General features: G+C 43.5%; 47 protein-coding genes, 1 tRNA gene and 1 pseudogene. 25 read left to right on the forward strand and 24 right to left on the reverse strand.

The annotated features are described in order from the left end of the window. Positions 1 to 271 (reverse strand): annotated as a pseudogene (locus IQ246_RS12645) (photosystem II D2 protein (photosystem q(a) protein)); the annotation flags it as partial. Positions 272 to 619: 348 nt separating this feature from the next. On the opposite strand from IQ246_RS12645, the gene IQ246_RS12650 reads away from it, so the two are divergent. The 4 genes from IQ246_RS12650 to IQ246_RS12665 all read left to right on the forward strand — a co-directional run bounded on the left by IQ246_RS12650 (position 620) and on the right by IQ246_RS12665 (position 2,622). Then, the gene (locus IQ246_RS12650) at positions 620 to 892 is read left to right on the forward strand and encodes a hypothetical protein (protein WP_194003497.1); all 273 of its coding nucleotides are present in this window, start codon (positions 620 to 622) and stop codon (positions 890 to 892) included. A gap of 13 nt (positions 893 to 905) precedes the next feature. Next, complete coding sequence (locus IQ246_RS12655) at positions 906 to 1,583, forward strand: ABC transporter ATP-binding protein (RefSeq protein WP_194003499.1); 678 nt, start codon at positions 906 to 908, stop codon at positions 1,581 to 1,583. A 271-nt stretch (positions 1,584 to 1,854) separates the two neighbouring features. Then, a complete protein-coding gene (locus IQ246_RS12660; RefSeq protein WP_194003501.1) occupies positions 1,855 to 2,406 on the forward strand; it encodes an NYN domain-containing protein in 552 nt (183 codons plus the stop codon). A 144-nt stretch (positions 2,407 to 2,550) separates the two neighbouring features. Beyond that, positions 2,551 to 2,622: transfer RNA gene (locus IQ246_RS12665), tRNA-Asn, on the forward strand. Between the two features lie 76 nt (positions 2,623 to 2,698). Here the strand turns inward: IQ246_RS12665 and IQ246_RS30860 are convergent. The 3 genes from IQ246_RS30860 to IQ246_RS12675 all read right to left on the reverse strand — a co-directional run bounded on the left by IQ246_RS30860 (position 2,699) and on the right by IQ246_RS12675 (position 4,425). Next, positions 2,699 to 2,824, reverse strand: coding sequence for a hypothetical protein (locus IQ246_RS30860; protein WP_255515534.1), 126 nt, complete (start codon positions 2,822 to 2,824; stop codon positions 2,699 to 2,701). 321 nt (positions 2,825 to 3,145) lie between these two features. Next, complete coding sequence (locus tag IQ246_RS12670) at positions 3,146 to 4,006, reverse strand: M56 family metallopeptidase (RefSeq protein WP_194003572.1); 861 nt, start codon at positions 4,004 to 4,006, stop codon at positions 3,146 to 3,148. After that, on the reverse strand, positions 4,006 to 4,425 hold the full coding sequence (locus IQ246_RS12675; protein ID WP_194003503.1) for a BlaI/MecI/CopY family transcriptional regulator: 420 nt from the start codon (positions 4,423 to 4,425) through the stop codon (positions 4,006 to 4,008). The genes IQ246_RS12670 and IQ246_RS12675 overlap by 1 nt, the downstream gene beginning before the upstream one ends. 307 nt (positions 4,426 to 4,732) lie before the next feature. Here IQ246_RS12675 and IQ246_RS12680 point away from each other — a divergent pair, with 307 nt between their 5' ends. Beyond that, complete coding sequence (locus tag IQ246_RS12680) at positions 4,733 to 5,476, forward strand: 2-phosphosulfolactate phosphatase family protein (RefSeq protein WP_194003505.1); 744 nt, start codon at positions 4,733 to 4,735, stop codon at positions 5,474 to 5,476. A 185-nt stretch (positions 5,477 to 5,661) separates the two neighbouring features. Here the strand turns inward: IQ246_RS12680 and IQ246_RS12685 are convergent, their stop codons facing one another. Then, on the reverse strand, positions 5,662 to 5,847 hold the full coding sequence (locus IQ246_RS12685) for a hypothetical protein (RefSeq protein WP_194003507.1): 186 nt from the start codon (positions 5,845 to 5,847) through the stop codon (positions 5,662 to 5,664). Between the two features lie 17 nt (positions 5,848 to 5,864). Next, positions 5,865 to 6,851 carry a vitamin K epoxide reductase family protein gene (locus IQ246_RS12690; protein ID WP_194003509.1) on the reverse strand — a complete coding sequence of 329 codons (987 nt, stop codon included), beginning with the start codon at positions 6,849 to 6,851 and terminating at the stop codon, positions 5,865 to 5,867. Positions 6,852 to 6,867: 16 nt separating this feature from the next. Here IQ246_RS12690 and IQ246_RS30865 point away from each other — a divergent pair, with 16 nt between their 5' ends. Next, positions 6,868 to 6,993: a hypothetical protein gene (locus IQ246_RS30865; RefSeq protein ID WP_255515535.1), complete on the forward strand. Its 126-nt coding sequence runs from the start codon at positions 6,868 to 6,870 to the stop codon at positions 6,991 to 6,993. Here IQ246_RS30865 and btpA read toward each other — a convergent pair. Beyond that, entirely contained in the window at positions 6,990 to 7,838 is an 849-nt protein-coding gene (gene btpA / locus IQ246_RS12695; RefSeq protein WP_194003511.1) for a photosystem I biogenesis protein BtpA, read from the reverse strand. The two genes, IQ246_RS30865 and btpA, sit on opposite strands and share 4 nt — an antisense overlap. An 852-nt stretch (positions 7,839 to 8,690) precedes the next feature. Here btpA and rimO point away from each other — a divergent pair. The 3 genes from rimO (at position 8,691) to IQ246_RS12710 (ending at position 12,336) form a co-directional block, all read left to right on the forward strand. Continuing rightward, positions 8,691 to 10,010, forward strand: coding sequence for a 30S ribosomal protein S12 methylthiotransferase RimO (rimO, locus tag IQ246_RS12700; RefSeq protein ID WP_194003513.1), 1,320 nt, complete (start codon positions 8,691 to 8,693; stop codon positions 10,008 to 10,010). Between the two features lie 71 nt (positions 10,011 to 10,081). Further along, positions 10,082 to 11,623 carry a DEAD/DEAH box helicase gene (locus tag IQ246_RS12705; protein ID WP_194003574.1) on the forward strand — a complete coding sequence of 514 codons (1,542 nt, stop codon included), beginning with the start codon at positions 10,082 to 10,084 and terminating at the stop codon, positions 11,621 to 11,623. Between the two features lie 134 nt (positions 11,624 to 11,757). Continuing rightward, positions 11,758 to 12,336: a Uma2 family endonuclease gene (locus tag IQ246_RS12710; RefSeq protein WP_194003515.1), complete on the forward strand. Its 579-nt coding sequence runs from the start codon at positions 11,758 to 11,760 to the stop codon at positions 12,334 to 12,336. A gap of 6 nt (positions 12,337 to 12,342) precedes the next feature. Here IQ246_RS12710 and IQ246_RS12715 read toward each other — a convergent pair whose 3' ends face one another. From IQ246_RS12715 to IQ246_RS12730, 4 genes are all read right to left on the reverse strand, one after another. Continuing rightward, entirely contained in the window at positions 12,343 to 13,290 is a 948-nt protein-coding gene (locus IQ246_RS12715; RefSeq protein ID WP_194003517.1) for an aldo/keto reductase, read from the reverse strand. A gap of 269 nt (positions 13,291 to 13,559) precedes the next feature. Continuing rightward, entirely contained in the window at positions 13,560 to 13,784 is a 225-nt protein-coding gene (locus tag IQ246_RS12720; RefSeq protein WP_194003519.1) for a hypothetical protein, read from the reverse strand. A 136-nt stretch (positions 13,785 to 13,920) separates the two neighbouring features. Continuing rightward, on the reverse strand, positions 13,921 to 14,328 hold the full coding sequence (locus IQ246_RS12725; RefSeq protein WP_194003521.1) for a type II toxin-antitoxin system VapC family toxin: 408 nt from the start codon (positions 14,326 to 14,328) through the stop codon (positions 13,921 to 13,923). Continuing rightward, positions 14,325 to 14,540 (reverse strand): DUF2811 domain-containing protein, encoded by a 216-nt coding sequence (locus IQ246_RS12730; RefSeq protein ID WP_194003523.1) that lies wholly within the window; start codon positions 14,538 to 14,540, stop codon positions 14,325 to 14,327. Before IQ246_RS12730 ends, IQ246_RS12725 begins: the two co-directional genes overlap by 4 nt. Before the next feature lie 471 nt (positions 14,541 to 15,011). Between IQ246_RS12730 and IQ246_RS12735 the strand changes: the two genes are divergently transcribed. Together IQ246_RS12735 and IQ246_RS12740 are read left to right on the forward strand one after the other, a co-directional pair. Then, on the forward strand, positions 15,012 to 15,284 hold the full coding sequence (locus IQ246_RS12735) for a hypothetical protein (protein ID WP_194003525.1): 273 nt from the start codon (positions 15,012 to 15,014) through the stop codon (positions 15,282 to 15,284). Then, positions 15,281 to 15,646, forward strand: a complete 366-nt coding sequence (locus IQ246_RS12740) for a clan AA aspartic protease (RefSeq protein WP_194003527.1) — start codon at positions 15,281 to 15,283, stop codon at positions 15,644 to 15,646. The genes IQ246_RS12735 and IQ246_RS12740 overlap by 4 nt, the downstream gene beginning before the upstream one ends. Before the next feature lie 250 nt (positions 15,647 to 15,896). Here IQ246_RS12740 and IQ246_RS12745 read toward each other — a convergent pair whose 3' ends face one another. Both IQ246_RS12745 and IQ246_RS12750 read right to left on the reverse strand, forming a co-directional pair. After that, positions 15,897 to 16,142, reverse strand: coding sequence for a hypothetical protein (locus IQ246_RS12745; protein WP_244142013.1), 246 nt, complete (start codon positions 16,140 to 16,142; stop codon positions 15,897 to 15,899). Beyond that, positions 16,129 to 16,917, reverse strand: a complete 789-nt coding sequence (locus IQ246_RS12750) for an Rpn family recombination-promoting nuclease/putative transposase (protein WP_194003529.1) — start codon at positions 16,915 to 16,917, stop codon at positions 16,129 to 16,131. The genes IQ246_RS12745 and IQ246_RS12750 overlap by 14 nt, the downstream gene beginning before the upstream one ends. Before the next feature lie 270 nt (positions 16,918 to 17,187). Between IQ246_RS12750 and IQ246_RS12755 the strand changes: the two genes are divergently transcribed. Then, positions 17,188 to 18,621 carry a BCD family MFS transporter gene (locus IQ246_RS12755; protein WP_194003531.1) on the forward strand — a complete coding sequence of 478 codons (1,434 nt, stop codon included), beginning with the start codon at positions 17,188 to 17,190 and terminating at the stop codon, positions 18,619 to 18,621. 135 nt (positions 18,622 to 18,756) lie between these two features. Here IQ246_RS12755 and IQ246_RS12760 read toward each other — a convergent pair whose 3' ends face one another. Beyond that, positions 18,757 to 19,569 (reverse strand): carbon-nitrogen hydrolase family protein, encoded by an 813-nt coding sequence (locus IQ246_RS12760; RefSeq protein ID WP_194003533.1) that lies wholly within the window; start codon positions 19,567 to 19,569, stop codon positions 18,757 to 18,759. Between the two features lie 350 nt (positions 19,570 to 19,919). Here IQ246_RS12760 and IQ246_RS12765 point away from each other — a divergent pair, with 350 nt between their 5' ends. Further along, a complete protein-coding gene (locus IQ246_RS12765) occupies positions 19,920 to 20,513 on the forward strand; it encodes a MarC family protein (RefSeq protein ID WP_194003535.1) in 594 nt (197 codons plus the stop codon). Between the two features lie 153 nt (positions 20,514 to 20,666). Here the strand turns inward: IQ246_RS12765 and IQ246_RS12770 are convergent, their stop codons facing one another. Continuing rightward, entirely contained in the window at positions 20,667 to 20,879 is a 213-nt protein-coding gene (locus tag IQ246_RS12770) for a transposase (protein ID WP_208492141.1), read from the reverse strand. Beyond that, positions 20,842 to 21,216, reverse strand: coding sequence for a transposase (locus tag IQ246_RS12775; protein WP_194003539.1), 375 nt, complete (start codon positions 21,214 to 21,216; stop codon positions 20,842 to 20,844). Before IQ246_RS12775 ends, IQ246_RS12770 begins: the two co-directional genes overlap by 38 nt. 909 nt (positions 21,217 to 22,125) lie before the next feature. Here IQ246_RS12775 and galT point away from each other — a divergent pair. The 3 genes from galT (at position 22,126) to IQ246_RS12790 (ending at position 25,336) form a co-directional block, all read left to right on the forward strand. Then, entirely contained in the window at positions 22,126 to 23,241 is a 1,116-nt protein-coding gene (gene galT / locus IQ246_RS12780) for a galactose-1-phosphate uridylyltransferase (RefSeq protein ID WP_194003541.1), read from the forward strand. 157 nt (positions 23,242 to 23,398) lie between these two features. Next, positions 23,399 to 24,484: a D-alanine--D-alanine ligase family protein gene (locus IQ246_RS12785; RefSeq protein ID WP_194003543.1), complete on the forward strand. Its 1,086-nt coding sequence runs from the start codon at positions 23,399 to 23,401 to the stop codon at positions 24,482 to 24,484. 201 nt (positions 24,485 to 24,685) lie between these two features. Next, positions 24,686 to 25,336 (forward strand): hypothetical protein, encoded by a 651-nt coding sequence (locus IQ246_RS12790; protein ID WP_194003545.1) that lies wholly within the window; start codon positions 24,686 to 24,688, stop codon positions 25,334 to 25,336. A gap of 28 nt (positions 25,337 to 25,364) precedes the next feature. On the opposite strand, the gene IQ246_RS12795 is transcribed toward IQ246_RS12790, so the two are convergent. Next, the gene (locus IQ246_RS12795) at positions 25,365 to 25,502 is read right to left on the reverse strand and encodes a hypothetical protein (RefSeq protein ID WP_194003546.1); all 138 of its coding nucleotides are present in this window, start codon (positions 25,500 to 25,502) and stop codon (positions 25,365 to 25,367) included. 1,038 nt (positions 25,503 to 26,540) lie between these two features. On the opposite strand from IQ246_RS12795, the gene IQ246_RS12800 reads away from it, so the two are divergent. Then, entirely contained in the window at positions 26,541 to 26,894 is a 354-nt protein-coding gene (locus IQ246_RS12800; protein ID WP_244142014.1) for a hypothetical protein, read from the forward strand. 454 nt (positions 26,895 to 27,348) lie between these two features. Here the strand turns inward: IQ246_RS12800 and IQ246_RS12805 are convergent, their stop codons facing one another. After that, positions 27,349 to 27,570, reverse strand: coding sequence for a hypothetical protein (locus IQ246_RS12805; RefSeq protein WP_194003580.1), 222 nt, complete (start codon positions 27,568 to 27,570; stop codon positions 27,349 to 27,351). Positions 27,571 to 27,600: 30 nt separating this feature from the next. On the opposite strand from IQ246_RS12805, the gene IQ246_RS12810 reads away from it, so the two are divergent. Then, positions 27,601 to 28,509 carry a DUF4351 domain-containing protein gene (locus IQ246_RS12810; protein ID WP_194003548.1) on the forward strand — a complete coding sequence of 303 codons (909 nt, stop codon included), beginning with the start codon at positions 27,601 to 27,603 and terminating at the stop codon, positions 28,507 to 28,509. 103 nt (positions 28,510 to 28,612) lie between these two features. On the opposite strand, the gene IQ246_RS12815 is transcribed toward IQ246_RS12810, so the two are convergent. Beyond that, entirely contained in the window at positions 28,613 to 28,774 is a 162-nt protein-coding gene (locus IQ246_RS12815) for a hypothetical protein (protein ID WP_194003550.1), read from the reverse strand. Positions 28,775 to 28,884: 110 nt separating this feature from the next. Here IQ246_RS12815 and IQ246_RS12820 point away from each other — a divergent pair, with 110 nt between their 5' ends. Next, positions 28,885 to 30,138: a DUF4336 domain-containing protein gene (locus IQ246_RS12820; RefSeq protein WP_194003552.1), complete on the forward strand. Its 1,254-nt coding sequence runs from the start codon at positions 28,885 to 28,887 to the stop codon at positions 30,136 to 30,138. A gap of 56 nt (positions 30,139 to 30,194) precedes the next feature. On the opposite strand, the gene IQ246_RS12825 is transcribed toward IQ246_RS12820, so the two are convergent. Beyond that, positions 30,195 to 30,731 (reverse strand): nucleotidyltransferase family protein, encoded by a 537-nt coding sequence (locus IQ246_RS12825; RefSeq protein ID WP_194003554.1) that lies wholly within the window; start codon positions 30,729 to 30,731, stop codon positions 30,195 to 30,197. A 195-nt stretch (positions 30,732 to 30,926) separates the two neighbouring features. Between IQ246_RS12825 and IQ246_RS12830 the strand changes: the two genes are divergently transcribed. Both IQ246_RS12830 and IQ246_RS12835 read left to right on the forward strand, forming a co-directional pair. Continuing rightward, entirely contained in the window at positions 30,927 to 32,195 is a 1,269-nt protein-coding gene (locus tag IQ246_RS12830; protein WP_194003556.1) for a plasmid pRiA4b ORF-3 family protein, read from the forward strand. 350 nt (positions 32,196 to 32,545) lie between these two features. Further along, on the forward strand, positions 32,546 to 33,586 hold the full coding sequence (locus IQ246_RS12835) for a glycosyl hydrolase (RefSeq protein ID WP_194003558.1): 1,041 nt from the start codon (positions 32,546 to 32,548) through the stop codon (positions 33,584 to 33,586). Between the two features lie 29 nt (positions 33,587 to 33,615). On the opposite strand, the gene IQ246_RS12840 is transcribed toward IQ246_RS12835, so the two are convergent. Then, entirely contained in the window at positions 33,616 to 34,248 is a 633-nt protein-coding gene (locus IQ246_RS12840) for a GAF domain-containing protein (RefSeq protein ID WP_194003560.1), read from the reverse strand. A 240-nt stretch (positions 34,249 to 34,488) separates the two neighbouring features. On the opposite strand from IQ246_RS12840, the gene IQ246_RS12845 reads away from it, so the two are divergent. Continuing rightward, a complete protein-coding gene (locus IQ246_RS12845) occupies positions 34,489 to 36,156 on the forward strand; it encodes a glycosyltransferase family 39 protein (RefSeq protein WP_194003562.1) in 1,668 nt (555 codons plus the stop codon). Between the two features lie 332 nt (positions 36,157 to 36,488). Here IQ246_RS12845 and IQ246_RS12850 read toward each other — a convergent pair whose 3' ends face one another. Beyond that, positions 36,489 to 37,571: an ATP-dependent 6-phosphofructokinase gene (locus tag IQ246_RS12850; RefSeq protein WP_194003578.1), complete on the reverse strand. Its 1,083-nt coding sequence runs from the start codon at positions 37,569 to 37,571 to the stop codon at positions 36,489 to 36,491. Positions 37,572 to 37,853: 282 nt separating this feature from the next. On the opposite strand from IQ246_RS12850, the gene era reads away from it, so the two are divergent. Both era and IQ246_RS12860 read left to right on the forward strand, forming a co-directional pair. Then, entirely contained in the window at positions 37,854 to 38,828 is a 975-nt protein-coding gene (era, locus tag IQ246_RS12855) for a GTPase Era (RefSeq protein WP_194003564.1), read from the forward strand. 160 nt (positions 38,829 to 38,988) lie between these two features. Beyond that, positions 38,989 to 39,666, forward strand: a complete 678-nt coding sequence (locus IQ246_RS12860; protein ID WP_194003566.1) for a response regulator transcription factor — start codon at positions 38,989 to 38,991, stop codon at positions 39,664 to 39,666. 3 nt (positions 39,667 to 39,669) lie between these two features. Here the strand turns inward: IQ246_RS12860 and IQ246_RS12865 are convergent, their stop codons facing one another. Together IQ246_RS12865 and IQ246_RS30870 are read right to left on the reverse strand one after the other, a co-directional pair. After that, positions 39,670 to 39,867 (reverse strand): hypothetical protein, encoded by a 198-nt coding sequence (locus IQ246_RS12865; protein WP_194003568.1) that lies wholly within the window; start codon positions 39,865 to 39,867, stop codon positions 39,670 to 39,672. A 66-nt stretch (positions 39,868 to 39,933) separates the two neighbouring features. After that, positions 39,934 to 40,065, reverse strand: a complete 132-nt coding sequence (locus IQ246_RS30870) for a hypothetical protein (protein WP_255515537.1) — start codon at positions 40,063 to 40,065, stop codon at positions 39,934 to 39,936. 33 nt (positions 40,066 to 40,098) lie between these two features. Here IQ246_RS30870 and IQ246_RS12870 point away from each other — a divergent pair, with 33 nt between their 5' ends. Further along, the gene (locus IQ246_RS12870) at positions 40,099 to 43,272 is read left to right on the forward strand and encodes an efflux RND transporter permease subunit (protein WP_194003570.1); all 3,174 of its coding nucleotides are present in this window, start codon (positions 40,099 to 40,101) and stop codon (positions 43,270 to 43,272) included. Positions 43,273 to 43,292 lie beyond the last annotated feature (20 nt).

Consider the following 43,292-nt stretch of genomic DNA (forward strand, 5'->3'; position numbering starts at 1 on the left):
ACAGCAGTAAGGAATGACCCATGCTGTCGGCGGGGGTTGATACTGCTACTGTCAGGAAGTTACAGCCTTCTAAGTAGGATGAGGCTAATCCGTGAGTATACCAAGAGCTGACGAAGGTTGTGCCGGTTAGCCAACCGCCTAGTGCTAGGAAGGCGCAGGGAAATAATAATATCCCTGACCAACCTACGAATACGAAGCGATCGCGCTTTAACCAGTCGTCTAGAACGTCAAACCACCCTCTACTGGGCGTGCGTCCAACTGCGATGGTCATGAGAGCAAATCTCCAAATGTTATAAGTACAGGTCGTATCTGTGTATAGATAACTATTTTACAGTCATCTATAAGCAGAAAGTTAACCAGGTTGTCTACCTAATTTACAATTTTTTACGTACCTTTAATCATAATAGGTGCAAATCGCTAATTTTTCTAGGGGATTTGTTATTAAATTTAACCTTTGATACAGATGCGATCGCACTAGAGGAAGAGTGGAGTAGGGATATAAAGGGAGATAGCAAGAATAATTTTGAATTGTTATCGCCCCTCTTCTTGTTCCCCATCCCCCTGGAATCAGCCAGCTGACGCTAAAATGAATCCTACAGTTAAATTTGATTAATGCTAAATGTTTACCATCGACTTAAGCATCAGGAACACTGCTTTCCCCATTTCAGTACAACGTAAGTCAGGCGAGGATGCTGAGGCTGTGTATCAGCTAATTTTGGCTGCAATACGTTCTGGCAATCCTGACATTGTGGAATTAAAGTGTGAGGGCAAGACAGAGAAAAAAATCGCTGTCCGTGCTAGTGAGATTTCTGGGGTACAGATTGTTCAGAAAGATGGTGTAACCACTGCTGGTGGTAGACCACCTGGTTTTTTTGCAGTAGCTGCTGAGTAACTAAGGTATACAAATGGCGGAAGTGGGCATCGAGGTCAAGAATTTAAACTTCAATTGGCCCAATGGCGAGACAGCAATAAAATCTTGCTCACTAGAAGTACCCAAGGGTGAGTTTTGGATGCTCTTGGGCACAAATGGCAGTGGCAAATCAACCTTACTTAGACTACTGGCCGGGTTATTATCTGCTGAATCTGGAGAAATTCGGGTTTTGCATCCTGTTGGTTTTGTCTTTCAAAATCCGGATCATCAATTGGTAATGCCAACAGTTGGTGCTGATGTAGCGTTTGGATTAGTGGCAGAAAAATTGCCACCTGCTGCGGTGAGAGCAAGAGTTGAGGAGGCGCTAGGGGCGGTAAATTTGTGTGCCCTACAACGACGTCCCATATATGCGCTCTCTGGGGGACAAAAACAACGAGTAGCGATCGCGGGTGCGATCGCCCGTCACTGTGAAGTCTTACTATTAGATGAACCCACTGCCTTACTAGATCCAGATAGCCAACTGGATTTAGTAGCTAGTGTCCGCAGCCTCGTAAAAAGCCGGGGTATTACAGCCCTGTGGGTGACACATCGATTAGACGAGTTAAATTACTGTGATGGTGCTTTATTACTAGAAAAAGGCTCTTTGGTGGATTGGGGTGAAGCCCAGCGCCTCAAACAACGTCTGATGGAGGTAAACACCGAAGCTTCTTGATTGGGTGCTGAATAGGAAGAAAGAAGTAACTACTCAGCACTCAATTATACAGACTAGATTAATTGCGTCTTGACTCAGCACTATTGATAAAAAACTACTACGCGCCTTTTTGGAAAAGGCGCGTTTTAAGTTGGTGCCTCTGTCTTAGGGTTAGTTCTGTAAGGATGACACATTTTTTGTCTTGTGTAACATAGTGTTACAGACAATGCATCAATTATTATAAATCTTATGAATGAATTTTGTTAACTCTAGAAAATTGTGATTAAAAACCATGCCTCGTTCCTTACTCCAAGCCGTTTTGTTAGTGGACGGCTACAATATAATTGGCGCTTGGCCTTGCCTTAAAAAAACCCGTGATAGCGCTGGACTAGAGGCAGCACGTGGAGAACTTGTTGAAGCGATGACAGGTTATAGCGCATTTCAAGGTTATGTAACTCAAATAGTTTTTGATGCCCAATACCATAACGCCTCTAGCAACAGAGAAATTATCACTGAGCTTTTATCAGTTTATTACACCGATTTTGGGCAGACGGCAGATACCTATATTGAAAAATCTTGTGCGTCTATGCGGCAGCAAGTAGCCCAATCTTTGATTTCTCGTGTGATTGTTGCCACATCAGATCGGGCACAGCAATTAATGGTACAGGGGTATGGAGCTGAATGGTTGTCGGCACAACAACTATGTGGTGAAGTGGAAGCTACTATTTGTCGGATGCGGCAAAAGTATCATCCACGGAAACAATCTAAGAGTAGGTTTCTAGCCAATGCTATTGATGCTAAAGCACGGCAGCGTTTGGCTGAATTACGAATGGGATTACAGTAGATATTAGCATCTAAAGGTCTGGGATGAACTTCCAGAGAGGGTTTTGGCTGCAAAAATTTTATGATGAAGCATCTAAAAAAATATTTTGGCGTAAGTACTTGCCAAATCCTATCGGTTAGCCTTACTATTATAAATCGTGAGTGATCCTCAGTAGCTCAGTGGTAGAGCGATCGACTGTTAATCGATTGGTCGCTGGTTCGAATCCAGCCTGGGGAGTTAAACATAGATTTGCAATACGCAAGAGCAGTATGAGTATTTAGCAAATGTGCTAAAGAAAGGTTCTGCTCTGCGGCTAATCTAATTTGAGAAAACTGGCGATCGCATTAAGGGTCTTTTCTGCATTTTTAGCAGTCAACATTGGGCTAGCAGCCAAATAAGTATCGTTGTCAGATAACAAGTTGAAGCCAATCAGAAGCACATACCCAAGAACCAGAAGACAAAGACATTACAGCACTTCCCCCTATTGTGAGGTACACGTTTAGTGCTGAAAGGGTCGAAAAAGAGGGAGTGTGGAGAGGGAGAGACTGTACTTCATAACAGCAGGAACCGCTGTATGGGTCTAGTGTTACTCTTTTAGGTAATTGCACCTAAATTCCTGAAACTAGGATAAACGCTTTATGTGACATCTGGAGCGCTGCTTGACAATCCTTTTGTGGCTGCGGCAATCATTGAAGATCCCAGGCTGTTTGTCGGTCGTAAAGATGACCACCACTCATGTTGTTACTACAGCTTTTGAGTTTTAAGTGTGGAAGATCACAGTTAGTAAAGGCAGAAAGGCCAAAATAAACCCATTCCAAGACTGTTGAATTTCTGGGGTTGATTCTGGTGGTGCTAATAGAGCTTCTATTCTCTGCTCTAAGCGTAGGCATCGCCCGCCGTAGGCATCACCTACGCTAGAGGAACCTAATGCAGCACAACAAATTTCTGATAATACAGGGCTGGAACCAACCACTAACACGAGTGATTCTGCTAGCAATAGAGGGTCTACCTGTAACGCTGCATAACTATCGGCACGTAGTTCACGCAAAACTAACAGTTCTTCCCACAAAGGCTCTGTATTTGGCAGCCAAGCAGTACAAGAACGCACCCAACCTAGCCAGAAAAACCAGAATGTATCACGGTAATAGTAATGCCCTTGTTCATGGGCTAAGACGCTTTCAAAATGATTAGGTGAGAGAGTTTGCACTAAGCCTTGGCTTACCACTAGTTCCGGTTGCCAAAAACCGATTTGCCCGGCAAACAGTGCATCTGTTTGAAGTAGCCTAGCTTGTCTATCGCCGAGATTAACTAGGGAACAGTTACGGGCGGATTTTACAGACTGCAACCCCTGGAAAGCAAGTTTAATGCACAAAAGGGCAAAAAATACCAGAAATAGTAATGCCAGCACATAGCTGACCCATCCTGTATACATCCCGCCCATTTGCCCTTGGGTTCCCATGCACAGCACGGCGATCGCTGTCATGAAAATTAGCAAGGGGGGGAAGAGAAATAAAAACAGCGATCGCCGCCATCGCAAACTCCAACTACCTTGGGGTTGATTCCAAGAACATCTCAACCACCAAGCAACTGCCAAAACAATCAAAATCATCAGTAAATGCATCATTTTTCCTCCCTGGCTTGGCGTGCAGCTTGAATGCGTTTGGCGATCGCTTCTATTTGCTCGCTGGCTGCTTCATCCAGACTATCTGCGAAGGCTGCGACAACATCAGGATTACCAATTGCTAGAAATCGCTGTAATTGTTCGTGTGCTTTAATTATTGCTGACTGCTGCTTGGTCAGCAATGGTCGCCAATAAAATGCTCGCCCTTTTTTGTCGCATACAAGCCAACCTTTATCAGTAAGACGACGTAGAACAGTGGTTACAGAAGTGTAAGCTAATTCCCGGTTGGGATCAGCCAGAATGCGATCATGTACATCTTTGACAGTTGCTGAACCAAGTTCCCAGATAATATTCAAAATTTCCGCTTCCAACGGGCCTACAGACAATTGTTTAGGGCGGTAATCGGGTAAAGGTGCCATATCGGTTTTGAATTTGGGATGAGCGGAGTGGAGTTGGTGGGCGTTAAGGTGCGTAGTGATACCAAATGTGAACGCCAAATAAAGCTTTAGAAGGTTTACTCTTTTTTCAGATTACAAGATAGTGCAGCAAGTCTAAAAGCCCAGAAGCCTGAGAGCAAGCTTTTTTAGACTTTTTTAGTATTTTGTGAATGATATGTATTGTGCATTTTGATGCTAAAAAATGCTCTAGGAACAACTCTAACTGTAGTTAGTGACACCAACTGGGTAAAATATTATTTGCGGCTATAGTATTAGGTGTATCCAGCGCGTGAAGCTATTCGTATACCACACTCCGGAATTGACTCCAACGGATAAAGTGCCAGATTGTGCGATCGCAGTCGATGTCTTGCGAGCCACTAGCACAATAGCGACCGTATTAGCGGCTGGAGGCGAAGCTGTGCAAGTCTTCAGTGATTTAGCTCAACTAATCGAAGTGAGCGAAAAATGGCCTTCAGAAAAACGCCTACGAGCTGGAGAACGCGGCGGCGCGAAAGTAACTGGCTTTGAATTGGGTAACTCTCCCCTTGATTGCACACAAGAATTAGTGGCGGGGCGGCGCTTGTTTATCAGTACCACCAATGGTACCCGCGCTTTACAACGAGTACAAGAATCTCCAGCCGTACTAGCAGCAGCCTTAATCAACCGGGCGGCGGTAGTGCAATATCTTCTAGAAAAACAACCAGAGACAGTGTGGATTGTTGGTTCAGGTTGGGAAGGCTCTTTTTCCTTAGAGGATACAGTTTGTGCAGGAGCGATCGCCCATAGTCTAGTAAAGCAAACTAAATTATCGCAGGAGGAATTAGCTGGTAATGATGAGGTAATTAGCGCGATCGCTCTTTTCTCTCAATGGCAAAGGGACTTATTGGGATTATTGCACCAAGCTAGTCACGGTCAGCGATTGTTACGCCTGGAATGTCATGAAGACTTAAAATATTGTTCTCAAACTGATATTTTAGATGTCTTGCCCATACAACGAGAAATAGGAGTTTTAAAAAGTCAAAGAGCAAAATAGGTAATTAAATTTAGGAGATGGGAGTAGAGACGCAATTAATCGCGTCTCTACAAAAATCAAGGGTCATTAATTATTTTCTTCTTTTGTTCTCCCCACTCCCTTTTAGAGGATGTTTGAAAACGGACTTTTCAAACATCCTGGCGATTAGAAATCGCGCTCCACTTGCTACAAATCGGGGAACCCGCTTAACGGAGTGGCTCGGCTACACGAGATAAAACCTGCCTTTGCAGGTTAACAAACCCTTGATTTGGTGTTAGTCCACGGAGGTGGTGAGACAGCGCTGCGGGAGGGTTAGCCCGACCCAGGCGACTGCGAACCCGAAGGGACTTGGTTTGTGTAGTAGCGAATTCTATTCGCCTAATACCTTTCAAACATCCTCTTAGGACAACTACCTGAAATACTTGAAGTTACGAGAACCTGTGTAACCAGAAAATTGCGCCAGTTCCTCTAAGTTTTGCACTCCGCTATAGCTTTGACCATTGATTATCCAAGTGGGAAAGCCTTCAACTTTCGCGGCTTTACACAGTTCTGGTTGAGCTTTCACTCCATCGGGAGCGCACTCTACCTTAACAGTATCTTTGATTTCTTGATAAGCTTCTTTTCCAAAGAGTAGCTTCTGTTCGTGGCAGTGAGGACACCAATAAGCAACGTATTCTTTAGCGCCGATTTTCGCTAGATGTCGCGCTAGAGCTATTTCTGCCTCACCAGAGGTGGTGGTAATTTCCCAACCGAATTCTGGGTTAGGTTGTACTTGCGGAGTAAAGGAAATTTTTGCAGGTTGTCCAGATGCTCCGGGCGTAACAGCTTGTTGATTTACGCTAGAAAAGACCCATAAAGTGCCAATCAGCGTGATCATTCCAACAATGATGGCGGTAAAGAAGATTTGCCCAATATCATCCCAATCACGACCAATAATCGTCAGTATCAAAAGACTGAGGGAGAATAAAGCTGAGCCGATACAGTAAAGACAGAAGGCTTGAATTTGGAATGTTAGCAGATACATTAAGTAGCCGCTAAAGATAGACATAGCGATCGCACCCACTAACAGCAGCAACCATGTCCAGTTTTCTAGCTTTTGACGCTTTTCCTTATTTTCAATTGGTTTAATTGCTAAGGGAGACAAAGCAAATATCACCATACTGATATACGCCAAAAACCCAAACAAAGCTAATGGCTGACCGAAAACTGTTGCCCAAGGACTAGAAAGTACATCATTACAGCCTTTAGCTCCAGCTTGTGCCAGACAAGCGGCACTGCCTCCTGTTAACTTTTCTATGGTGAGATAACCTGTTGTTAGAGCACCACATCCAGCGATCGCCCCAATCAATGGGCGCGACCATTTATGAATCCAAGGGGTAGAACGGCGGCGAATCATAAACTGCTATTGCTTAATGGGCATTGGGCATTGGGCATTGGGCATTGGGCATTGGGCATTGGGCATTGGGCATTGGGCATTGGTAATTTCTATATACCCTGATATTCCATGCTCAATGTCCTTTGTCCCATGCCCTATTTAAGAATGTAGCTTCACTGAGGAAATAGATTTAGTTTCACCTTTGGAGTTCCAACTTCGACGTGCGGCTTCCACAAATTGGCTGACGCGAATTGGATCAATTGGCTGCTCAATTCGTCCGTGGCGTTTCAGGGAACTGGAAACAATTACACCATCTGCTCCCGGCATCAGTGTATCAATATTTTCCCAATTAGCCCCACTACCGATGAACACTGGCGTGCCATTTGCTGCACCACAAGCCAGTTCCAAATCTTCTAAGTTAGGAGGGCTACCAGTAGCCCAGCCGGACAAAATCACCCCATCTGCTAAACCCCTTTCAATTGTGTCTTTCACCGCAACCGTCAGATTTGGGGAACTCAAAGGACGAGCGTGCTTCACTAATACGTCGGCCAGGATTTTGACATCACAGCCTAACTCTCTGCGATAGCGGAGTAATTGATGGGCTTCTCCCTCAATCAATCCCTGGTCAGTTGCCATTACGCCAGTGAGGACATTAACGCGGATGAATTGCGATCGTACGCAACTAGCGATCGCCATCGCACTTTTGGCGTCGTTTCGCAAAACATTTAAACCTAAAGGCAAAGTTACCAAATTCTGTATCCGCTGCACCACCATAGTCATGGCACTCACAACCGCTGGATCAACTTGATTTTTGGTAAACGGCGCGTCGAAGAAATTTTCCACAATTATTCCATCAACACCTCCGCTAGCCAAGGCTGTAGCTTCTTGTTCGGCGCGGTCAATTACTGCTTTTAGGCTACCTCCCCAACGGGGCGAGGTGGGCAGCGGTAGCAGGTGAACCACGCCAATAATTGGTGAGCGAGTTTTAAATAGCTGATATAAGTCCACTTCTTTAATCCGCCTCGCGGAGTCCAGAGTCCAGAATTAAATGTCTAGAGCAGCCAGTTCGTTGTGCGGGTAATACCCACAATTTGTACTCCTACGGGGAAGCAAGCTACTCGCGCGTCTCCCTTAAAAGAAGCATCTGGCCTTCAAAAGTCCAGAGTCCAAGAGCTTTTGACCATTGACTCTGGACTTTTGACCATTGACTCTTGACTTTTGACCATTGACTCTTGACTTTTAACTAACTAGTCAAATGTGTTTTCTGATGGTCGGTTTACTGCCTCCATCCTAAGACGGAAATTGGGGTCAAACCTCCCATAAGATATGTTAAGATAAAACCTGGCTAACAAGAGGAGTTTGCCACTCACAAGACGCGAGGCAGCTTTCCGTGGTTTAGGCCGTCTTACCCACGTGTTTTTCGTTGGGTCAGCCAATCGCCAGGGGAACTTTACTGCTTTATTAGGCGTAGTCGCGTTCGCACAGCGTCTCGCAAAGGGCGCGATTTCCCTGAGGGTAGCGACTTCTCACAACAGGCCCTTTGGGCGGCTTCCCGATGGGTAAATTAACAACGCACACGCTGCGGTAGTATAGAATACCAACAGGCGAATTGTTAAAAAAAATTACAAGTGTCAAATGTACCCAAAGACACTTCACTTTACCCTGGGGAACAGATTGATAAAAATATCATAACATGACCTCTATTTCTATTTTATTGATAGGGTCATTAGTCTGTAGACAGTTGATGACAGTAGTAATCTGCTACTGCGCTGTCCTGATCAAAATGCTGATAGTAAAAGAGCGGAGCTAACGCTTGAATGTTTGATTACAAGAAAAAAAACCTGAAGATTTTTTCCAAATATGGGTGATAAACCAACAATTGCAATTTCTCACCTAGGCTGCGAGAAAAATCGAATTGATACAGAACACATGCTAGGACTGCTGGTAGAAGCAGGCTACGGTGTAGATACAAATGAAGAGTTAGCAGATTACGTTATTGTTAATACCTGTAGTTTTATCGAAGCGGCAAGAGAAGAATCTGTTAGAACTTTGGTAGAACTGGCAGAGGCAGACAAAAAAATCGTAATCACTGGCTGTATGGCGCAACACTTCCAAGAACAATTGTTGGAGGAGTTGCCAGAAGCAGTTGCTGTAGTAGGTACAGGCGATTATCACAAAATTGTAAATGTAATTGAGCGGGTAGAACAAGGCGAGCGGGTCAAACAGGTTAGTATCGAACCAACCTACATTGCTGACGAGACTACACCACGCTACCGTACTACAACGGAGGGTGTAGCTTACCTGCGGGTTGCCGAAGGATGTGATTATCGTTGTGCGTTTTGTATTATTCCTTATCTACGAGGAAACCAGCGATCGCGTACTATTGAATCTATTGTTGCTGAAGCCGAGCAGTTAGTTAGTCAAGGGGTACAGGAAATTATTCTAATTTCCCAAATCACTACTAATTACGGTCTGGATATTTACGGTAAACCAAAGTTAGCCGAATTACTTCGTGCTTTGGGGAAAGTAGATGTACCGTGGGTAAGAATGCATTACGCTTATCCCACTGGACTGACTCCAGATGTGATAGCAGCAATCCAAGAAACACCCAACGTCTTACCCTACTTGGACTTGCCCTTACAGCATTCTCATCTTGAAATTCTTCGCGCCATGAACCGTCCCTGGCAAGGACGTGTAAATGATGGGATTATAGATCGCATCAAAACGGCGTTACCATCAGCGGTGCTACGGACAACATTTATTGTTGGCTTTCCAGGAGAAACAAGAGAGCATTTCGAGCATCTACTAGAGTTCGTCCAGCAGCATGAATTTGACCATGTTGGTGTCTTCACTTTTTCGCCTGAAGAGGGAACCCCCGCTTACAAGCTACCAAATCAGGTGCCTCAAGAAGTGATGGACGAGCGCCGATACCAACTGATGGAACTTCAGCAACCGATTTCTCAAAAGAAAAATCAACAGGAAGTAGGCAAAGTTGTTGATGTCCTGATTGAGCAAGAAAATCCTGAAAGTGGTGAATTAATCGGTCGTTCAGGTAGATTTTCCCCAGAGGTCGATGGTCAAGTCTATGTTAAAGGCAAAGCGAAGTTAGGAACGATTATACCAGTAGCGATCCACCATGCCGATACATACGATCTCTATGGTCAAGTTGTCAATAACTAAATTGTCATTTGTCCTTTGTTAAATGACTAATGACTAATCCAAAAATCCAAAATAAAATCTTAGGAGAATTGATGAATCTTTCGTTTCAAGAATTAGGTATTTCCCCAGAACGCGTCGAGCAACTAGAAAAAATCGGCTTTACCGAACCAACTAATATTCAAGTGCAAGCCATTCCCCAACTGCTGGCAGGCCGTGATGTTGTGGGTCAATCTCAAACTGGAACAGGTAAAACAGCAGCATTTTCACTACCAATTTTAGAGCGGTTAGATATTAATGAAAGGGCTGTGCAAGCCATAGTTTTAACACCAACTCGTGAATTAGCAATGCAAGTTCACGATGCCATTGAACAGTTTATTGGCAATGAAGGATTGCGGGTGTTAGCAATCTACGGTGGTCAATCAATTGACCGCCAAATTTTACAACTTAAACGTGGCGTTCACATGGTAGTAGGGACGCCAGGACGAGTGATAGACTTGCTGGATCGCGGTTGTTTAAAGCTAGATCAAGTGAAGTGGTTTGTGTTGGATGAAGCCGATGAAATGTTGAGCATGGGCTTTATCGACGATGTGGTAAAAATTCTTTCTCAAGCGCCTGTAGATCGCCAAACAGCTTTATTCTCAGCAACAATGCCACCATCGATTCGGATGTTGGTGAACAAGTTTTTGCGATCGCCTGCAACAGTCACCGTTGAGCAGCCAAAAGCTGCTCCTAATAAAATCAATCAGGTAGCTTACCTGATTCCCCGCCACTGGACAAAAGCCAAAGCTTTACAGCCAATTCTGGAAATGGAAGACCCAGAAACAGCTTTAATTTTTGTTCGTACCAGACGCACAGCCGCAGAACTCACCAATCAACTGCAAGCAGCTGGTCACAGCGTTGATGAATACCACGGCGATTTATCGCAGCAAGCACGAGAGCGGTTATTGAGCCGATTCCGCAATCGCCAAGTGCGCTGGGTGGTAGCAACTGATATCGCAGCACGGGGATTGGATGTCGATCAACTGTCGCACGTGATCAACTACGACTTACCCGATAGTGTGGAAACCTATGTCCACCGTATTGGTCGTACTGGTCGAGCTGGGAAAGAAGGAACAGCAATTTCTTTAGTACAGCCTTTTGAGCGGCGCAAGCAGCAGACATTTGAACGCCATAACCGCCAAAATTGGCAATTGCTGACGATTCCAACGCGGGCACAAATTGAAGCGCGTCACATCCTGAAATTGCAAGAACAAGTGCGACAAGCTTTGACAGGCGAGCGTTTAGCTTCGTTTTTGCCGATAGTTAGCGAACTGATTGAAGAATATGATGCTCAGGCGATCGCCGCAGCTGCGTTGCAAATCGCTTACGATCAAACTCGCCCCGCTTGGCTGCAATCAGATGTGGAAATTCCCCAAGAAGACAACGGCCCTACTCCCAAACCCAGATTAAACAAGCGTCGTGAATCGAATGGCGATCGCACTCGCTCTTCTTGGAGCAAATCGGATAGTAGTAATGGTGAAGAAGAAAGACATGGTACTCCCAAGCCCAAACTGCGGACAACCAGTCGTGAGTCTTCTGTGTCACCTACGAATAAAAAGCTAGGTTCGCATACAGCTAGGGAATCGGCTTCTTAGTCATTAGTCATTTGTCATTAGTCATTTGTCATTAGTGAGAAACAACGACAAAAGACTAATGGCTTTCACTCAGGACGGCTAATTTCTTCTATTTGTTTGTAGAACATAACTAAAGATGTATTCTCCGTAATCTTATGTTCACCATTACAGACTTAGAGCAACTACAAGTAGAGCATCCCGAATGGCAGATGGAGCTGGTAGACGGAAATATACTTGTTATGGGCCCATCAGATTATGAATCAGAGGAAATAGGTATAGAATTTGCGCGCCAGATGGCTAATTGGGTGCGCCCACAGCGGCTAGGACGGGTGACTGGTTCTAGCGCTGGTTTTATTTTGCCTACATTAGAAACTGAAAACGGAAAAGAAGCTGATAACGAAAAACGAAATCTCCGCGCTCCCGATGTGTCTTTTGTTCGTGCAGATAAACTTAAGAAAAGCAAACGTGATTTTGTAGAGCTAGTACCTGACTTGATGGTAGAAATAAAATCTAAGTCAGATCGCATCAAACCACTAGTAGAAAAGATTCAGCTGTTCCTACAACTTGGATGTACAGTTGGCATATTAATTGATCCTGATCAATTGACGTTAACAGTTTATCGGCTTAACCAAGAACCGGTAATCTTGCAGGATAACGACAAACTGACATTACCAGACTTACTAACAGGCTGGGAGCTAACAGTATCAGAACTGTGGCCTCCTGTGTTTGAGTAGTAAATATTACAGCCAAGGGCGGCTAACTGCTTCTAGCTCCCTAATTTCATCTTCGTTCAGTCTCCATCCCAAAGCACCAGCATTCTGTCGTACTTGTTGGGCTGTTTTCACCCCAGCAATGGGAATGACATTACCTTGAGCAATTAACCAGTTGAGAGCAACTTGGGCTGGGGTGCGATCGTATTTTTCTCCCAAACTGCGTAGTAAAGATATTACAGGTGCAATTTTTTGCAAGCCTTCTTTAGTAAATCGCGGGTCTATCTTTCTACCTCCACTGGGAGTTTCAGCACTATCAATAGTGTACTTGCCTGTGAGTAATCCTTGCGCCAAAGGACTATATGCCAAGATAGTCACACCCAACTCACGAGCAGTTGCCATAATACCCTTACTTTCAATTTGGCGAGTAATTAAAGAGTAACGTACCTGGTTTACGGCTAAAGGCACTCCACGGGCTGCCAATATTTGGTGCGCGTCTCGCATTTGCTCTGCTGAGTAATTACTTACACCTACTGCGGCAATTCTACCCCGCTTCACTTCATCCGCTAGGGCATTCATCAGAGTTTGTTGACTTAAAAGAAAAGCAAAAGGCCAATGCACTTGATAGAGGGCGATTCGCTCTAATTGTAGTCGTTTGAGGCTTTCTGTTAAGGCATTGGAAACCGATTGACCTGTAAATCGCCACGGTAGGGGGCCAAATTTGGTAGCGATTTGTACTGGTTGTTGCGTCTTTTGCAGAAATTGTCCCAAAAATTTCTCGCTTTTTCCCATTCCGTAAATTTCCGCAGTGTCGAAGAAGGTAACACCAGCTTCTAAAGCTGCTGTAAAAGCCTCTTGTAACTCTTCTTGACCGTAGCGATCGCCATAATTCCAAAATAGTTTATCACCCCAAGCCCAAGTGCCTATGCACAAAGGTGTAACAACTGGGCCATTTTGCCCCAATGTGATGTTTTCCACGGTTGCAAAATTTGATTTGTTTACATTTCTTTACTTTTATAGTGTATCGTTATCGATAAGATACGGTGCGATCGTCACCACTTAGCCGCAAATCTTGTTGTGCGTAGGGCGTAGCCCGTCGTAGACATCGCGCCTTGCATAAAGATTTAAATCCTGAATCAAACACGCATAAACAAGATCCCCGACAACTTTTACGAAGTCGGGGATATGCTGGCTACAATTCTCACTAATCAAATAGGATTGCTATAGTTAAGTGTATTTACTTGTATTTAGGAATTAGATGATTTATCCTGCTTAGCTTTTTTGATTAATTCCATGTAGACATTAATCTCACTAATTTCTACGTCATGCTCAACTCTGGTTACTTTCCATTTCTCCTTTTTTAAGTAAACTTCCTCTCCTACTCTGGGAATAAATTGGAGATCATAGAACTTTTTTAGAAAATCTTTTTGGTTTTCTTCCCATAATATTACTTTGACTTGTTCTTTACTCATTGCTTATGCCTTTTTGATCACTAGATGAAGGTAAGTAGTTTGATGACATACATACGGCAAGTTTATCTTACTAATTAAATGGAATAGCGTAGTTAAAACCACATTTTCACAATGTTTAAACTGACCTGTGTAATAATCACAAAGACCACAATTCCAGACTCTTGAACCAACTCAAATCTCTGTAATCCAATGTCCAAACACTAGCGTCATAAAGTTTAGCTACCGCTACAACAGAGGCATCCTCTAAAGTTCCTTGCCAGTCTGGTATTTGGCGAACCATGCTGAAAATCTCCTGAAACATTTCCATGTTCACTGGTACAGTCACTGTGTTCTCACTAATGACGCCTAGTGCAGTCATTGCAGCACGGCTCGATTGTTCTCGTAGCACAAACTTGTAAACTTCAAACAGCACAGGTAGAGGGGTTAGAACCTCACCAAACAACGCTGGTAACTTACTAAAACCCGCTTTGCATTCCTGATGGTAGTCATCTTGGAGAGAAACCAAGGCAATCAGGGGGCCTGCATCCAAAACGAGACGCTTCATCCTTGTATCAAATAGTCTTCATTAACTGAAGCATCTGTAGGAGCATTTTCCACGATTCCTGCTAGCGATAGTAGCCTTGAACCATTTTTGGGGCGTAACTTTTCCGCCAGTGCTGCCTGTACAACACTTGATGGGTTTTGCTCTGGATGATCTTTTAAGTATTGGTCAAGTTGTGTCCACAACTCATCAGGAATATATAGTGTGCGTTTCATTTGATCAGTCTTTCGAGGTACAACACTAGTTGTACTCTCATTGTATAGCTATAGCCATCAAGATTAGAACGTAGACTATGACAGTTATGGCAGAGGACAGGGCATAGGGGACTATTGACAAGCTTGAAAGTCTCTTGGTGTCCAGGTTGGATGATTAATTGATGTCCTAACTACCTTGGCGGCTGCTATAGTTGCTGGAGTGCGATCGCCTCGGGCGGGGCGTAGCCCATCGCTATTTTTTAGCTAGTTTCTGCTCAATGTTGCGATCGCCTATCTCCAATCGTAATAGGATGTAATTAGAATTTAACTTTAGGTCTACTACGAGCTCATGTTTTTGTAAAACCCATACAACCTTCCAAAAACGCGATCGCTCTCCCAATTCCTACAGAATAAAGTATTGCTCTCTAACCTCTGTAGCTTCTGCTCTACAATGAAGTGAAGAATCTAGCAGCTTAAACAGGGGATTTATTTATGTCCCACCCGACGCTCAGTAGCCAAGAAGTCGCCCGACGTGGAAAGGAACTTTATCAGAGAAGTATCCGTGCCAAAGTTGAGACACAAGAGAATATTGGCAAAATTATCTCGATTAATGTTGAAACAGGAGATTACGAAATCGGTGATGATTTAGTGGAGACGAGTCTTCGATTACGATCCAAGCAAACCGATGCAGCACTTTGGGGAGAAAGAATTGGTTTTGATGCCGTTTATGCAGTTGGTGGTACATTGCTCAGGACAGCACAGTGATACACGGGACTGTAGTTGGACTTCAGGCAAGAATGAGTGTGATTATTCTTCCCCCAGAACACTCAGGTGTAGAAATCGAATGTGTGATTGATACAGGTTTTGAAGGGTTCTTAACCTTGCCGCCTTCTGTCATTGCTGCTCTTGGCTTGCCGTACCTCATCAACATCAACGCAAACCTCGCTAACAATTCCAGTGTGGAAACCAATGTTTATTTGGCAACAGTTGTATGGAATGGTGTGGAGCGTAATATTGCAGCCCTAATGGGTCGTCGTCCACTCATTGGAACTGCCCTGCTTGAAAATTATCATCTCAGTATAGATTTTTGTGAGCGTGGTACGGTTCTGGTGGATGAAATTCTATAACCTTCGGCGAGAAGTGTGTAGTAGCGACGCAGCATAACAATTTTTCGGGGGAGCGAGTGTAGAAGTGCTATGCAAACTTTAGAGACTGGAGTTCCCTACTACCAAGTCTCAACTTCGATGAAGTCATGAGCATCTTAAATCTGCCACATTTTGGTGCGATCGCTCTGGAAACCATAAAAGGGCAATTGAGGATTTTAATCAAGCTCTCCTCATTTTGCAAAAATATGACAACAGACATAAAATGTCCATTCTATGTGTTGTGCTGTGCGGCAAGCTGGACAGCTTCTATATCAACATTGAGGTGTTGAGCAATCTGCTCCACACTCATCCCTGCTTTTAGTAACAGAGGCACGGTAAGTTTCAACATTTCAGTTTTCCGTTCTTCTCGTCCTTCTTTTCGACCTTCTTCTCGACCCTCGGCTTTCGCTTCCTGATAAACTCTTGTTTGCTCCAAAGTCAGTCCCAGCATAGCTTCAACTTCCTCATTGTGCGGCAAGGTGGACAGCTTCTATATCAACCTTGAGGTGTTGAGCAATCTGCTCCACACTCATCCCTGCTTTTAGTAACAGAGGCACGGTAAGTTTCAACATTTCAGCTTTCTGTTCTTCTCGACCCTCGGCTTTCGCTTCCTGATAAACCCTTGTTTGCTCCAAAGTCAGTCCTAACATAGCTTCAACTTCCTCTCTACTCAAGGTCGAAAATTTATAAACGGCGATTGTGGTGATGATGTCTAGTATTTCGTTTTTCGGCAGCGTGTCCGTTTCCTCTAATTTTACCCGCTCAATCAATTGCTTTGCTTGCTGTGCCATCACTTCATCCGATGCTAGAGTCAACTGCATCAAGTTGATGCCTATTGGTTGTTGATTAGTCGCGCCTAACTCATCTAAATAGATTCGCTGCACTTGGTCGCTGTTGAGAAATATTCGATGAGTTTTTTGATCCCTTGGTTCCAAAGAGCGTGATGAAAAAATTACCACACAGAACCAGTCATCATACTGAGAACGATTCCGGTTTAGGTACATCAGCGACTCGGTAAAGAACCGATGGTAAAGGGCTTCATCTCTTTGGAATTGAACTTCAGCAAAAAAGATCGCTCTGGATGTTGCATCCTCTGGAGGTAAAAACACACCATCCATGCGAAAAGCGGTTTCTTTGACTTCAACTGATTCAAATCGATAGTTTTGCCCTTGCAGAGGAGGATTATCAACCAGTTCAAAGAGTAGCCCAGGAAAACGCTTAAAAATTTGATAGTAAATTGAGTCTCGTTTCACTACTTCATCCTAAAATTCTCTTGTTATGCGTAGGCGTAGCCCGTCGTAGACATCGCAGATTACAACCAAGCCATAAAAATTAATCCTAACTTGGCTGAGGATTATGCTAATCGTGGTGTATAGTTGCCTGCTAAAGTAAGTGCGATCGCCTCTGGCGGGCGGAACGCCATCGCAACTTCCACTTTTCCTTCGCTGATTTCAAGCGGGTAGGGTTTATCTTTATTTAAAGAGAGAGAGATTAAATCCTATAAACCATACGAAAAAGTATCTATGGCAAGCGGTGAAGTATTTGATACCAAAACAAAATCCCTATCTGTGCCAAGGGTAAACCTGCTAACCATGTTCCGGCTGGGTTTATTTCAGATGGGACTGAGCATGATGTCTATCTTGACTCTGGGAGTACTTAACAGAGTCATGATTCAAGAAATAGCAATTCCAGCGACGCTGGTATCAGTAGTTCTAGCACTGCCTTTATTTGTTGCTCCTTCCCGTGTCTGGTTCGGCCAGATTTCCGATGCTAAGCCGTTATGGGGATACCACCGCACAGCTTATGTTTGGGTGGGCGCGGCAATATTTGCGATCGCAGCATTTTTAGCTGTACAAGTAATGTGGCAGATGAATCTTGCTGGAAATATTACAGGTAATTGGGTATGGACAACCCAAACAATCGCCTGGACAGCGCTTTTGGTTTTGGTTTTTGCTGTCTACGGCCTAGGAATTTGTGCTAGCGGTACTGCCTTTGCTGCTTTGTTGGTGGATATATCTGAAGAAGATAACCGTTCTAAAGTAGTCGGTGTGGTTTGGTCGATGCTAATGGTGGGGATTATTGTTGGGGCAATTATCAGTGCCAGCTTGCTAAAACAGTTAACGCCAGAAGCAACTGTAGAAACCTTGCAGCCAGCAATCAACCGATTGTTTACTATCGTCCCAGCAATTGTATTTGGTTTAGCGATCGCAGCGACATTCGGCGTAGAAAAAAAGTACTCTCAATACTTAACCCGTTCCACACTGGTGAACCGTGAAGACAGTATTACTTTAGGCAATGCTTGGAAAATTTTGACAGCTAGCCCACAAACAGGTTTGTTTTTCACCTTTTTATTGGTGATGACCATCAGCTTGTTTATGCAAGACCCAATTTTAGAACCTTATGCGGGTCAAGTGTTTAAAATGCCCTTAGCGGAAAGTACCAAATTAAATATTTTTTATGGAACGGGTTTGCTGATTGCCTACGGCGTTACTGGTTTTTACATTGTCCCGCGTTTGGGTAAGCGTAGAACTGCACGTCTAGGCTGTATGTTGGTAGCATTCTGTGCAATATTGCTAGGTATATCAGGATTCACAGCTAATGCAGGAGTTCTCAAATTAGGTTTGTTATTTTTCGGTTTAGCCGCAGGTTTCTTAACTACGGCAGCAATTAGCTTGATGTTGGATCTCACCGCAGCAGAAGCCGCAGGTACGTTTATTGGGGCATGGGGATTAGCGCAATCGCTCTCTAGAGGTGTGGCAGTGGTAATCGGAGGTACAGTGTTGGATATTGGACGCAAGTTTTTACCGAGTCTAGAGTTAGCTTATGGACTGGTATTTGTTCTAGAAGCCCTGGGAATGGTGGTGTCGATTTGGTTTCTGAATCGGGTGAACGTCACAGAATTTCAAACAAGTACAAAGCTTGCGATCGCTTCGGTTTTGGAAAGTGATTTAGATTGAATTTGGGCATGGGGTATGGGGTATGGGGCATTGGGCATTGGAAGTCCCTAAGGAGGAATTATTGAGCAGAACTCTCCCTTATCTCTGTTCTCTTTGTTATGTCCCCCACTCCCCCACTCCTCCACTGCCCAGTCCCTAAAATACTCGGTGTTGTAGGGAGGGCATTTGACGGCGGACTTGTTCGAGTCTGGTAGGTTTGATTTCAGCGATCGCAATTCCCGGTTGTTCGCCAGCATCGGCTAAAATTACGCCCCAAGGGTCGATAATCATGGCGTGTCCGTGGGTTTGGCGGCGGGCGTAGTTGGTGCCGGTTTGGGCAGCAGCAATGATGTAGCAGGTATTTTCAATGGCTCTTGCTTGTAGTAGTACTTGCCAGTGGTCTTTGCCTGTAAAGGCGGTGAAGGCGGCGGGAATAAATACGACATCGGCTCCTTTATCTGCTAGATGACGGTATAGTTCGGGGAAGCGGACATCGTAGCAAACAGAAAGTCCTAGATTACCCAGTGTTTCTGAAAAATAGACAGGAGGTAGTTGCTTACCAGCTAGGACGGTACTAGATTCTCGATAGGTGTTACCGTCGGGAACGTTGACATCAAATAGATGCACTTTGTAGTAGCGAGCAAGTTCTTGACCGTTGGGGTCAATGAGTATGGTAGTGTTATAAACTTTGCCTGTATTGTCTACAGGAATGGGAAAACTGCCGCCCAGGATAGTGATTTGAAAGCGCTGAGCCATTTTTTTGAGAAATCTTTCCGTTTCACCGGCGATCGCTTCGGCTTGGGCGAGTTTGTCTTTTTCTTCTCCCATAAAAGAAAAGTTTTCTGGTAAACTGACCAATTCAGCACCTTGACGCACGGCAAGATCTATTAATTCTTCTGCCTGGGCCAAATTTTTTTCGAGATTAGGCACACTGGTCAATTGAATAGCTGCGGCTAAATAAGACTTCATAGATTCAATAAGGAGCAGTCGATTTAAGCAAGATAGATTCTCAAAATATATCGCTAGTTCAACCCCACTGGGCTTAATTAGAAATGTCTAAACGTTGCTTTTCTTTAACAGTTATCAGTTATCTGTTAGCAGTTATCAGTTTTTCAGTAGCAAATTGAGTCGGCGACGAATCTAAGTGAGCGGTGTAGATGGGGGCTAAATTACCGCCGTAAATCTTGGTAAATGTTGACTGTTCAATGATTTAAGGGTTAGCTATCGTTATTACTCTATTTTAATATTCCTATGGATTCTGGAAAACTAAACCAGATTCAGATTAGGTTGTTATCAAACCCTGATAAAAGCTGTCTGCTGTGGATACCTCTATTCTGATTCAAACGTTTATTGCGGTGTTTGTTCTAGCAGATGCTGTGGGCAATATACCAATTGTTTTAATTTTGACTAAAGGCATGACACCAGAGGAAAGAAATAAAGTCATAGATAAAGCGATTATCGTCGCGATCGCAGTTCTATTACTTTTTGCCTTTACTGGTCAAATAATTTTGAATTATTTGGAAATCAGCATCGGGTCTTTGCGAGTAGCTGGAGGACTCTTGTTGCTGTTGATTGCTTTACAAATGCTCCGGGGAGAATTAGACACGCCCATTATTGAAGAAGGACGGGATGTAGCAATTACTCCACTGGCTTTGCCGCTGCTAGCGGGGCCAGGTACATTAACGACAGTGATGTTATTAATGTCGAAATCTCAAAGTCCGCATATTAGCGTGTTGGTCGGTATTGTGGGGGCTATGCTCGTCACATGGTTAATTTTGCGCTTCTGCAACTACATCGACAAGTGGATTGGTGCAGAAGGTGAGGTGATTATTACCCAGCTTTTGGGTTTTATATTGGCGGCGCTGGCGGTGGAAATTGGTAGTGTGGGGATTCGGGAGTTGTTTTTGCGGTAGTTAGCTGCGGTACTATCCCTCTCCTAAGAAACAGTATTTGCTTGGGGCTGAGGAATGAGTTCAAAACCTAAAGCTAGAGCCTTTTTTTTGAGGTTATTGATAACTCGTTCTTGGTAACGTTGCTCATAATAATCCATGCCAATATCTTGATAGTTACCTCCAGTTGTCCAAAGTCGATGTTTTGAGTTTTATCTTGTCCAGTAGAGGTAAAACTTGTTCTCTCTCATTACCGTTAGCGGGAGTAGTAGCGTTAGCTAAAGGCATACCATTACCCTCAGTCAGGGTGTGAATTAGAATACCTTTGCCTTTGCCACCATAAGCAACCTCTTCACCACCACCCTTTCCAGGGGGAAAAAGACCCGTCAACCGCGCCAAACTCCCAATTTATTAGGCCTTTTTCATCTGCGTAGGCGTAGCCCGCCGCAGGCATCGCTAAGACACGCGCCTGTAAATGTTCTAAAGTTCCGTCTTCACGCCACCGTTTTAACCATCTATGGGCGGAGCTTTTCGATGCCCATGAACCTATCCCACGTGGTAGGTCGCACCATCGACACCCAGTAATCAGAATGTACAACAGACTATTTAATACATGGCGGTATGGCGCATGAGGCATTCCTCTACCACGTTTGGATGGTTGCTGAGGAAATATGTCTTCAAACAACTTCCATTCCAGGTCATTCAATCCTTCAAAACGTCCAGCCATTAGGTGATCTACCCAACTCAAGCAAAAAGTAGATTACCACATTTTTACATTAGTGGGATAGGTTCAATTTAGTTGCTCTGTACCTGAATTAATTAATTCAAAATTACTGAGCTATTCTTCAATTTTGAATTTTGAATTTTGAATTGTTTCGGTCAATTTAAAATCCCCAAGCTACATCCCTTTATGGGTGCAGTCAATCTCAAATCTCAAATCCAAAATCCAAAATCGGATTGACTCTTGACCTGGGACAGCTTAAGCGCGAGTACATTTGATATGGACGCGCATCAGCTTATAAACACAGCTGTTTTATATTATCAGGACTTACGCAAGTGTCATATTTTTAACGCCAGAGGTTGTCCAGAGTCAAAGGTCAAAAGTCCAAAAAACCTTGATTCTTGACCCTTGATTCTTGACCCTTGACCCTTGACCCTTGACCCTTGACCCTTGACCCTTGACTCTTATACCAGAAGCCTTGTGTGCCAGTTGCGTAAGTCCTAATTATGTTAGGTGCGGGTTTGGCATAGCGAAAAACTAAATGTTTTCATAGTATTTTTGACAACTAACGCCGCAAAGATTATGATACTGTAGGCAAATGAGGGGTAGCACCCCTCATGGTATGAAATGGCTCAATTAACAGGGAATTTACCCTCTGTAACAGTGCAAACTTTCTAAGCTCAGCCTCAAAAAACTAAGATTGAAGGGTCAAACCCCGATGAGATCAAAGCTAGGTGTGTCATAATGTCACGAGCCAAAATAAGTCTTCAATGAAGAGTCTCTGAGAAGCCTACACTTACCTGTACTCAGGAGGTGTAGGTACGTCACTCAAGCTAACTGGTTGTTGCATACAGATCGTACGCCTCCAAGAAAAATTGAGGCTATCCGACCCATAACTCTCTGAGAAGAAGGATTATGTACTCCCACCAGCTTTTAAAGCCGGACGGTCGTCAACTAACCTTATACAGCCGATTTCCCATCGCCGAAACTATCATAGCCACTAGCCCCAGCAATCAACTAGTTGAGGCCAACTCCCATCTACGCTGGCATCCGTTGCGTGGCGAATGGGTAGCTTATGCGAGTTCTTATCAAGAGCATACTTTATTGTCGTCCTCAGAGTTTAACCTGCTCGCAACGTCCAACGGCTCGCAATTTGCTACTGAACTCCCCCCAGGTAGATATGATGTGGCAGTGTTTGATAACTACTTGCCCTTGATGACGCCATCAGCACACAATTCACCTACGTGCATAGTGGAAACGCTACCTGCAAATGGGGTGTGTGAGATTGTGGTTTTTACACAAAATCCTCAAGCATCTCTGAGTTCTCTGGAACTAGATCATCTGGATTTGCTGTTACAAGTATGGGGCGATCGCACCTCGATACTGGGAGCAAATCAGCAAATTCAGTACGTGCTACCGTTTGAAAACAAGAGTGCAGAAGTAGGTGTTACTTTGCACCAACCGTATGGAGAGATATATGCATATCCCTTTATACCCCCTATTCCTGCACGGATGCTGGAAATGCAGAGACGATTTTACCAGGAACATCAGCGGGGTTTGCTGGTAGATTTGATTCAAAAAGAGATTGCACAAAGAAAGCGGATTATTTATCAGGATGAGTATGCGATCGCTTTTGTTCCAGTGTGCGCTCGTTACCCGTATGAAGTCTGGATTGCGCCAATTCAGCCAGTAGCTACCTTGTTTGAACTAACTCCAAAACAACGCTGGGGACTTGCTAAAGCCTTCAAAACTGTTACCCTCAAGTATGACGGTTTGCTTGATCGCGCATTTCCCTACTCAATGACTTGGTTTCAAGCACCAACTGACGGGAAAATACATCCCGAAGCGCATTTACACGCCGAGTTTTATTCAACTGCTCGAACTCTATCCAGATCTAAACTTGCAGGGGGAATATTTATCAATAACGCGTTACCAGAGGAGAAAGCAAAGGATTTACAGGCTGTAGTTGTGAATATAGAACCAACTACAGAACAACGTAAATTTAGTCCACAGTTGAATGGTTCCCGGTGATTGGAACCTGGCAATAATACTTCACTCCGCAAGTACTTAGATTATGAAAAGCCCTCATAGCAAGCTTTTCGGAGTGTGTATTAATTACGAATTACGAATTACGAATTACGAATTAGTATGATACGCTATCTGCTTGAGGAATGTAGAGGTACTAAAGATGACTAAGCTGCGCGTGGGGTTACTATTTGGTGGTCGTTCGGGAGAGCATGAAGTCTCGATAAGCTCAGCACGGGCGATCGCTAAAGCCTTGAGTGCAGAGCAAAATGCTGACAAGTACGAAATACTGCCTTTCTACATCCAAAAAGATGGACGTTGGCTGGTGGGGGAAGCGCCACAAAAAGTTCTAGAAAGTGGCATCCCGCTACTAGAATCCCAGGAAGAATCAACATCTGAGGAACATCTTTCGTCCCTTAGCCAATGGCAATATCCTTCTGAAGTTGCACAAGTGGATGTGTGGTTTCCCATTCTCCACGGCCCCAACGGTGAAGACGGTACAATTCAGGGGTTACTTACTCTGATGCAAATCCCCTTTGTTGGTTCTGGGGTGCTAGGTTCCGCAATGGGTATGGATAAAATTGCCATGAAAATGGCGTTTGAGCAAGCGGGACTATCACAGGTGAAATACAAGGCGTTAACTAGAGCACAAGTTTGGTCTAATCCTTGCATATTTCCTAAACTATGTGATGAAATCGAAGCAACATTGAGCTATCCCTGTTTTGTCAAGCCTGCTAATTTGGGTTCATCCGTAGGTATTGCCAAAGTGCGATCGCGCCAAGAATTAGAAGCAGCATTAGATAAAGCTGCTGGTTATGACCGCCGATTAATTGTAGAAGCTGGTGTCGTAGCTAGGGAAATTGAGTGTGCAGTTTTAGGAAACGATCAACCTAAAGCCTCTATCGTAGGTGAAATTACGTACAATAGCGATTTTTATGATTACGAAACGAAGTATACTGAAGGTAGAGCAGATTTACTGATACCTGCATCGTTACCAGATGCGATCGTCCGTCAAATTCAAGACATGGCTTTGCAAGCCTTTGCTGCTGTTGACGCTGCTGGATTGGCAAGAGTAGACTTTTTCTACGTGGAAGCAACAGGCGAAATATTAATTAACGAAATCAATACTTTACCTGGCTTCACGGCGACGAGTATGTATCCCCAACTCTGGGCGCATAGTGGCATCTCCTTTCCAGAATTAGTTGATCAGTTGATTCAACTTGCTCTTGAAAGACATTCTATTGGTTAGCTAATAGAATCAGCGAATTGGTTTTTAGAGAATTACAGCAAAAAGTAACAAAAAGTACAGATTTTTAGCAAAAAACAGTCAGATTTAGTAGCCTTTGTGTTACAAAAAAGCTACTTGAATCCAAAATTTTGTTACGGATACCTGATGCTTGGCTCCTCTATTACAATCAGGGACTAGAGGGGTACAAATCTGAAAGTAATCATGGAAAATAGTCAGAGTGTACAGTACGAGCTAACCCAACTAATAGGGGACACTCCAGAACTGACAAACAGTGAATCGAGACTACTCAAAAACTCTAATGTTCTGATATATCTGGTTGCACATCATCCTTGGCTATTGTTAACTGGGTTATTAGCCATGTTTTTAGGAGGTGGTGCCTTTGCCATATACAGCCTGGGTCATGTTGGGCGTCTGGCACAGGAAGAACCAGAACAAATCCCAGCTGTAGTTGAAAAACCACTCAAAACGCCCTCTGAGAATAGCAACTCTACACCTTTATGGATAGTAGTTGCGATCGCCCTCAGCTGTGGTAGTGGTTGCTTGATAATTTTCCGGATACTCAATCGGCCAAAGCAACCGCAAAAAGTCCAAAAACATATTAACCGCTATGAGGCACACTTGGCACAGAGCCATTACCCAAGGTTGGAACCACGTCTTCCCAGGAATCCACCAGTTTTTGTGCCACAGCAACAACTGACACCCGTTATGCCGATAGCACCTAAAACAAAACACTTGGTAACGGTTCTCCCACCAGAGCACAAGCACCGCCTAGATACGCGCACAGAATCTTTGGCAGACTTAATGGATCTTCGCAAAGAAAGTTCGTTGTCTGCAATTTTACACAAGTATTAATACTACTGTAAAATACAAACCTGTTAAATTAATACTTTTTACCAACAAGGGCACGACTATACCGTGCCCTTACTTGTGGTGTTTTGAATAAGTCTCTTCCCAATGCCCAATGCCCAATGCCCAATGCCCAATGCCCAATGCCCAATGCCCAATGCCCAATCCCCAATGCCCAATCCCCAATCCCTTTTACAAACCTGCCAAAATGGCAACCAGTTTCTGATTTACCTGGTTAAATTGTAGAAGATAAACGACTTCAAGGGTATTGTTATCAGGGTCTACCACGTAATCAAATTTGTTTTGCCAGACAGTATCTACTAAGTTATTTACACAAATAGGAAAGCTATCTATTTCAATAATTTGCAGACTATTTATCTAAGCAAATAAATATTAATAATCAAGTTTGACATTTGCTGCAACAGGAAGATTAAGTGTGTATAGATGTTGTTTTTGAAGTACGCGTTAGCCCCCTAAATAACGAGCAACTTCTGTACACAGTCCTGTTCACTCCAGTGGCAAATGGTAGAGTGGGAGTCTGAAAGCTAACTGATATGCTTCCTCCCACTCTTTTTTATTAGGAACAAGATGAAAAACTCCACGCCACTTGCGGGATGGAGTTTTTGGGCATGGGGAACTTGGGGCCCCCTCTGGGGATAAGGGGCAATAGGGAGTGAGGCATAGGAAAGAAGCTACCAATGCCCTCCAATCGTAATTGCTGCCCAGAAACCAGAACTAATTGTCAATCCGGTTAGAGGCGATCGCATGACCATCTTGCAATCCTGACTTTTCACGGGATGTGGAAAGTCAGCGTTAAGATGGGTATTTCAATGTTTCCAAGGAATTCATCTTTTGATTTTAAATGGACTTGTGTGTACACCGTAGGTACACGCCGGAGGGGGAAGCGGTGGCGGTGGCCCAGATAATGAGGCGGTTTCGGTGCAGAAGTGAATACTGCTCACTATGTCAACTACCTGCATATATAATTACAAATATAAATTTGTTATCAAGCAACTAGCATAGTATTAAATGTTTAAATGATGGTTATTAACTGTCTCAACTGTCCTTGCATTCTCCTAAAAATCGTGGCACAGTTAGAACCATAACGTATTGGGATTATTCAATAGTCTAGTGATTTACGCCGTGCTGTACTAGTTACTGAAGAACCAACACTATTTAATGGTCGGGAAAACAACAGAAAAAAAATAACGTGTCTTCTCCTGTTATAGATTTCCGTATTAGCAAATCCTCTAGCCCAAATGTGGATGAAACTCGTATCACAGACCTGATACCCAAAACTGCTATTCCTTACCCAGAACTTACGGCTGGTACATATAACTTTAATCCAGTTCTACCTGACCAATTTGACCCATTGATCAATAATGCCTTCAACCCACCAATCACAGTAGAAGTTGCCAATCAACAAGTCCCGGCCGGAGTCATTTTTGATGTAATTGCTACAGGTAATGGCTTAGGCCAAACACCTAACTCACTGAAACTCACAACTGCTTTAACAAAAGTAGCGCCTCCTAATGCTAATGGGTGTTATCAGATTGTGCAGTAAGCAGTATCAACTTAGTCAGGCATTTTTAGCCATAGGAATCTTATTTAGGGCTTGCTGAATAAGTCTCTCAAGCAAATGTAGAAGCCACACAGCTTACAAAATACTTGTTTCATCGCTCAGTTTCAGAATTTACCCAGCGATCGCTAACGATTGTGCAAGGGTTTTGAGACTTTAGATGTTATGACCTTGCACTTGTTTGTTGGAAAAAGGCTTAAAATCCTTATCTAGTCTATATTACAATTCTATTCAGCAAGCCCTATTTAATTTTTGAAAAAACCGTATAACTATTGAAGCGGAAGTGGCTGATTCAATCAGACCCGCTTCAGTAGCTATTAATGAGCAGCGCACTGTATGGCAATTTCTGTCATCCTTACCAATTGAGGATCGTCGGCGGTAATCTCCTCTCCCTTCACTAAACGCTTGAGAAGATCATGCAAACCTAAATTAAACCGCGCTAACCACCGCTTAGTTTTATCTTAGTGGCGTTGGTTTCCTTGTAGCCGAATGGGGGACGAGGGGCAACCCAGATGTGGAACGGAACTTTGGGACGATAGCGCCATAATTGTTGAGAATATTCTGTAGCAAATTGTAATACAGGATGAAATACACCGAATACGGCTTCAATTTGAGATGTAATTATTATGGCTGTAAATACAGATAGAATATTATTAATCACTTCAAATCAATTTCAAAAAAAACAAATTGAATGACTCGATTTGTACATGATGAATTTGCCAAGGATTATCTAGAAGAACTGTTAAAACCTTATGGGGAAGTAAAATCATCATCAAAAATCTCAGGAGAGATCAAAGAAATTGATGTGTTATTTACTCCTTCAGCACAGCAAACTTCTAATCTAGAATTGTTAGGGTTACTAGGAAGATTTGCAGAATTTCCGGCAATATTAGAACCCTTTCGCAATGCAGCTTCTGGTGATGAAATCTGTGATTGTATTCAAAAGTTATTAGAAGTAAAATCTGGATTGCGACGAGATGCTAAAGCAAATAAAACCAAACTCCAGGATTCAAATATTCCTAAACTATGGGTTCTGACTCCAACTGCATCCCCAGCATTACTATCGAGCTTTAATGTTAATCAGAAATCGGAGTGGCTACCAGGGATATACTTTTTAGGTGATGCTCTACGGACAGCAATTGTTGCTATTCATCAACTACTGCAAATACCGGAAACGTTGTGGCTAAGAATACTGGGTAGAGGAAGCACACAGTCACAAGCAATTATTGAGTTGCAAGCTTTACCATCAAATCACCCATACAAGCAAGTGACGCTAGAATTGGTTTACAACCTACGCGAAAATTTAAGAATCAACCAAAATTTAGAATTAGATGACACAGAGTTAATTATGAGATTAGAACCACTTTATCAGCAAGACCGTGAAAGAGCCAAACAAGAAGGAAAAAAAGAAGGAAAAGAAGAAGGACAACAGGATTTAATTATACGTCAACTAAATCGTCGTTTTGGTGAAATTGATGCATCGTTGATTGAACAAGTTCGAGGATTATCTATTGAGCAATTGTCTACTTTAGGAGAGGCGTTATTAGATTTTTCTGTAGTGGCGGATTTAGAAGTTTGGATGAACCAGCAAGCCGGATAATAACGCAACCTACACCGCCATCAGCCAATCTGACTTTTCACGGGATGTGAAAAGTCAGTCTTGCAATCAAGTCATGATGGTGGGGGGTATCAAAGATTCGTTTTCAGGACTTACGCAAAATACCTCTCAAACTCTCATTTCTCTGTGCTGCGCCAGTTGCTACAACGGGGCGAACCCCCGCAACGCACTGGCTTCTCTGTGCCTCTGCGGTTTGATTCTTCCGTAACTTGTGCGTAAATCCTGGTTTTGACAGAGGAACCGCCATAAGTGCTCTCGTGAAACAATTAAGGGGCAATAATAAAAATATGAATTTCTCTTGATGCAAATATTAGAAAAGCTAATTTTCTTGTAAAGAAGTACGAAGTGGGTAGAACAATGAACGCTCAGGGACGTAAGTCAGGGGTACAAACCCAGGGACAATGGATGCATCAGAGTAGTAATCCAAAAGATTGGTCATGGAAATTCTGGCCCGCTGTACCACTTTACCCATATAGCAAGCGTCGGACATTGTGTCGAGAAATAGTTAAAGATACTATCTGGACATTTGATCAGCTTCACGGCATTCTCTACACAATCGTGCCGATTCGGATGACTGTAGTCAAACTAGAAATAGGTGGTCTTTTGGTCTATGCACCGGTTGCTCCAACCCTAGAGTGTGTGCGCTTGGTTAACGAGTTGGTGATCAAGCACGGTGACGTTAAGTATATTATTCTGCCAACTAGCTCTGGATTGGAACATAAGGTATTCGTTGGCCCTTTTGCCAGACACTTTTCCCAAGCGCAAGTTTTCGTTGCGCCGCACCAGTGGAGCTTCCCGCTAAACCTGCCACTGCATTGGCTTGGCTTTCCCCAAGAACGCACCCAGGTGCTTCCAGAGAATAAAAGCCTTGCTCCCTTTATTGATGAGTTCGACTATGAAGTGCTGGACATCAACCTGGGACGGGGAGCTTTTACAGAGGTTGCTTTTTTGCATAAGCGATCGCACACTCTACTAGTAACTGATTCTGTACTGTCTGTACCAGAAGATCCGCCTGAGATCACCCAATTCGACCCTTACCCATTGTTATTTCACGCTAGAGACAATGCCTTGGAGATTATTGAGGACAGTCAAGCAAATCGCCGCAAGGGATGGCAACGCATCTCACTGTTTGCCATTTACTTTTGTCCAAGTGCCTTGGAAATAACTAAACCGGGGCAAATGTTCAGCGATGCGCTCAAAGCGCCACAGCACTCACTAAAAGCATACTTCGGGTTATTTCCATTTCGATGGCAAGATAACTGGAAGCAGTCATTCGATGCTCTACGGGGAGACGGGCGTCCATTTGTAGCACCGATTCTGCAAATCCTCATTCTTCCGCAAGCACCGAGACAAGTACTCAATTGGGCTGATAATATTGCTAAGTGGGATTTTCAGCAGATTATTTCTTGTCATTTTGACTCGGTAACTGAGGCGAGTCCGCGTCAATTTCGACAGGCATTCACTTTCCTCGAAAAGCAACCCTCGATGAGTGAGGACTCATCTGGAAGCACAATTCAGCCGCTGTTAGAGAAAGACTTGAAATTCATCAGGGAACTAGAGGCGGATCTGGTTAGGCGAGGCATTGCGACGCCAGTCAAGGAGAAAGTTTGATGCTCCCCCACTTCAGAAGTTTGGAGATGAATAATGGTTTGAATTGAATTTATCTCTTATGCCAAACGCAGATAAGGACACTTTTGCAAAAACCCAGATGCTTTATTGTGAGCATCTAGGTTATGAGTGTGTGTTGGTGTAGGTCTAATAATGCCACCGAAGAGATCATCCAACCCATAGGGTGTAAAAAATTGCCATTGTCCTTGTGTATCTAGTCGAACTCCTACAGCAGTAGCGGTGTGCAGCCAATCTGTGATGCCATCTTCTGTACTTGTGTAGGCTCTGTAACCAAGACGCCAACGCGCAAAGCTGGCTTGATTTTTCACATCAAACTGCTCATTCTGAAATCGTTTTGTTAAAGTTGCCTTTGCGGCTAGTTCTTGGGAACGGTTTCCCTCAATATCAAAGAATGCAATATCAAAATCTTTGATACCTAATGCACATTCATTGCCAAAGATTGAATGCCAAACTGTATTGCGGACTGCACCCCCTGCTAACCACCAGTTCGGCAAGTTAAGTTGAGCGATCGCAGGTAATACTGCACCAATAATTGTATCAGCTAAGATCGTCTGTAGGCGAGTGTTACTATTCATATCAAATTCCTGGGATTGTCAAGTAGAAGGTGAAAATATTATCATTCATATTTCACAAAGCTTACGGTGTTTTTAGTACTACTGTGATCCCTGATGGGTCGATGTTTATCAGGACAAATTCTGTAGTCATAGTATAAAGAGAACAAGGTTGCACGCAAGGATCAATTGTGAATTTAAAATTGAAAATTTTTATTTATGGAAGACTTATTTGCGCGGCTAGAACGCACACTAAATCCTCAACTGCCTTCCCTAACAGAGTCACAAAAACAACTATTGCAAGAACTCAGCATCAATGAAAATCAACCCGGTACAATTGGGCACGATTTTCAAACACTGATAGATTTCTTGCAACCAAATGGGGTAGAAGTTAGTAGTGTTAATAATCTTTTACCATTAAAAGTATTATCAGAAATTAATTCTCAGTTAAGTCACCCAATTGAAAATAAACTCAAACGTCCTGTACAAAAATCATATCCCTACATTAATGGACTCTATTTGTTATTACGCAGTTCTGGGATAGCTCAAATTAGATCCCAAGGAAAGAAGCAGATTTTAGTATTAGACGAAACCACCTTGAAATCATGGTTAAGCCTTAACCCAACAGAACGCTATTTCAACCTAATAGAGGCCTGGTTGATTTGGGGAAATAGCGAAATTTTAGGTGAACACCAAGACTCATTCGGTAATTTATTTAGGTGCATTCAGTTTTGGACTCGCATCCCAGATAAAGGTTTAAAATTTGCTAAATATGAAGAGCAACAAAATATTAGTTATTACCCTAGTCTTCATAATGTTGCCCTGTTAGAGTTATTCGGATTGCTATCTATCAAACAAGGAAAACCACAAGAAGGCAAAGGTTGGCGCATTGCCAGTTTACAACGCTTGCCTTTTGGTGACGCTCTTTTGCACTTCCTATTTCCGATTGGTATCCGAGGGGAGTTACAGGATGATGTCGATGTGACTTTTGGAAAATTGCAGTCATATCTACAAGCATTTTTTCCAGAGTGGAAGCATAATTTATGTGTGTCAAAGCAAGGCTTCACAGATGGTATTTATATTTTTAAAGTATCAGTTTCCCGTTCTTGGCGACGCATTGCTATACCAGCGCAAAAACCATTAAGCTGGTTAGCCGAGACGATTCTTGATGCTTTTGACTTTGATTATGACCATCTGTATGAGTTTAGTTATAAAGACCGTTTTGGCCGCACAATCAAGATTTGTCATCCATACCTGGAAACACCACCATTCGCAGATCAAGTGCAAATTGGTGACTTGCCTTTAGAACCTGGTACTAGAATGACCTATCTTTATGATTTTGGTGATAACTGGGAATTTGATGTGCAATTAGAAGCAATTAATCCACCGGATAAAAAAATTAAAAAAGCCAAGATTTTGGAAATTCATGGAAATGCACCTCAGCAGTATTGGAGTGAGAATAATGAATTGAATGAAAACGAGGAGTAGTCAACTGCCCCATCCCCAAGGGGATGGGACTTGTAATTGGTTGAGGCTTACATCCCCCATACAAACGTCCTTATACCAAATATGGTGTTGCTTAAAGTTAATAAATAAGGCTTTATTGTTTACCAATAATACATTACTTAATTTTGACGCATATATCCAAATCTTTGTCAAAAAAACTATCTAAGGATTTGTGTAAAAATAACCTGAACAATTGTTGTGTGAAAGCTAGATTTAGCAAGCTATTCCAAATAAATTTTGTACAACTTATTTTTACATGATGCCTTAAGGATTGTTGAAGTCAATCAGAAAAACGTAACTTAAAGTTATTAGTTATCAAAGTTTGAGATAGAATGCAAATCAATCAACCCGGCTTAGTATTGGCACCTAGTTCAGAAGGCTGGTGGGACTCCGAGCGAGTTTCCGCACCGCAGGTTCTGCGGTGTTCCGATGGATGGAAGATGTGGTACTACGGTCGGGACGCTTCTTTTGATCGGCAAATCAACTTGCCTACTGGTCGCTGTGGTTTAGCTATTTCCGCTGACGGTGTTCATTGGGAACGGGTGAAGGGTTCCCTAACTATGGGAGCTATCTTTGAGCCTCACCCGGAAGCCAATCGATTTGACTCAGCCCATGTCGGTGTCAGTAATGTACACTTCTGTGATGGTCTTTACTGGATGTGGTACTTCGGTGGTGATCATACTGTTGTCGATGTGGGAAAGTTTCAAGCTAAAGGAGTGCAGATGCGCCCCGGCTGTGCCGTCTCACGTGACGGCATCAACTGGGTGCGTCTTGAAGGCCCTTATCGGGGGGCCTTCCTTGATTTGGGCAAAACAGGGGAATTTGATGCACTTTTCTGCGGGTGGCCGCAAGTACTACCTGATGATGATGGAACTTGGAAGCTGTATTATCACACCTTGAACCCAGACAGAGGATTTCTAGTAGGCTTAGCGGTATCCAGCGATGGCTTGGGCTGGGAAAAAGTTGGTCAAATCCTCGGGCCGGGCACACTTGGAAGCTTTGATGAGCGGGGCATTGGTACTCGCCATGTACTGAAGATAAACGGCCAATACGTGATGTTCTACGAAGGTGTTAACAGCAGTGGTTATCACTCCATCGGTGTAGCCGTTTCTGACGATGGCATTCATTGGCAAAAAGATCAAGGTGAGCAAGCCAATGGTTCCGTATTTTGCCATGCTCAACAGGGTTCTGGTCGCTGGGACGCACGGGCAGTAGGTACGCCTTGTGTAGTGCCAATGGATGATGGGAGTTTCCGTATGTACTACATTGGCGCTAACGAAGGTGGCTATGATGAGCTATCGTCAAAGCACCAGATTGGTTTAGCAGTGAGTTCAGGAGCTAATTTTCGTCAGTGGTATCGCTGGGGGGAATAAACGCAAGTTTGACACTTTTACTCAATGGCTTAAAAACTTAACCTTAAGCTGTTACACCACAGGGACATAATTAAATTAGTCTTTAACTCAGCCGTATTTTGGACATTGAAGCGACACCCTGCTGAGTTGTCCAGCTTTTGCAGTTTCAAAAGTTCTATATCTGCTAGCTTCAATCTGAGGCGATGAGTAACTAGTTGTAGTTGCTGCACATCGCGCTCGGTAAACTGGTGAGACTGGAACGTGCCAACGTGCAAAACCCCGGTCACTCCCTGCTTGACGGGCAACGGAACACCGACGAGCGATCGCAAACCCTTTTGGCGCAAAATGGGACTGATGATTTCTACCTTTGATAAGTCATTAACTATCATTGGTTCATTGCTGGCGGCAATGCGACCAGCAATACCTTGCCCAACAGGAATTTGAATATTTTCTACGATTTCCTCCTTAAGTCCGATGGTGGCATACACGAATAGATTCTGTTTGTCTGTAGTCGGTAGTAGAAGCGTGACAGTATCTACAGACATATAGTCTCTCAGCCAATCTAACAGCTTTTTGATGGAAGCAATAAGCTTATTTTCTGTATTGTCTGGCCCATTACCTACAAAGACATTCCAGCCCTTGTAGGACTTTGGTAATCCAGTGTGATCTCCCCAAAATACCATTACTTAACTCCAGGAACTACAAAAAAACAGGTAAGGTGTTTATATTTCCGCAAATTATAGCTTTATATCAGAAGTTGGTGTTGCCAATTAAGTTGAAAGGTGTATATATGACCTGGAATGGAATGACAGATGTTTATTAGCGATCGCAATGTATAATAACTCACTTGCAAATAAAGTTTTACGTTGTCGTACTGCAATAATATGAGTTTGTTTGTATATCAAAGGTAGGAATTCGCATAAATGCAAATAGCTCAGAAATGGTTAGCTCAAAAAACTAATCAGTCAGTGTTTTTTTTACTGGTTGGGGGACTGCTGTTTCGAGCTTTCCTTGCTTTCTGGCTTTACCCTACCTTTGATGAAGCTTACTACTATCTTTACAGCTTGCATCTGGACTGGAGCTATTTCGATCATCCAATTCTTGTAGGGCTAACAACTGGTTTTGGCCCGTGGTCAACTGGAGTTGTATCCCAATTTACGATTCGTCTGGGAGCGCTGATTTGTCACACAGGCAGTTTGGTGCTATTGTATTTGACTAGTCTAAAATTATTCTCTGCAAAAGCCGCCAGCTTAACTTTGGCGATCGCTACCATCAGTCCAATTTTTCTAGTTGGCTTTGGCGTCCTGAGTCTCCCCGACAGTCCGTTGATGTTTTTTTGGTCAGCTAGTTTATACTGTGCAGCTGATGAATTTTTTCGGCAGCCTCGAACTCAAAAGCACAGCCTGTTGCAACCGGAATCCTGCTCATTTAATTTATATGTTCCTAGTTACCGCTTGGCTTATCTTGGTCTTATAGTGGGATTAGCTTGCCTCAGCAAATATCACGGTTTTATTTTAGGACTGGGGCTAGTTGGTTTTTGTCTAACTAGTCCACGCTATCGCTGTGTTTTCCGCTCCCCTTGGGCATGGTTAGGATTAGGCTTATTTGTGCTCACCATCTCCCCAATTTTGCTTTGGAATATGCAGCATGATTGGGTGTCCTTTCGTTTTCAATCAGAGCGAGCAGTACCCAAAGGTAGCTACAATCTGCTAAGTGTAGGAGGCGTCTATTTGGCTGGGGTAGCTTACCTGTTCCCAACTATAGGATTACCGCTCTGGTGGGTGAGTTTACGACTAGTACTAGCTCGAACAATGCAACTTTTTTCTCAGAAATCACTAACTGTTAAAAGAGATTTAGAGGCTTCTTCGCTGTTGATTTTATGGGTGTCTCTGCCTTTAACTTTAGGGTTTACTCTCATCGGTGGATATCGGCAAATTTTGCCTGCTTGGTCTATGCCTGGATTTTGGGGGTTAACTTTGCTGTTAGGACAACAAGCAATCATCTGGGAGCAGCAATCCCGGCGTCGTGTGCGGCGATGGCTCTTAGGTTCGGGCATTATGGTAAGTAGCATTTTACTCATTGCCCTGTTGCAAGTGACAACAGGAATAGTACAAAAGCCTAGCCAGTACGCTTTGATGGGTGGGTTTTTGCCTCCCAAGGATGACCCCTCTACAGAATTAATTGATATTCAGCAATTGCGGCGTGGCTTTGCTGAATCTCCCGTCCTGAGTGCGGCGCTACAAAACTCTAGCTTTATTTTTACCAATCGCTATTACTTGGGTGGGCCGATTGCTATGTCCCTTAGACCTCTTGCTCACGTACCAATAACTTGCTTCGACATTGGCAAGGATCTACGTGGCTTTGCTTTTTGGTCAGAGCCTAATCAATGGCTGGGAGAAGACGCGCTATATATTACTACTAATCCCTTTAATCAAAGAAAAGATTTGATGGCTAACTATCGAACTTACTTTAATAGCTTGAGTGAGATCGAAACCATACCAATTCGACGCGGCGGGGTAGTTGTCAACGTCATTTATATCTATCAGGCTAAAACACTTCTAAAGCCATATCCTCGCTCTTACGGGATTTAACAGTTATAGCGGTTATCGATTGGATGAGAACACCAAACTCCTTACTGTAAAATCATTTCAGCAAAGTTTTTGTATCTCACTCAACTGCATACCGCTATAGCAATTTACCAAATTATTTCATGCTGCCAGTTATTGAAAGTATTGTATTACGTCAAATGGCTTCGGGCGATCGCCTATACTTACAACTATACAAATTCATCGGCGCTCAACCCGGGAAATCAGTTAGTCATTTGTTATTGGTCATTTGTCATTTGGAGTTAGGATCTTTTTAGATCCTTAACTCACATGTACAGACACGATTAATCGCATTGCTACTTAACTTAGCACTGAATTTAGTCGCCCAAATAAATACCCATGCCGCGAGCGGTTTTTACTAAAGTACCATTGGGATCTACGGCGCTATATTGAGCGATCGCTTCTGTGATTGGTACACTTAATACCTGGCGATTTTGCCATGTCACCATGCGATCATATTTATTCTCTGCTATTAGATTAACTGCTGCAACACCAAACACAGTTGCAACTAATCTATCTAGCGGTGAAGCAGTTCCACCCCGTTGAATGTGTCCTAAAACTGTGACTCGTGTTTCTACGCCAATGTGCTGGATAATTTCATCCGCTAAATATTCGCCAATTCCACCATATCTAGATTGACCTAAGCGATTTGTAATTGTCACATTTTCCCCATTCTGGGTACGAACTGCTTCAGAAACAATAATCAAACAATAATTTTTGCCTTTTTCTTGGCGTTCTTTGATTTTGTGGCAAATGTGATCAATTGTGTATGGTATTTCGGGAATTAAAATTACATTTGCTCCCCCCGCAATTCCCGCAGCGATTGCTATGTGTCCTGCATCACGTCCCATGACTTCCAAAATCATGACTCGGCTATGACTTGCAGCGGTAAAATGTAACCGATCTAGTGCTTCTGTGGCAATATTAACAGCTGTATCAAAACCGATCGCATGTTCAGTCACACCAATATCGTTATCAATCGTTTTGGGAATACCAACTAGGTTGATACCGCCTTGTTGTGCTAGGCGGCGGAGAATTGCTAAACTACCATCGCCGCCAATACCGATCAAAGCGTCTAACCCTAGTTCATGGTAGCCTGCGATGATTTCTTCAGAGCGATCGCATACACTTCCATCTGGCATAGGAAAAGCAAAAGGATCGCCTTTATTAGTTGTACCCAACATTGTGCCACCCGCAGTTAACAGCGAGTCAACTTGATCTATTTCTAGCTTTGTGGCTTGCGGCGGATGTGTCATTAATCCTAGAGTAGCCTGACGAATTCCCAAAACTTCCCAATCGTAAGTATTGACAGCACAATTTACTACAGATCTAATGACCGCATTTAAGCCAGAGCAATCTCCTCCACTAGTAAGAATTCCAATGCGTTTGCGTTCTCCCATATCTTTTTTTGACATTTTGATCCAAATATATTTAGTAGTGGATTAAACTTAAGCCAGGGTTAGTAGTAGATTAAACCTCAGCAAAAATTCTCTGTGTAAATGCCAAAGTAATTTTATGTTTGTTTTGTGTCTAAAAACAAAACAAAGTTATCCTAGCTGTAAAATATGAGTGTAGAACCAGTAGTAGATTAAACGTAAACAAAAAGCAATCCCCAAAAATACAGGGTGATTTTATGCTTGTTTTGTGTATAAGAAAAAACCAAGTTATCCCAACTGTAAAATATGAGGGTGGAGCCAAAGGTGACTAGTATTGATAATTACAACTTCTCTTTTTCAGGAGAAGTCACAATCCCCCAGGCTCCTCCTGAATTCAAATCAGGTTTTATCGGCATTATTGGGCGTCCTAATGTCGGTAAATCTACTTTAATGAATCAATTGGTAGGACAAAAAATTGCCATCACATCACCGATAGCACAAACCACACGTAACCGTTTGCGCGGTATTTTAACCACACCAGAGGCGCAGTTAATTTTTGTAGATACGCCAGGAATCCATAAACCCCATCATCAATTGGGGGAAGTGTTGGTACAAAATGCCAAAATTGCCATTGAATCTGTAGATGTAGTGCTGTTTGTAGTCGATGGCTCCGTGGCTTGTGGCGCAGGCGATCGCTATATTGCCGATTTACTGTGTCGCAGCGAAACACCGCTGATTGTAGGCGTCAATAAAAGCGATCAACAACCTGAAGATTCTCAGCTTTTAGATGATACTTACGCCCAAATGGCTAAGTCCCAAAAATGGGAAATTGTTAAATTTTCTGCCAAGACGAGTGCAGGATTACCACAACTTCAACAATTATTAATTGGACATTTAGAAACCGGGCCGTTATATTACCCTCCAGACTTGGTAACTGATCAGCCAGAACGCTTCATTATGGGCGAGTTGATCCGAGAACAAATCTTATTGTTAACTCGTGAAGAAGTGCCTCATTCAGTAGCGATCGCTATCGACTTAGTAGAAGAAACTCCCAGCATTACCCGTGTACTAGCCACCATCAACGTCGAGCGCGATTCCCAAAAAGGCATCCTTATCGGTAAAGGCGGATCGATGCTCAAAGCAATTGGTAGCGCAGCTCGTGAACAAATCCAAAAGTTAATCGCTGGCAAAGTTTACCTAGAACTATTTGTGAAAGTCCGACCAAAATGGCGTCATTCTCGAATCAGCCTAGCAGAGTTAGGCTATCGCGTGGAAGAATAGGAGAATTAGTCAAAAGTCGAAAGTCAAGGGTAGCCACTGCGTTGGACGGGTTTCCCGGCTTAAAGCAAGTGGCGTTCAAGGGTCAAAATTAATCACTTCTGTCTTTAGTCTTTTGTCTGCTAATTTCTGACTCCTATCTCCTAACTGCTAATTGAATAAAATGTCTCCAAATACTAGTTATCCTTTAAATTTGCCTGTCAATGCTCCCCCGTTGCGAGTCTTAATTGTCGAAGATGATCCGATGATGCAACTAGGACTAGAGCAATCGCTAATGGCCCATCCCCAGTTAGAGATTGTTGGACAAGCAGAAGATGGCTATTTGGGAGTCCAAGCAGCACTGCGACTAAAGCCTGATTTAGTTGTTATGGATATTGGATTACCGCGACTGGATGGGATTGCAGCGACACAACAAATTAAAGCAGCACTACCAGAAACTCGTGTGGTGATGCTAACATCTCACACAACGGAGACGGAAATTATCGCAGCCCTATCTAGCGGTGCAGATGCATATTGTATCAAAGGTGCGAGTGTAGAAAGACTATTGAGCGCGATCGCTGCCGCAGTTGATGGAGCAGCCTATCTCGATCCCCAAATTGCTCGGCGGGTGATTGACAATCTTAAACCGCCCTCACCCACCAACAACACCGCCAACTTATCTGGGCGTGAATTAGAAGTTTTGAAACTTATGGTAGACGGATTGAGCAACCCAGAAATAGCCCAAAAACTCTATCTCAGCCCCAACACTGTGAAAACTCACGTCCGAGGGATTATGAACAAACTAGCAGTTGACGATCGCGTACAAGCCGCAGTTGTCGCACTTCGTTCTGGTTTGGTTTGATGTCTAAAAAGTATTCGGGTCTAAATTAACAGGAAATAATAGAATTTCCTTACCTGCTAGCTTTGCTTGGTGATATAGCACAATTGCCCTTCCCAAGTAACAATACTTAATTGGAACCCACTCGTCATTATAAAAGTAAACTGTCACGCGGCTCATTGCAGACTCTTCCATCGGCAGTGGAATATGCCAGGACGAGTCCATAATTTGAACCTTACCTGTCGAGTCCATGCTTTGAACCTCACCTACATTAGGTATATTTACTTTGCCTCATTTAGAGGAATCATCGCAACCATCGTAAGTAATAGCTTTTATTGAAAGCGACGGGAAACTCCATCCCCAGGTGCATAGAGCATTGGTAGCTTCTTCTCTATGCCCCATGCCCAATGCCCAATGCCCCATGCCCCATGCCCATGCCCCTAATCCCCAATTCCCATGTTTGTTGACTTCTTTATTAAGCGACCTGTATTTACGAGTGTCTGCGCTATCATCATTCTGCTGGTAGGAGCAATCAGTATTCCAACACTGCCCACGGATCAATATCCAGAGATTAGCCCAACTCAAATTAACGTTACTGCTAACTATGTTGGTGCTAGTGCTGAAGTTGTAGAAAATACAGTTACAACTATCTTAGAGCGGCAAATTAACGGCGTTGAGGGCATGAAGTATATGACCTCAAGCAGCAGTAATAATGGCACAAGTACGATTACAGTCACATTTGATGCATCGCGGAACAAAGATATTGCAGCGGTCGATGTGCAAAATCGTGTGTCTCTAGCTGAACCGCTGTTACCAGAAGTTGTGCAGCAAACTGGAGTCGTTGTTAATAAGCAGTCTAACAACATTCTTTTAGCGATCGGATTGTACTCAGATAACAAAGACTATAACAATATATTTTTAAGTAATTATGCTGACCTATACATAGTAGATGCCCTGAAAAGAATCAAGGGTGTGGGTGAGGTGCAGATTTTTGGTGAACGCCGCTATGCTATGCGGCTGTGGCTCGACCCTAACCGCCTTGCTAGTCGTAACCTCACCGCCCAGGATGTGATTGACGCACTCGACGAACAAAACTTACAGGTGGGTGCTGGGCAAATCGGGCAGCAGCCAACATCACCAGATCACATGTATCAAATAGACTTGCAAGCTCTTGGCAGGTTAACTGAGGCAACGGAATTTGCCGACATGGTGATTAAGACAGGTGAGGATGGCACCCTGATTAAGTTAAAAGATGTGGGTCGAACGGAACTGGGAGCGGAAAATTACAGCACTTTCTTACGATTTAAAGGCAATGAGGGTGTGGGTATGGGGATATTCCCCACTCCGGGTAGTAATGCTTTAGACGTGGCTAAGGCTGTAAAAGCTGAAATGGTACGACTGAGGCAAAGTTTTCCGCCGGGACTAGAATATCAGGTGGCGTTTGATACAACGCTTTTTGTGGAAGCGTCTCTAGCAGAAGTGCTCAAGACGCTGATAGAAGCGATCGCTCTTGTGGTCTTGGTAATTTATATCTTCTTACAAGACTGGCGCACCACGTTGATCCCCGTGATTGTCGTTCCCTTAACCTTGGTTGGTACTTTTGCCTTTATCAAAGTTTTCGGATTTTCCATCAACACCCTAACCATGTTTGGTTTAACCTTAGCAACTGGGTTAGTGGTTGATGACGCAATTATCGTCGTTGAGAATATCTCTCGCTTAATTGAGGATGAGGGGATGCCACCCCGCCAAGCGGCTTCTGAGTCCATGAAGGAACTGTTTGGAGCAGTGATTGCGACTTCCTTAGTGCTAATGGCTGTATTTGTCCCCGTTGCTTTCTTTCCAGGATCTACAGGACAGATATATAAGCAATTTGCCCTAACGATCGCCTTTTCAATGGCGATTTCTACCTTTTTGGCCATTACTCTAACTCCTTCCCTCTCAGCCCTACTACTGCGGCGGGGACAAAGACCACGTGGTTGGTTGGGCTGGATTTTTGAACGAGTTAACAGATTTATTGATTGGACACGTAGAAAGTATGAACGATCGCTCTACCGTCTGAATCGTATAAAAGCGATCGTCGTGCTGTTATTCATCTTGTCCTTGGGGGTGACGGGTTGGCTTTACACTCGCGTACCTACAGCATTTATCCCCGATGATGACCAAGGCTATTTCATCACGATCATTCAAGGGCCAGAAGGAGTTTCACTGAACTACACCAGTAAAGTCATGGCTCAGGTAGAAAAAGAAATCCTGAAATTACCTGAAGTTACAGGTACTTTCGCTATCGGTGGCTTTGGTTTTAGTGGTAACTCTGCCAATAGTGGTGCGATTTTTACGACCCTCAAGCCTTGGGGCGATCGTCATGAACCAGGACAATCAGCGCAGGCTATCATTGGCAACTTGACAGAAGTGCTATCGACAATTACCGAAGCGAGAATTTTTCCAGTTAATCCCCCATCTATTCAGGGTTTAGGCAGTTTTGGCGGTTTCCAATTTCAACTACAAGACAGAACAGGTAACAGCGGTTTAAATAACTTGTTGCAAGTCATGGGTAAGTTACTCGAACGCGGTAATCAAACACCAGGATTGCAAGCTGTATTTAGCACTTTTAATGCGAATACACCTCAGATATTGATTGAAGTAGACCGCAATAAAGCTAAATCCCTACAAGTAGACGTAGACGATATCTTTAATACCCTACAGAGTTACTTGGGTTCGCGGTATGTCAACGATTTTAATTTGCTACAGCGGACTTATCGAGTGTATGTCCAAGCTGACGCTCAGTTCCGATCTAACCCTGAAGATATCGGTAAATTATACGTTCGCTCTGCCAACAATCAGATGATTGCTTTGAGTAGTTTGGTAAAACTTACTCCTGCTACCGGAGCACAAACAATTAATCACTTCAACTTGTTCCGCTCAATTGAAATTAACGGCTCCGCAGCTCCTGGTTATAGTTCTGGACAAGCAACCACAGCAATGGAAGGATTGGCAAAGGAGGTTTTACCTGCAAGTATGGGCTACGAATGGGCGGGGATTACTGCTGAAGAGAAGCAGTCTGGAGGTTTAGCGCCGCTGATTTTTGGATTGGGACTTGTCTTCGTCTTCCTCGTGTTAGCTGCTCAGTATGAGAACTATGTTGACCCACTGATTATTATGTTGTCAGTTCCCCTAGCTATCTTAGGGGCATTGCTGGCACAGTCGATGCGGGGTCTAGCCAATGATGTATTTTGTCAAGTTGGTCTAGTGATGTTGATTGGTTTGGCTAGTAAAAATGCCATTTTGATTGTAGAATTTGCCAACCAACTACGGGATCAAGGTCTTTCGCTGAGCAAAGCCGCAATCCAAGCCTCACAAGAGCGCTTGCGACCCATTCTGATGACTTCCTTGTCTTTTATTCTGGGTATTTGGCCCTTGGTCAATCCTGAAGGCGCAGGAGCAGCTAGTAGAAGATCTCTTGGTACAGCTGTGGCTGGCGGGATGATTGTTTCAACTTTCTTGAGTTTGTTTATTGTACCAATTCTATATATCGTGATTGGGAACATTCGCGATCGCATGAGTCCACGTCGTCAGCCTCAACAGCTAGATTCTAGTCATGATGACAAAATTCCTTCCACTAGCCATCGGTGAGGTGGGGGATGGGGGATGGG

Origin of the sequence: aff. Roholtiella sp. LEGE 12411, from assembly GCF_015206995.1 — a bacterium.
Taxonomy (GTDB): domain Bacteria; phylum Cyanobacteriota; class Cyanobacteriia; order Cyanobacteriales; family Nostocaceae; genus Komarekiella.

Bases quoted from the DNA above. Each gene is read 5' to 3' on its own strand.
- IQ246_RS12650 (WP_194003497.1), top strand. From the start codon at position 620: ATGTTTACCATCGACTTAAGCATCAGGAACACTGCTTTCCCCATTTCA.
- IQ246_RS12655 (WP_194003499.1), top strand. From the start codon at position 906: ATGGCGGAAGTGGGCATCGAGGTCAAGAATTTAAACTTCAATTGGCCC.
- IQ246_RS12660 (WP_194003501.1), top strand. From the start codon at position 1,855: ATGCCTCGTTCCTTACTCCAAGCCGTTTTGTTAGTGGACGGCTACAAT.
- IQ246_RS12670 (WP_194003572.1), bottom strand. From the start codon at position 4,006: ATGCATTTACTGATGATTTTGATTGTTTTGGCAGTTGCTTGGTGGTTG.
- IQ246_RS12675 (WP_194003503.1), bottom strand. From the start codon at position 4,425: ATGGCACCTTTACCCGATTACCGCCCTAAACAATTGTCTGTAGGCCCG.
- IQ246_RS12690 (WP_194003509.1), bottom strand. From the start codon at position 6,851: ATGATTCGCCGCCGTTCTACCCCTTGGATTCATAAATGGTCGCGCCCA.
- IQ246_RS30865 (WP_255515535.1), top strand. From the start codon at position 6,868: ATGGGCATTGGGCATTGGGCATTGGGCATTGGGCATTGGGCATTGGGC.
- rimO (WP_194003513.1), top strand. From the start codon at position 8,691: ATGGGTGATAAACCAACAATTGCAATTTCTCACCTAGGCTGCGAGAAA.
- IQ246_RS12705 (WP_194003574.1), top strand. From the start codon at position 10,082: ATGAATCTTTCGTTTCAAGAATTAGGTATTTCCCCAGAACGCGTCGAG.
- IQ246_RS12710 (WP_194003515.1), top strand. From the start codon at position 11,758: ATGTTCACCATTACAGACTTAGAGCAACTACAAGTAGAGCATCCCGAA.
- IQ246_RS12720 (WP_194003519.1), bottom strand. From the start codon at position 13,784: ATGAGTAAAGAACAAGTCAAAGTAATATTATGGGAAGAAAACCAAAAA.
- IQ246_RS12725 (WP_194003521.1), bottom strand. From the start codon at position 14,328: ATGAAGCGTCTCGTTTTGGATGCAGGCCCCCTGATTGCCTTGGTTTCT.
- IQ246_RS12730 (WP_194003523.1), bottom strand. From the start codon at position 14,540: ATGAAACGCACACTATATATTCCTGATGAGTTGTGGACACAACTTGAC.
- IQ246_RS12735 (WP_194003525.1), top strand. From the start codon at position 15,012: ATGTCCCACCCGACGCTCAGTAGCCAAGAAGTCGCCCGACGTGGAAAG.
- IQ246_RS12755 (WP_194003531.1), top strand. From the start codon at position 17,188: ATGGCAAGCGGTGAAGTATTTGATACCAAAACAAAATCCCTATCTGTG.
- IQ246_RS12760 (WP_194003533.1), bottom strand. From the start codon at position 19,569: ATGAAGTCTTATTTAGCCGCAGCTATTCAATTGACCAGTGTGCCTAAT.
- IQ246_RS12775 (WP_194003539.1), bottom strand. From the start codon at position 21,216: ATGGCTGGACGTTTTGAAGGATTGAATGACCTGGAATGGAAGTTGTTT.
- galT (WP_194003541.1), top strand. From the start codon at position 22,126: ATGTACTCCCACCAGCTTTTAAAGCCGGACGGTCGTCAACTAACCTTA.
- IQ246_RS12785 (WP_194003543.1), top strand. From the start codon at position 23,399: ATGACTAAGCTGCGCGTGGGGTTACTATTTGGTGGTCGTTCGGGAGAG.
- IQ246_RS12790 (WP_194003545.1), top strand. From the start codon at position 24,686: ATGGAAAATAGTCAGAGTGTACAGTACGAGCTAACCCAACTAATAGGG.
- IQ246_RS12810 (WP_194003548.1), top strand. From the start codon at position 27,601: ATGACTCGATTTGTACATGATGAATTTGCCAAGGATTATCTAGAAGAA.
- IQ246_RS12815 (WP_194003550.1), bottom strand. From the start codon at position 28,774: ATGGCGGTTCCTCTGTCAAAACCAGGATTTACGCACAAGTTACGGAAG.
- IQ246_RS12820 (WP_194003552.1), top strand. From the start codon at position 28,885: ATGAACGCTCAGGGACGTAAGTCAGGGGTACAAACCCAGGGACAATGG.
- IQ246_RS12825 (WP_194003554.1), bottom strand. From the start codon at position 30,731: ATGAATAGTAACACTCGCCTACAGACGATCTTAGCTGATACAATTATT.
- IQ246_RS12830 (WP_194003556.1), top strand. From the start codon at position 30,927: ATGGAAGACTTATTTGCGCGGCTAGAACGCACACTAAATCCTCAACTG.
- IQ246_RS12835 (WP_194003558.1), top strand. From the start codon at position 32,546: ATGCAAATCAATCAACCCGGCTTAGTATTGGCACCTAGTTCAGAAGGC.
- IQ246_RS12840 (WP_194003560.1), bottom strand. From the start codon at position 34,248: ATGGTATTTTGGGGAGATCACACTGGATTACCAAAGTCCTACAAGGGC.
- IQ246_RS12845 (WP_194003562.1), top strand. From the start codon at position 34,489: ATGCAAATAGCTCAGAAATGGTTAGCTCAAAAAACTAATCAGTCAGTG.
- IQ246_RS12850 (WP_194003578.1), bottom strand. From the start codon at position 37,571: ATGGGAGAACGCAAACGCATTGGAATTCTTACTAGTGGAGGAGATTGC.
- era (WP_194003564.1), top strand. From the start codon at position 37,854: ATGAGGGTGGAGCCAAAGGTGACTAGTATTGATAATTACAACTTCTCT.
- IQ246_RS12860 (WP_194003566.1), top strand. From the start codon at position 38,989: ATGTCTCCAAATACTAGTTATCCTTTAAATTTGCCTGTCAATGCTCCC.
- IQ246_RS12865 (WP_194003568.1), bottom strand. From the start codon at position 39,867: ATGGACTCGTCCTGGCATATTCCACTGCCGATGGAAGAGTCTGCAATG.
- IQ246_RS30870 (WP_255515537.1), bottom strand. From the start codon at position 40,065: ATGGGGCATTGGGCATTGGGCATGGGGCATAGAGAAGAAGCTACCAAT.
- IQ246_RS12870 (WP_194003570.1), top strand. From the start codon at position 40,099: ATGTTTGTTGACTTCTTTATTAAGCGACCTGTATTTACGAGTGTCTGC.